Origin of the sequence: Pseudomonas sp. ENNP23 (genome assembly GCF_001728945.1) — a bacterium.
GTDB classification, from domain to species: domain Bacteria; phylum Pseudomonadota; class Gammaproteobacteria; order Pseudomonadales; family Pseudomonadaceae; genus Metapseudomonas; species Metapseudomonas otitidis.
Genome location: NZ_LYSP01000039.1, coordinates 1 through 56,570, shown reverse-complemented (window position 1 = coordinate 56,570; position 56,570 = coordinate 1). Strand labels below are relative to the sequence as shown.

49 protein-coding genes and 2 pseudogenes are annotated in these 56,570 nt (G+C 65.9%); 17 read left to right on the top strand and 34 right to left on the bottom strand.

The genetic code is table 11. The features are described from left to right. Nucleotides 1-292: 292 nt before the first annotated feature. From A9G05_RS20450 to ubiE, 13 genes and pseudogenes are all read right to left on the bottom strand, one after another. Nucleotides 293-715: a UPF0158 family protein gene (locus A9G05_RS20450; protein WP_069562689.1), complete on the bottom strand. Its 423-nt coding sequence runs from the start codon at nt 713-715 to the stop codon at nt 293-295. Between the two features lie 55 nt (nt 716-770). Continuing rightward, the gene (locus A9G05_RS20445; protein ID WP_069562688.1) at nt 771-2,711 is read right to left on the bottom strand and encodes a methyl-accepting chemotaxis protein; all 1,941 of its coding nucleotides are present in this window, start codon (nt 2,709-2,711) and stop codon (nt 771-773) included. A gap of 205 nt (nt 2,712-2,916) precedes the next feature. Next, nucleotides 2,917-3,780, bottom strand: coding sequence for a methyl-accepting chemotaxis protein (locus tag A9G05_RS28555; RefSeq protein WP_371850580.1), 864 nt, complete (start codon nt 3,778-3,780; stop codon nt 2,917-2,919). After that, nucleotides 3,775-4,836: pseudogene (locus A9G05_RS28550) on the bottom strand (methyl-accepting chemotaxis protein); the annotation flags it as partial. The gene A9G05_RS28555 and the pseudogene A9G05_RS28550, both read right to left, overlap by 6 nt. A gap of 83 nt (nt 4,837-4,919) precedes the next feature. Then, nucleotides 4,920-5,627 carry a 16S rRNA (uracil(1498)-N(3))-methyltransferase gene (locus A9G05_RS20435; RefSeq protein ID WP_069562686.1) on the bottom strand — a complete coding sequence of 236 codons (708 nt, stop codon included), beginning with the start codon at nt 5,625-5,627 and terminating at the stop codon, nt 4,920-4,922. After that, nucleotides 5,624-6,409 (bottom strand): twin-arginine translocase subunit TatC, encoded by a 786-nt coding sequence (gene tatC, locus A9G05_RS20430; protein WP_069562685.1) that lies wholly within the window; start codon nt 6,407-6,409, stop codon nt 5,624-5,626. The genes A9G05_RS20435 and tatC overlap by 4 nt, the downstream gene beginning before the upstream one ends. Continuing rightward, nucleotides 6,406-6,888, bottom strand: a complete 483-nt coding sequence (gene tatB / locus A9G05_RS20425; protein ID WP_069562684.1) for a Sec-independent protein translocase protein TatB — start codon at nt 6,886-6,888, stop codon at nt 6,406-6,408. The genes tatC and tatB overlap by 4 nt, the downstream gene beginning before the upstream one ends. 6 nt (nt 6,889-6,894) lie before the next feature. Beyond that, nucleotides 6,895-7,158, bottom strand: a complete 264-nt coding sequence (locus tag A9G05_RS20420; RefSeq protein WP_069562683.1) for a twin-arginine translocase TatA/TatE family subunit — start codon at nt 7,156-7,158, stop codon at nt 6,895-6,897. A 24-nt stretch (nt 7,159-7,182) separates the two neighbouring features. After that, complete coding sequence (locus A9G05_RS20415) at nt 7,183-7,518, bottom strand: phosphoribosyl-ATP diphosphatase (RefSeq protein ID WP_069562682.1); 336 nt, start codon at nt 7,516-7,518, stop codon at nt 7,183-7,185. Beyond that, nucleotides 7,511-7,912: a phosphoribosyl-AMP cyclohydrolase gene (gene hisI, locus A9G05_RS20410; RefSeq protein WP_044406666.1), complete on the bottom strand. Its 402-nt coding sequence runs from the start codon at nt 7,910-7,912 to the stop codon at nt 7,511-7,513. The genes A9G05_RS20415 and hisI overlap by 8 nt, the downstream gene beginning before the upstream one ends. Before the next feature lie 73 nt (nt 7,913-7,985). Then, nucleotides 7,986-9,581, bottom strand: a complete 1,596-nt coding sequence (gene ubiB / locus A9G05_RS20405; RefSeq protein WP_069562681.1) for a ubiquinone biosynthesis regulatory protein kinase UbiB — start codon at nt 9,579-9,581, stop codon at nt 7,986-7,988. After that, nucleotides 9,578-10,195, bottom strand: a complete 618-nt coding sequence (locus A9G05_RS20400; protein ID WP_069562680.1) for an SCP2 domain-containing protein — start codon at nt 10,193-10,195, stop codon at nt 9,578-9,580. Before A9G05_RS20400 ends, ubiB begins: the two co-directional genes overlap by 4 nt. Further along, on the bottom strand, nt 10,195-10,965 hold the full coding sequence (gene ubiE, locus A9G05_RS20395; RefSeq protein WP_044406675.1) for a bifunctional demethylmenaquinone methyltransferase/2-methoxy-6-polyprenyl-1,4-benzoquinol methylase UbiE: 771 nt from the start codon (nt 10,963-10,965) through the stop codon (nt 10,195-10,197). The genes A9G05_RS20400 and ubiE overlap by 1 nt, the downstream gene beginning before the upstream one ends. A gap of 127 nt (nt 10,966-11,092) precedes the next feature. On the opposite strand from ubiE, the gene A9G05_RS20390 reads away from it, so the two are divergent. The 3 genes from A9G05_RS20390 to A9G05_RS20380 all read left to right on the top strand — a co-directional run bounded on the left by A9G05_RS20390 (nt 11,093) and on the right by A9G05_RS20380 (nt 12,726). Continuing rightward, a complete protein-coding gene (locus A9G05_RS20390) occupies nt 11,093-11,368 on the top strand; it encodes a polyhydroxyalkanoic acid system family protein (RefSeq protein ID WP_044406678.1) in 276 nt (91 codons plus the stop codon). A gap of 112 nt (nt 11,369-11,480) precedes the next feature. Continuing rightward, nucleotides 11,481-11,921: a phasin family protein gene (locus tag A9G05_RS20385; RefSeq protein ID WP_069562679.1), complete on the top strand. Its 441-nt coding sequence runs from the start codon at nt 11,481-11,483 to the stop codon at nt 11,919-11,921. Nucleotides 11,922-11,931: 10 nt separating this feature from the next. Beyond that, a complete protein-coding gene (locus A9G05_RS20380) occupies nt 11,932-12,726 on the top strand; it encodes a phasin family protein (protein WP_069562678.1) in 795 nt (264 codons plus the stop codon). 47 nt (nt 12,727-12,773) lie between these two features. On the opposite strand, the gene A9G05_RS20375 is transcribed toward A9G05_RS20380, so the two are convergent. The 10 genes from A9G05_RS20375 to A9G05_RS20330 all read right to left on the bottom strand — a co-directional run bounded on the left by A9G05_RS20375 (nt 12,774) and on the right by A9G05_RS20330 (nt 25,516). After that, nucleotides 12,774-13,391 (bottom strand): TetR/AcrR family transcriptional regulator, encoded by a 618-nt coding sequence (locus A9G05_RS20375; RefSeq protein ID WP_069562677.1) that lies wholly within the window; start codon nt 13,389-13,391, stop codon nt 12,774-12,776. Between the two features lie 56 nt (nt 13,392-13,447). Continuing rightward, nucleotides 13,448-15,130 carry a class II poly(R)-hydroxyalkanoic acid synthase gene (gene phaC, locus A9G05_RS20370; protein ID WP_069562676.1) on the bottom strand — a complete coding sequence of 561 codons (1,683 nt, stop codon included), beginning with the start codon at nt 15,128-15,130 and terminating at the stop codon, nt 13,448-13,450. A 168-nt stretch (nt 15,131-15,298) separates the two neighbouring features. Next, nucleotides 15,299-16,156 carry a poly(3-hydroxyalkanoate) depolymerase gene (gene phaZ / locus A9G05_RS20365; protein WP_069562675.1) on the bottom strand — a complete coding sequence of 286 codons (858 nt, stop codon included), beginning with the start codon at nt 16,154-16,156 and terminating at the stop codon, nt 15,299-15,301. A 152-nt stretch (nt 16,157-16,308) separates the two neighbouring features. Continuing rightward, nucleotides 16,309-17,988 (bottom strand): class II poly(R)-hydroxyalkanoic acid synthase, encoded by a 1,680-nt coding sequence (gene phaC, locus A9G05_RS20360; protein ID WP_069562674.1) that lies wholly within the window; start codon nt 17,986-17,988, stop codon nt 16,309-16,311. 289 nt (nt 17,989-18,277) lie between these two features. After that, nucleotides 18,278-18,649 carry a gamma-butyrobetaine hydroxylase-like domain-containing protein gene (locus A9G05_RS20355; RefSeq protein ID WP_069562673.1) on the bottom strand — a complete coding sequence of 124 codons (372 nt, stop codon included), beginning with the start codon at nt 18,647-18,649 and terminating at the stop codon, nt 18,278-18,280. A 71-nt stretch (nt 18,650-18,720) separates the two neighbouring features. Beyond that, on the bottom strand, nt 18,721-20,058 hold the full coding sequence (gene hslU / locus A9G05_RS20350) for an ATP-dependent protease ATPase subunit HslU (protein WP_044406700.1): 1,338 nt from the start codon (nt 20,056-20,058) through the stop codon (nt 18,721-18,723). Between the two features lie 29 nt (nt 20,059-20,087). Then, on the bottom strand, nt 20,088-20,618 hold the full coding sequence (gene hslV / locus A9G05_RS20345) for an ATP-dependent protease subunit HslV (RefSeq protein WP_069562672.1): 531 nt from the start codon (nt 20,616-20,618) through the stop codon (nt 20,088-20,090). 97 nt (nt 20,619-20,715) lie between these two features. Beyond that, complete coding sequence (locus A9G05_RS20340; RefSeq protein WP_069562671.1) at nt 20,716-21,426, bottom strand: SPOR domain-containing protein; 711 nt, start codon at nt 21,424-21,426, stop codon at nt 20,716-20,718. A 7-nt stretch (nt 21,427-21,433) separates the two neighbouring features. Beyond that, complete coding sequence (argS, locus tag A9G05_RS20335) at nt 21,434-23,173, bottom strand: arginine--tRNA ligase (protein ID WP_069562670.1); 1,740 nt, start codon at nt 23,171-23,173, stop codon at nt 21,434-21,436. A 123-nt stretch (nt 23,174-23,296) separates the two neighbouring features. Beyond that, nucleotides 23,297-25,516, bottom strand: a complete 2,220-nt coding sequence (locus tag A9G05_RS20330; RefSeq protein ID WP_069562669.1) for a primosomal protein N' — start codon at nt 25,514-25,516, stop codon at nt 23,297-23,299. 195 nt (nt 25,517-25,711) lie between these two features. Here A9G05_RS20330 and rpmE point away from each other — a divergent pair, with 195 nt between their 5' ends. The 3 genes from rpmE to A9G05_RS20315 all read left to right on the top strand — a co-directional run bounded on the left by rpmE (nt 25,712) and on the right by A9G05_RS20315 (nt 28,882). Continuing rightward, nucleotides 25,712-25,924, top strand: coding sequence for a 50S ribosomal protein L31 (gene rpmE, locus A9G05_RS20325; protein ID WP_069562668.1), 213 nt, complete (start codon nt 25,712-25,714; stop codon nt 25,922-25,924). A gap of 156 nt (nt 25,925-26,080) precedes the next feature. Then, a complete protein-coding gene (locus tag A9G05_RS20320; RefSeq protein WP_069562667.1) occupies nt 26,081-27,514 on the top strand; it encodes a M48 family metalloprotease in 1,434 nt (477 codons plus the stop codon). Nucleotides 27,515-27,613: 99 nt separating this feature from the next. Next, nucleotides 27,614-28,882, top strand: a complete 1,269-nt coding sequence (locus A9G05_RS20315) for a malic enzyme-like NAD(P)-binding protein (protein WP_069562666.1) — start codon at nt 27,614-27,616, stop codon at nt 28,880-28,882. Nucleotides 28,883-28,987: 105 nt separating this feature from the next. Here A9G05_RS20315 and A9G05_RS20310 read toward each other — a convergent pair whose 3' ends face one another. Beyond that, entirely contained in the window at nt 28,988-31,408 is a 2,421-nt protein-coding gene (locus A9G05_RS20310; RefSeq protein ID WP_165675079.1) for a penicillin-binding protein 1A, read from the bottom strand. Nucleotides 31,409-31,592: 184 nt separating this feature from the next. Here A9G05_RS20310 and A9G05_RS20305 point away from each other — a divergent pair, with 184 nt between their 5' ends. The 11 genes from A9G05_RS20305 (at nt 31,593) to hemE (ending at nt 47,554) form a co-directional block, all read left to right on the top strand. Then, nucleotides 31,593-32,657, top strand: coding sequence for a pilus assembly protein PilM (locus A9G05_RS20305; RefSeq protein ID WP_069562664.1), 1,065 nt, complete (start codon nt 31,593-31,595; stop codon nt 32,655-32,657). Beyond that, nucleotides 32,657-33,229, top strand: a complete 573-nt coding sequence (gene pilN / locus A9G05_RS20300; RefSeq protein ID WP_069562663.1) for a type 4a pilus biogenesis protein PilN — start codon at nt 32,657-32,659, stop codon at nt 33,227-33,229. The genes A9G05_RS20305 and pilN overlap by 1 nt, the downstream gene beginning before the upstream one ends. Further along, nucleotides 33,226-33,849, top strand: a complete 624-nt coding sequence (gene pilO, locus A9G05_RS20295; protein ID WP_069562662.1) for a type 4a pilus biogenesis protein PilO — start codon at nt 33,226-33,228, stop codon at nt 33,847-33,849. Before pilN ends, pilO begins: the two co-directional genes overlap by 4 nt. After that, complete coding sequence (pilP, locus tag A9G05_RS20290) at nt 33,849-34,379, top strand: type 4a pilus biogenesis lipoprotein PilP (protein ID WP_139131197.1); 531 nt, start codon at nt 33,849-33,851, stop codon at nt 34,377-34,379. Before pilO ends, pilP begins: the two co-directional genes overlap by 1 nt. A gap of 54 nt (nt 34,380-34,433) precedes the next feature. After that, nucleotides 34,434-36,512 (top strand): type IV pilus secretin PilQ, encoded by a 2,079-nt coding sequence (gene pilQ, locus A9G05_RS20285; RefSeq protein WP_069562660.1) that lies wholly within the window; start codon nt 34,434-34,436, stop codon nt 36,510-36,512. A 5-nt stretch (nt 36,513-36,517) separates the two neighbouring features. Next, nucleotides 36,518-37,036 (top strand): shikimate kinase AroK, encoded by a 519-nt coding sequence (gene aroK, locus A9G05_RS20280; protein ID WP_083265644.1) that lies wholly within the window; start codon nt 36,518-36,520, stop codon nt 37,034-37,036. Nucleotides 37,037-37,088: 52 nt separating this feature from the next. Beyond that, entirely contained in the window at nt 37,089-38,192 is a 1,104-nt protein-coding gene (aroB, locus tag A9G05_RS20275; protein WP_069562659.1) for a 3-dehydroquinate synthase, read from the top strand. Nucleotides 38,193-38,202: 10 nt separating this feature from the next. Continuing rightward, on the top strand, nt 38,203-39,870 hold the full coding sequence (locus tag A9G05_RS20270) for an SPOR domain-containing protein (protein ID WP_069562658.1): 1,668 nt from the start codon (nt 38,203-38,205) through the stop codon (nt 39,868-39,870). Nucleotides 39,871-40,134: 264 nt separating this feature from the next. After that, on the top strand, nt 40,135-44,580 hold the full coding sequence (gene gltB, locus A9G05_RS20265) for a glutamate synthase large subunit (RefSeq protein ID WP_069562657.1): 4,446 nt from the start codon (nt 40,135-40,137) through the stop codon (nt 44,578-44,580). 113 nt (nt 44,581-44,693) lie between these two features. Next, nucleotides 44,694-46,112 (top strand): FAD-dependent oxidoreductase, encoded by a 1,419-nt coding sequence (locus A9G05_RS20260; protein ID WP_069562656.1) that lies wholly within the window; start codon nt 44,694-44,696, stop codon nt 46,110-46,112. Between the two features lie 374 nt (nt 46,113-46,486). Beyond that, nucleotides 46,487-47,554, top strand: coding sequence for a uroporphyrinogen decarboxylase (gene hemE, locus A9G05_RS20255; RefSeq protein ID WP_069562655.1), 1,068 nt, complete (start codon nt 46,487-46,489; stop codon nt 47,552-47,554). A gap of 57 nt (nt 47,555-47,611) precedes the next feature. Here hemE and A9G05_RS28545 read toward each other — a convergent pair whose 3' ends face one another. The 10 genes and pseudogenes from A9G05_RS28545 to A9G05_RS20205 all read right to left on the bottom strand — a co-directional run. Further along, a complete protein-coding gene (locus A9G05_RS28545) occupies nt 47,612-48,415 on the bottom strand; it encodes a hypothetical protein (protein ID WP_083265747.1) in 804 nt (267 codons plus the stop codon). A 33-nt stretch (nt 48,416-48,448) separates the two neighbouring features. Continuing rightward, nucleotides 48,449-49,675: a beta-ketoacyl-ACP synthase gene (locus tag A9G05_RS20245; protein ID WP_069562654.1), complete on the bottom strand. Its 1,227-nt coding sequence runs from the start codon at nt 49,673-49,675 to the stop codon at nt 48,449-48,451. Further along, nucleotides 49,675-50,403, bottom strand: coding sequence for a 3-oxoacyl-ACP reductase FabG (gene fabG, locus A9G05_RS20240; RefSeq protein WP_069562653.1), 729 nt, complete (start codon nt 50,401-50,403; stop codon nt 49,675-49,677). The genes A9G05_RS20245 and fabG overlap by 1 nt, the downstream gene beginning before the upstream one ends. Then, nucleotides 50,400-50,849, bottom strand: a complete 450-nt coding sequence (locus A9G05_RS20235) for a hotdog family protein (protein ID WP_069562652.1) — start codon at nt 50,847-50,849, stop codon at nt 50,400-50,402. Before A9G05_RS20235 ends, fabG begins: the two co-directional genes overlap by 4 nt. Next, nucleotides 50,846-52,033, bottom strand: a complete 1,188-nt coding sequence (locus A9G05_RS20230; RefSeq protein WP_069562651.1) for a beta-ketoacyl-[acyl-carrier-protein] synthase family protein — start codon at nt 52,031-52,033, stop codon at nt 50,846-50,848. Before A9G05_RS20230 ends, A9G05_RS20235 begins: the two co-directional genes overlap by 4 nt. Next, nucleotides 52,030-52,527, bottom strand: coding sequence for a hypothetical protein (locus tag A9G05_RS20225; protein WP_069562650.1), 498 nt, complete (start codon nt 52,525-52,527; stop codon nt 52,030-52,032). Before A9G05_RS20225 ends, A9G05_RS20230 begins: the two co-directional genes overlap by 4 nt. Then, the gene (locus tag A9G05_RS20220) at nt 52,524-53,258 is read right to left on the bottom strand and encodes a class I SAM-dependent methyltransferase (RefSeq protein WP_069562649.1); all 735 of its coding nucleotides are present in this window, start codon (nt 53,256-53,258) and stop codon (nt 52,524-52,526) included. The genes A9G05_RS20225 and A9G05_RS20220 overlap by 4 nt, the downstream gene beginning before the upstream one ends. 4 nt (nt 53,259-53,262) lie before the next feature. After that, a complete protein-coding gene (locus A9G05_RS20215; RefSeq protein WP_069562648.1) occupies nt 53,263-54,504 on the bottom strand; it encodes an NAD(P)/FAD-dependent oxidoreductase in 1,242 nt (413 codons plus the stop codon). Next, the gene (locus tag A9G05_RS20210; protein WP_069562647.1) at nt 54,491-55,648 is read right to left on the bottom strand and encodes a sodium:proton antiporter; all 1,158 of its coding nucleotides are present in this window, start codon (nt 55,646-55,648) and stop codon (nt 54,491-54,493) included. Before A9G05_RS20210 ends, A9G05_RS20215 begins: the two co-directional genes overlap by 14 nt. Further along, nucleotides 55,645-56,570, bottom strand: a pseudogene (locus A9G05_RS20205) (hypothetical protein); the annotation flags it as partial. The pseudogene A9G05_RS20205 and the gene A9G05_RS20210, both read right to left, overlap by 4 nt.

The following is a 56,570-nucleotide window of genomic DNA, read 5'->3' as shown; positions in this document are numbered from 1 at the left end:
ATGTCACCTGTTTCGCCCCGCCGGGCGAGTTTCTTTTTTCAGTCGCCAAAAAAGAAACCAAAAAGGCTCGCCCCTGCATCCGGCCCGACTGCGTCGGGTTCCCTCGCTTCACCGCCGCTCCAGGGGCCCGCGCTGACGGGCCATCCCTGGCCCGGCAGCGCTCTCGCGACATCCATGTCGCTCAACCCCTTTCACTGCGGCTTCGCTCGGCCTTCTGAAGGGGCCGTTTCCCGGCCCCACCATCGAAGCTGAGCAGAGCATTCAGTTGCGCATCAAGCTGGGTTCGAAGGCGTCAATGCAAAGGCGCCGCCGCCTGCAACTCGTTGTCCTCCAGCCAGTCCTGCGCCAGCTCCCTCAGGCGGGCCGCTTCGAAGTGGTGCCAGGCTTCCAGCAGCACCGGGTACTCCATCAGCACGTGGCGGAAGGCACGGGCCGGTTTGCGGCCGGCCAGGGCCTGTTGCAGGGCGGTGTAGGCATGGGGGTGGACGACTTCGTGGAGGAACTCCTCCATCAGCCGCAGCTCGTCGCCGTGGGTGAGGGGTTCCACCAGCAGGAAGCGCTCCGGCTCTTCGCGCAGGAGGGTTTCCAACTGGGGATCGGCATCCTCTTCGGGAATCAGCAGGACCTTGCCGGTGAGCAGGTCCAGGTAGTGGTCCAGGCCCTCGGTGGAGAGGGCGAAGGCCAGTTGGTCGAGGTCGATGGTCAGGGGGCGCATGGCTCGGGCCTCGGCAGGGGAGAAGGCCCGATCCTACGCCCTCCGGCGGGCGGTGTCAGACCCGGAAGCGCCCGACCATCTGTTGCAGTTCGTTGCCCAGGCGCGCCAGCTCCACGCTGGACGCGGCGGTTTGCTCGCTGGCGGCGGCGGTCTGCTCGGAGATGTCGCGCACGTTGAGGACGCTGCGGTTGATCTCCTCGGCCACGGCGCTCTGCTGCTCGGCGGCGGCGGCGATCTGCTGGTTCATCGACTGGATGGACGAGACGGCGCCGGTGATGGAGGTCAGCGAGTCGCCGGCCTCGCGGGCCAGGCGCAGGGTGTCTTCGGTCAGTTCGAGGCTGCTTTCCATCATGCTGGCAGCCTGCTGGCTGCCGTTCTGCAGGGCGGCGATCAGCTCCTGGATTTCTTCGGTGGATTGCTGGGTGCGCTGGGCCAGGCCGCGCACTTCGTCGGCCACCACGGCGAAGCCGCGACCGGCTTCGCCGGCGCGGGCGGCTTCGATGGCGGCGTTGAGGGCCAGCAGGTTGGTCTGGTCGGCGACGGTCTTGATCACGTCCAGCACGCTGCCGATGGTGTCGCTCTCGCGGCGCAACTGCTGCACGGATTCGGTGGAGCGGCCCACTTCGGCGGCAAGGCGGTCCACCTGGCCGAGGGCCTGGCGCACCAGGCGGTCGCCCTGGGCGGCTTCGCGGTCGGCGGAGGCGGCGGCTTCGGATGCCTGCTCGGCGTTGCGTGCCACGTCGTGCACGGTGGCGGCCATTTCATTCATGGCGGTGGCGACCTGGTCGGTCTCGACCTTCTGCGCGTTGACCCCGGCGCTGGTCTGTTCGGTGACGGCGGAGAGTTCCTCGGCAGCGCTGGCGATCTGGGTGACGCCATCGCCGATGCGCCCGATCAGTTGCCGCAGGTTGCCGGCCATGGCCTGCAGGGCACGCTGCAGTTGGCCCAGTTCGTCCTGGCGCTCGGCCTGCAGTTCGGCACGCAGGTCGCCGTCGGCGATGCGCGAGGCGAAGGCCAGCGCCTGGCGCAGTGGGTCGATGATCTGCCGGCTGATGGCCCAGGCGGCAAACACGGCGAGGCTGATGGCCAGCAGGGTGGTGACGAGCAGTTGGCTGCGGGCGCTGGTGGCGTCGCTGCTGCGGGCCTTCACCTGCAGCTCGTAGATCCGGTTGCCCTGGTCGCGCATGGCCTCCGCGTGCTTGCCCATGGTGTCGATGGCGGCGCGGCTGGCCTCGACGCCCTGGCCGAACTGGCGCACGGCGCTGAGGTAGGCATCGAAGGAGGGGCGGGCGCGGGCCAGGTAGTCGGCGAAATCGCCGGTGGCCTGCAGCCTGAGTGCGTCGAGGTCGCGCTGCAGGCGGGCCAGGGCGGCCTGGGCCGGTTGTTCGGATTCCGGAGTCTGCTGGAAGACGAAGCCGCGCACCAGGTAGCGGATGGTCAGCAACTGCTGGTTGAGCCCGGTGATGGCGCGGGTTTCGTCCAGCAGTGCGGGGTTGGTCGGGTCGCGGGCGAGGTCGTCGAAGCGGCGGTTCTGCAGTTCGGCGAACTGGGTGAGCACGGCTTCGGCGGACTTGATCAGTACGGCTCGGGCGGCGTTACGGTCGTCCTGGGCGCGGACCAGGGCGGCGAGGGACTGGCGGTAGGCGGTGATCTCGCTGCGCAATTGGTCCAGTCGGGCGCGGCCCTGAGCGGTGTGGGCGTCGGCCTCCAGGCGGTCGCTGATGGCGAGCATGGCGTCGATCAACTGTTCGATGCTGCGCGCGTGCTGCATGTCGCCGGTGCTGACGAACTGCAGGCGTTGGGCGCGGGCGTCCTTGATGGCGTTTTCCAGTTCGCTGACGGTGACCATCTGGTCGCTGCTGTCGATCATGCGGTCGATGCCGCGGATGCCGTTGAGCATCACGGCGAGGGTGAGGAGCAGAACGAGGCCGAAGCCGAAGGCGAGTTTGCGGCCGACCCGCAGGTCGGCGAGCCGTTGTGTGCACCAGTGGTACATGGTTTCTCCCGGGAATGCGTAAGCCCGACGGTGCGCGGGGCATCGCCGTGGCGGGTGAGGCGTCTGTTGGAGTTGTTGGGGGAGGCGCTACCGAGACGGTGGCCTGTGACGCGGGGGCGGGAGAGTAGCCGGCGCCCCAGGGCGCCGGCAAGAACACGATGGCAGTCTGATATTTCGTCTGATGGCCGGTCCGGGCGGCCTGTTCTCAGACGCGGAAGCGGCTGACCAGGTCCTGCAGGCTGCCGCCCAGGCGCGCCAGTTCTACGCTGGAGGTGGCGGTCTGGTGGCTGGCGGAGGCGGTCTGTTCGGAGATGTCGCGCACGCTGGCGACGCTGCGGTTGATCTCTTCAGCCACGGCGCCCTGCTGCTCGGCGGCAGCGGCGATCTGCTGGTTCATGGCCTGGATGGTGGACACCGATTCGGCAATGGCGCCCAGGCGGCGCCCGGCGCGGCGGGTCAGTTCGACGGTGCTGTCGGTCAGCTCGCGGCTGGTTTCCATCAGGCTGGCGGCGCGTTGGGCACCGCTCTGCAGGCCGGCGATCAGCGCTTCGATCTCCTGGGTCGATTGCTGGGTGCGCTGGGCCAGGCCGCGCACTTCGTCGGCGACCACGGCGAAGCCGCGACCGGCTTCGCCGGCACGGGCGGCTTCGATGGCGGCGTTGAGGGCCAGCAGGTTGGTCTGGTCGGCCACGGTCTTGATCACGTCCAGCACGCTGCCGATGCGCTCGCTCTCCTGCTTGAGGTGGGTGACGGCATCGCTGGAGCGGGTGACCTCGTCGGCCAGGCGGTCCATCTGCTGCACGGCGTCGTTGACGGCCTTCTCGCCTTCGCGGGCCTGGCGGTCGGCGGCGCTGGCGGACTGGGAGGCGTCTTCGGCGTTGCGGGCGACCTCGTGGACGGTGGCGGCCATCTCGTTCATGGCGGTGGCGACCTGGTCGGTCTCGACCTTCTGGGCGTTCACGCCGGCGCTGGTCTGGGTGGTGATGGCGGACAGTTCTTCGGCGGCACTGGCGAGCTGGGTGACGCTGTCGCGGATGCGGCCGATCAGGTCGCGCAGGCTGGCATTCATGCGCTGGATGCTGCCCTGCAACTGGCCCATCTCGTCGCTGCGCTGCACCACCAGGTCGCGGCTGAGGTCGCCGGCGGCGATGCGCTCGGCGGCGTCGAGGGTGTCGCGCAGGGGCTGGGTGATCTGCCGGGTGATGAGAAGGGCGGCGAACAGGCCAAGCACCAGGGCGATGGCCGAGGTCACCAGCAGCATGACGTGGGTCTTGCGGGTTTCGGCTTCGAGCTTGGCGTTCTGCTGTGCATACAGGCGTGCGCTGATTTCCAGCAGGCGCTGGCCCTGTTGGCCCATTGCGTTGAACTGGGCCTCGGCGTTGTCGTTGGCGCGGCGGTAGGCGCTGATGGCGTCGCGGTAGGTCTTGAGGTTGCTGCCGACGCGGGCCAGGTCGGTGTCGTCGCTGCCCAGGTCGGCGGCCAGCTTGGCCTGGTTGCCGAGGGCGGCGTCCACGGCTTGCAGGGCGGCGTCCTGGAAGCTGGGGTCGTTGCTGAAGGTGTAGCCGCGGACCTGGAAGCGGGCCTGCATCACCGAGTGCCGCAAGTCGGCCAGTTCGTGGAACTGGGTGAGGCGGCCGGCGTCATCGAGGGTGATGTCGGCGAGGACGCGCTCGCTGAGGTTGCCGATGGAGGCCATGGCGGCGTCGGCGCTGCTGCCCAGTTGGCTGCGGGCGTCTTCGCGGGTCCGGTAGGCCTGGCCGAGCTGGGTGAAGGCGGCCTGGTAGGCCTGGGTCGCCTGTCGGGCCTGCTCCATGTGTTCGCGGTCGCGGGCGTCGGTGAAGTGCTGTTCGAGCGTGCGGGTGTGGTCGACGATGGCCTGCACGCGGGGGCGTACACGCTCGGCGTTGTTGGCGTCCTGCTTGAGCTGGTAGGCCTGCTGGCTGATCTGCAGGTCCTTGGCCAGTTCGCTGAGGCTGGCCGAGTCCTGAAGTTTCTGGCCTCGATCCAGGGTCTCGTCGATGGCGAGCCAGCCGGTGAGGGTGATGAGCAGGGTGAGCAGCAGGACGAGGCCGAAGCCGATGGCGAGCTTGAGGCTGACACTGAGGTTACTGAACCAGCGTGACATGCTTCTTCTCCTGGCGAACGCGGCAGAGAGGTTGAGGGGGTGGGAGGTTATCGGCGGGTCGCCGTGGCGCTTGAAGGGCGTCCTCAGAACAGGCGGGCGAGCAGGGCGGTGACCGCCGTCTCGACCCGCAGGATGCGTTCGCCCAGTTGCACCGCTTCGAAGCCGGTGGTTTGCAGCTTCTCGACTTCGTAGGGGATCCAGCCGCCTTCGGGGCCGATGGCGAGGGTGACGGGGCCTTCCACGGCACGGGGGCAGTCGGGCCAGGGGCCGGGGTGACCGACCAGAGCACGGGTGCCGGCGGCAAGGGCGGGCAGGCGGTCTTCGACGAAGGGTTTGAAGCGTTTCTCGATGACCACCTCGGGGAGCACCGTGTCGCGGCCCTGTTCCAGGCCCAGGATCAGTTGCTCGCGGATGGCGGCGGGTTCGAGGAAGGGGGTCTGCCAGAAGCTCTTCTCGACTCGGTAGCTGTTGAGCAGTACCAGGCGCGGGACGCCCATGGTGGCGACGGTCTGCAGCACGCGGCGGAGCATCTTCGGGCGTGGCAGGGCCAGCAGCAGGGTCAGCGGCAGCTTGGCCGGCGGCGGCTGGTCGAGGCTCACCTGCAGTTCGGCGTGGTCGGCCTCAAGGACGGTGAGCCGGCCTTCGCCCATGGCGCCGCCGAGCAGGCCGACCCGCAGGCTGTCGCCGGCTTCGGCGCGGTGCACGTCGTGCAGGTGCTTGAGTCGGCGGCCACGCAGGAGTGCGTGGCCGGGGGCGACGAAGTCGCCCTCTTCCAGCAGCAGGAGGTTCACGGGCGGGTGGCGGGCGGCTGGTCTTCGGGCTCGCTTTCCGGCGTGTCGTTGCGCCGGCGCACCAGGCCGCCACAGAACACGCCGACCTCGAACAGCAGCCACATGGGTACGGCCAGGAGGGTCTGGGAGAAGATGTCCGGCGGGGTGAGGATCATGCCGACCACGAAGCAGCCGATGATCACGTACGGGCGGATCTTCTTCAGGTAGGCGACGTCGACCACGCCGATCCAGATCAGCAGCACCACCGCGACGGGGATCTCGAAGGCGACGCCGAAGGCGAAGAACAGCGTCATGACGAAGTCGAGGTAGCTGGCGATGTCCGTCATCATCGACACCCCTTCGGGGGTGACACTGGCGAAGAAGTGGAAGATCAGTGGGAACACCAGGAAGTAGGCGAAGGCCATCCCGGAGTAGAACAGCACGATGCTGGACACCAGCAAGGGCATGGCCACGCGCTTCTCGTGCTTGTACAGGCCGGGGGCGATGAAGCCCCAGATCTGGTGCAGGATCACCGGCATGGCGAGGAACAGCGCCACCACCATGGTCAGCTTGAACGGGGTGAGGAACGGCGAGGCCACGTCGGTGGCGATCATCGTCGCGCCTTCCGGCAGGTACTGGCGCAGCGGCGCGGAGACGAGGGTGTAGATCTGCTGGGCGAAGTAGAACAGCCCGGCAAAGATCAGGAACACTGCGGCAACACAACGCAGCAGGCGGGTGCGCAGTTCGGCGAGGTGCGAGACCAGGGGCATCTCCTGGTCGTATTCCGGCTTCTGGTCGCTCATAGGGTGCGGGGCGGCTGTTGCGGTTCGGCGGTCGGGGCAGCCAGCGGTGTCGCCACCGGGGTGGCGACCGGTGCGGCAGGTGCTGGGCTGGACACCGGCTTGGCAACCGGCGGCGGGGTGCCGCTGCTGGCAGCCGGCGCGGGTGTCGGAGCCGGCTGCGGTGCGGCAGGGGTGGGCGGGGCCTCGTTGGCCTCGTCACTCGGCGTCGGGTCGGCCAGCAGGTTCTCCAGGCTCGGGGGCACGATGCTTTCCTTGATTTGCCGTTCCATTGCCATGATCTGCTCGTTGTGCAGTTGGCGACGGATTTCGTCGGCGCCGATCTCGCGCTCCACTTCCTGCTTGATGGCGTTGAAGCTGCGTTTCAGGCGGCCGATCCACAGGCCAGCCGTGCGGGCAGCCCCGGGCAGGCGCTCGGGGCCGAGCACCAGCAGGGCCACGAGGCCGATCAGCAGCAATTCACCAAAGCTGATGCCGAACATGGCGCATCAGTCCTTGCGCACAGTCGGCTCTTCGACCTTGTGTGCCTGGCCGTCGATGGTGTGCGGCTGGTTCAGCGGGGCGGCCGGTTGTTGGGGCGCGGGCTGCTGGGGCTGCTCGGCCTTCTGCTCCTCTTCGGTGTTCATGGCCTTGCGGAAGCCCTTGATGGCTTCGCCGACGTCGGAGCCGAGATTCTTCAGGCGCTTGGTGCCGAAGACCAGGACGACGACGATCAGAATGACCACCCAGTGTTTCCAGTCGAAAATACCCATGGTTTGCTCCTGCGTATCGATTCGTTAGGCGGAAGGCTGGCGGGCGGCTTTTTCAGCGTGCCCGGACAGGCCGAAGCGACGTTCCAGTTCGTCCAGTACGGCCTGGGGATGCTGGCCGAGGGCGGCGAGCATGACCAGGCTGTGGAACCAGAGGTCGGCAGTTTCGTAGATCAGGTCGCTGCAGTCGCCGCTGGTAGCGGCATCCTTGGCGGCCAGGATGGTTTCAACCGATTCCTCGCCCACCTTCTCGAGGATCTTGTTCAGCCCCTTGTGGTACAGGCTGGCCACGTAGGAGGAGTCGGCCGGCGCATTCTTGCGGGCTTCGATCACCTCGGCGAGGCGGGAAAGGGTGTCACTCATGTGCATGTCCTGCGTGGTAGATCGCGTCGGGGTCCTTGATGACCGCGTCGACGGTCTTCCAGCCGCCGTTCTCGTAGACGCGGTAGAAGCAGCTTTCGCGGCCGGTGTGGCAGGCGATGCCGCCGATCTGCTCGACCATCAGCACGATGACGTCGGCGTCGCAGTCCAGGCGCAACTCGTGGAGCTTCTGCACATGGCCGGATTCCTCACCCTTGCGCCAGAGTTTGCCGCGCGAGCGTGACCAGTAGATGGCACGGTTCTCGGCGACGGTCAGGGCCAGGGATTCGCGGTTCATCCAGGCCATCATCAGGATACGTCCGGTCTTGTGGTCCTGGGCAATGGCCGGGACCAGGCCGTCGGCGTTCCAGTGGATGTCTTCCAGCCAGTCGTTCATGTCGGTTTCCACGAGCAGGCCGGGGGCGGGCCCGGCCGGGGGCAGTAGTGTGCCAGCGCTGGCGCGGCCTTGGCTATCGGCGAAGTACGAGATACAGACCACTGGCCAGCATCAGCCAGGCCGGCCAGGCGGCGAGGTGCTGCTCCAGGCCGGCACTGGCCGCGCCCACCAGCAGGGCGGCGCCGATCAGGCGCGGGGCGAGGCCGTCGCTGGCGCGGCGCCAGGGCGGTGGCGGGTCGCTGGCGTGGGGCTGGCTCATGCGCTCCAGCAGGTCGCGGGTCATGCCGGCCAGGTGCGGCACCTGCTCGACCTGGGCCTGCAGGTTGGACAGCAGGCTCTTGGGGCTGACGCGCTCGCGCATCCAGCGTTCCAGGTAGGGCTGGGCGGTGCTCCAGAGATCGAGGTCGGGGTAGAGCTGGCGGCCGAGGCCTTCGATGTTGAGCAGGGTCTTCTGCAGCAGCACCAGTTGCGGTTGCACTTCCATGTTGAAGCGGCGCGCGGTCTGGAACAGGCGCAGCAGCAGTTGGCCGAAGGAGATGTCCTTGAGCGGCTTCTCGAAGATGGGTTCGCAGACGGTGCGGATGGCCGCTTCGAAGTCGTTCACCCGGGTTTCCGCCGGGACCCAGCCGGAGTCGATGTGCAACTGGGCGACGCGGCGGTAGTCGCGCTTGAAGAAGGCGATGAGGTTGCGCGCGAGGTAGTCCTGGTCCTCGGGGGTGAGGCTGCCGATGATGCCGCAGTCGATGGCGATGTACTGCGGGTTCCAGGGCTGGCGGGTGCTGACGAAGATGTTGCCGGGGTGCATGTCGGCGTGGAAGAAGCTGTCGCGGAACACCTGGGTGAAGAAGATCTCCACGCCACGTTCGGCCAGCAGCTTGAGGTCGGTGCGCTGGTCGGCGAGGGTGGCCAGGTCGGTGACCGGGACGCCGTAGATGCGCTCCATCACCAGCACCTTGGGGCGGCACCAGTCCCAGTAGACCTGGGGCACGTAGAGCAGCGGCGAGCCTTCGAAGTTGCGCCGAAGCTGGCTGGCGTTGGCCGCTTCGCGCAGCAGGTCGAGTTCGTCGTAGATGGTCTTCTCGTAGTCGCTGACCACTTCCACCGGGCGCAGGCGGCGGGCATCGCTGGAGAGGCGTTCGGCCAGGCGGGCGATGAGGAACAGCCAGGCGAGGTCCTGGCGGATCACCGGCTTGAGGCCGGGGCGCACCACCTTGACCACCACGTCTTCGCCGCTCTTCAGGCGCGCGGCGTGGACCTGGGCCACGGAGGCGGAGGCCAGCGGGGCGACGTCGAAGCGGGTGAAGACGTCGCTGATGCGGGCACCCAGCTGCTCTTCGATCAGGCGCACGGCCTGTTCGGGGTCGAAGGGGGGGACCTGGTCCTGCAGGCGTGCCAGCTCGTCGGCGATGTCCGGCGGCAGCAGGTCGCGGCGGGTGGAGAGCAACTGGCCGAACTTGATGAAGATCGGCCCGAGGCCTTCGAGGGCCAGGCGCAGGCGCTCGCCACGGGTCAGCTGCAGGTCGCGCCGGGGGAACCAGCGCCAGGGCAGCAGGCAGCCGAGCATGCGCAGCCACCAGGGCAGCGGGAGGTCGAGTATCAGGTCGTCGAGGCGGTAGCGGATGACCACGCTCTGGATGCGCAACAGGCGGCGGACGGCGAGCAGCTTCATGCGTCTGGGGGGCTTTTCCGGGTCAGGCGACCGATGCGGGCTTCGAGACGGTCGAGATCGATCTTGAGACGGTCCAGTTCGGCGAAGCGGGCTTCCGCTTCACGCTGGCCCACCAGGGTGCGGGATTCCTCGGCGAGGTAGTCGGCGAGGTTCTGGCGCAGGCTGTCCAGGCTCTGCCCGGCCCAGCCGGCGCGGCTGCGCAGGTGGCCGGCGAGCAGTTGGGTGCCCACCGGGCCGAGCCAGCGGGAGACTTCGTATTCCCAGTCCAGCTCCAGGTCCTGCAGCACCGAGGCCAACTCCATGAGCGCTGCGCTGTCACCTTCCAGCTCCACCTCGGGGCGGTGCAGGACGGCGGTCTTCTCCTTGCTCAGGGCCAGGCGCAGCAGGCTCGCGGCGGGGGCGCGCAGGGTGCAGTCGGCCGGTGCGGCCCAGTGGGCGGCGAGTACCAGGCCGTCGCCACCGGGCAGCAGGTAAAGCTCCAGTGCGGGGCCCTGGCAGTCGATGCGGATCACCTTGCCTTCCAGTCGGGACAGCCGGGGCAGGGCGGTGGCGTCGAGGCGCAGGACCCGGTTGAGGCCGTGTTCGGCGCCGGCCAGCAGGGCCTGGGTGAGCATCAGGGCTTGATGCCGCGATGCAGGGCGACGATGCCGCCGGTCATGTTGTGGAAGGTGGTCCGCTCGAACCCGGCCTCCACCATCATGGCCTTGAGGGTTTCCTGGTCGGGGTGCATGCGGATCGATTCGGCCAGGTAGCGGTAGCTCTCGGCGTCGTTGGTGATCAGCTTGCCCATCAGCGGCAGCAGGGTGAAGGAGTAGGCGTCGTAGGCCTTGCTCAGCAGGTTGCTGGTGGGCTTGGAGAACTCCAGCACCAGCAGGCGGCCACCGGGCTTGAGCACGCGCAGCATGGAGCGCAGGGCGGCGTCCTTGTGGGTGACGTTGCGCAGGCCGAAGGCGATGGTGACGACGTCGAAGTGGTTGTCGGGGAAGGGCAGCTTCTCGGCATCGGCCTGGACGAAGCTGACGTTGCCGGCGACGCCGCTGTCCAGCAGCTTGTCGCGGCCGACCTGGAGCATGGAGGCGTTGATGTCGGCGAGGACCACTTCACCGGTGGGGCCGACCAGGCGGGAGAACTGGCGGGTGAGGTCGCCGGTGCCGCCGGCGATGTCCAGCACGCGGTTGCCCGGGCGCACGCCGGACAGCTCGATGGTGAAGCGCTTCCACAGCCGGTGGACGCCGCCGGACATCAGGTCGTTCATCAGGTCGTACTTGGCGGCCACCGAGTGGAACACTTCGGCGACCTTGGCGGCCTTCTGGCTCTCCGGCACGTTCTGATAGCCGAAATGGGTGGTGGGTTCGGCGTCGTGGCCTTTGCGCGGTTCGTTCATGTCGCTGCCCCGGAATAGAATTGGCGGCCATTCTAGGCTTGTCGGCCTGGTTTGTCTTGGGCTGCGCCCGACGCCTGGAGTGGCCTGTTATAGTCGCGCGACCTTAAGTCGCAGTCCGGAGACACCCATGGCACGCATCCACGTCGAACGTTCCCACCAGCTCGGAAAAGCCGCCGTGCGGGAGAAGGCCGAGCAGCTCGCCGAGCGCCTGGCGCGTGAGTACGACGTGCGTTACCAGTGGCGCGGCGACACCCTGGAGTTCAGCCGTAGCGGGGCTGATGGGCGCATCGAGGTCAGCGACGACAGGGTCAATGTCGAGGTGAAGCTGGGCCTGCTGCTGTCGGCCATGGGCGGCAGCGTGAAGCGCGAGATCGAGAAGGCGCTGGACGAGTACCTGGCCTGACGGCGGTTGCACCCGTCCTGCGGCTAGTATGCGGTTTCTAAATTTCCTGGCTAACGTGCACCCCAAGCCCCGATTCCGGGCAAGTCCCCCCACAATTCGCGTGAGGTGCATCATGGCCAAGGCAGCCACCGCCAAGAAGAAAGTCGAAGTAGAGAAGACCCCCGTTCTTTCCGACGTACGCCTCTATGCCAGGAAGATCTGGCTGGCAGGCCTGGGCGCCTACGCCAAGGCTGGCCAGGAAGGCGTCGACTACCTGCGTGAACTGGTCAAGGCCGGCGAAGGGGTCGAGAAGCGCAGCCGCAAGAGCGTCGATGCCGGCGTCGAGGCGGCCAACAGCCAGCTCGACTCGGTCAAGGGCAGCGTGCTCGAGAGCGTGGCGGGCGTGAAGGAAAAGGTCGAGGTCCAGATCGATCGCATCGAGAAAGCATTCGACAACCGTGTGGCAGTGGCCCTCAATCGCCTCGGGATTCCCTCCCGCCAGGACGTTGAGGCACTCTCTGCTAAGCTCGACGAGTTGAGCGCATTGCTCGAACACGTCGCGCGAACCAAATAAGGAGAGCAGGATGGCTGGTAAGAAGAAAACCGCAAAAGAAACCAACTCCTGGATCGGCGAGATCGAGAAATACTCGCGCCAGATCTGGCTGGCGGGCCTCGGGGCCTATTCCAAGATCAGCAACGACGGCACCAAGCTGTTCGACACTCTGGTCAAGGATGGCGAGAAGGCCGAGAAGCAGGCCAAGACCGAAGTCGACAAGCAGGTCGATGCCGTCAAGTCCCGTGTCGGTTCGCGCGTGGATTCGGCCAAGTCCCGGGTCGATGAAGTGAAGGACAAGGCGCTCGGCAAGTGGAACGAGCTGGAAGAGGCCTTCGACAAGCGTCTCAACAGCGCCATCTCCCGCCTGGGCGTGCCCAGCCGCAACGAAGTGAAGGAGCTGCACGGCAAGGTCGAGGCCCTGACCAAGCAGATCGAGAAGCTGACCGGTGTTTCCGCCAAGGCGGTCAAGCCGGCAGCCAAGCCCGCCGCCAAGGCAGCCCCGGCAAAGGCTGCTGCAGCCAAGCCGGCCGCTAAGCCTGCTGCGAAACCGGCGGCCAAGTCTGCCGCCAAGGCTGCTCCGGCGAAAGCCGCCGCATCCAAGCCGGCCGCGAAACCCGCGGCTGCGAAGCCCGCCGCCAAGCCGGCTGCTGTGAAACCTGCAGCCAAGCCTGCTGCTGCGAAACCGGCTGCGAAGAAGGCACCGGCCAAGAAGCCGGCTCCGGCAAAAGCGGCGTCTCCGGTCCCGGCTGCTGCACCCGCTGCTCCGGCAGCACCGGCTCCGGCTGCTGCAGAGGCATCGAGTGCAGCAACATCCCAGGCCTGATCACCCCAGGTCACTTGAACGCCCGGCTCGTGCCGGGCGTTCTCGTTTCAGGCTTCCAGGTAGCGACGGGCGAGGCCTTCGACCGCCATCCGCGCCTCCGGGCGCAGGTGGGGTGCCACCAGCATCATGATCTGGAAAACAACCAGTTGGCTCTCGCCGGCGCCGTTGCCGAGGATGCGCTGGTAGTCCAGAGAGAACAGCAGGGTGAGGGTGATCTGCTCCACCAGTTGCCCCAGGGCGGGGGTGTCGCTCACCAGTTGGTCGTCGGCCTTCAGGCGGGCCAGCAAGGCGGCCAGTGTTCGCTTGAGAGCGTTCAGCCAGTGGCGCATGCCGCGTGCGAGCCTGGGCAGGCGCCCGGCGAGGTTGGACAGGTCCTGGAAGAGGAAGCGGTAGCGCGCCACCCGTTCGACGATCAGGTGCAGGAACAGCCAGTAGTCCTCCACGTCCAGCCGGGCGCCATCCGGCGGGTCGAGCAGGGGCTCGGTCTCGGCCTGGAAGCGCTCCAGCAACGCCATCACCAGCGGCTCTTTGCCGTGGAAGTGGTAGTAGAGGTTGCCGGGGCTGATGCCCAGCTCGGTGGCGATTTCCAGGGTGGTGACGTTGGGTTCGCCCTCCTGGTTGAACAGCGCCAGGGCGCATTCGAGTATGCGGTCGCGGGTTTTCATCCTGCCTTCTTGTTCTGTTCTGCCGGACCCGCCCACCGGGCCCGGCGACTTCCTGTTCAGCGTACGTGCACGTAGGTGCCGGGCGAGGCCTCCATCGGCGGGTAGTCCGGGTTCCCCAGTGCCACCTGGGTTTCCCGCTGCTCGCCCGAACGAGCCTGGACCCACTCCAGCCATTTCGGCCACCAGCTGCCGGCGACGCTCTCTGCGTCGTAGTACCAGGCGCGATGGTCGGAACTGAGGGTGGGGTTCTCCAGGTGGGTGGCCTTGGGGTTGCCGGGTGGGTTGAGGATGCTCTGGATGTGGCCGCTGTTGGAGAGCACGAAGCGGCTCTCACCCCCCAGCAGCATTGTGGAGCGATAGACCGACTCCCACGGGGTGATGTGGTCGTTGATGCCGGCCACGCTGAAGCTGTCGACGGTGACTTTTTTCAGGTCGATCGGCGTGCCGCACACTTCCAGCGCGCCGGGGCGGGTCAGCGGGTTGTGCTTGAACAGGTCGAGCATGTCGCCGTGCATGGCGGCCGGCAGCCGGGTGTTGTCGTTGTTCCAGTAGAGGATGTCGAAGGCCGGTGGCTGGCGACCCAGCAGGTAGTTGTTGATGAAGTAGTTCCACACCAGGTCGTTGGGGCGCATCCAGGCGAAGATCTTCGACATGTCGCGGCCATCCAGCACGCCGGCCTGGTAGGAGCGGCGCTTGGCGGCTTCAAGGGTTTGCTCGTCGGCGAACAGCGCGGCCGGCGTTTCCACTTGAGAGTCCAGCAGGCTGACCAGGTAGGTGGCGCTGCTGATCTTGCGCAACTGCCGTTTGGCTTGCAGGTGGCCTTGCAGGGCGGCGATGGTCAGGCCGCCGGCGCAGGCGCCGACCAGGTTGAGGTCTTTGCTGCCGGTGATGGCGCGGCACACATCGGTGGCTTCCTCCAGGGTCTGCACGTAGCTGGACAGGCCCCACTCGCGATGACGTGCGTCGGGGTTGCGCCAGCTGATGGCGAACACCTGCAGGCCGTTCTTAAGGGCGTACTGGACGAAGCTCTTCTCCGGCGTCAGGTCGAAGATGTAGAACTTGTTGATCTGCGGGGGAACGATCACCAGGGGCTTGAGGTACTGCTTCTCGCTCATCGGCTTGTACTGGATCAGTTCCAGCATTTCGTTGCGGAACACCACTGAACCCGGGGTGGTGGCCAGGTTCCGCCCGACTTCGAAAGCATGTTTGCTGACCTGGCTGGGCATGGCGTTGTTGTGCAGCAGGTCGTCGAACAGGTGGCGCGCACCGTTTATCAGGCTGAGGCCGCCGGTGTTGAAGAGTTCCTTCACCGCCAGCGGGTTGAGCAGGCTGTTGGACGGGGCCATGGCATCACTGAGCAGCGACAGCACGAAGCGCGCTCGGGTGCGGTCGTCCGGAGACAGCTCGCTGTCGTCGATCCATTCCATCAGGTGCTGCTGCCAGGCCAGGTAGGCCTGGAGTCCGCGCCGGTAGAAGGGGTTGAGCTGCCAGGACGGGTCGGCGAAGCGGGCGTCCTGCGGGTTGGGGGTGTAGGGCGTGTCTCCCAGCAGCACCCGCCCGAGCTTGCCGCCCAGTTTGAGCAGGTGGCGGGCGCTGTGCACCGGGCGCTTGGCACTGTGCACGGCCAGGGTGCGGACGGTCGAGGCGAGATCCTTGCCTCGGAGGCCGACAATGGCGTTCTGCACGTTCATGAGGTTAGCGGGGACCGGCAAGGCGCCCGAGTCCTTTTTCTCTCGCATGGGGGCAACACTCCGTAATCAGTCCATCGTCATGGAGGGTCAGCAAGGCTCGTACCACGAGCACGACAGGTGCATTCCAGACCAGTTCCCGGGAAATTCAAGTTTGGGCGGGCTGCACCGTGCCGGCGCTCGGGTAGGAAAGGGCCCCGTCCTGGGGCACGATTCGGCTCAGGGTGTGCGGGGCAGCAGCGGCTTGGGGTGCATGACTGCCCGCCGCCGTTCCTGTGCCAGGAATTTCATGATGATCGGCGCAACTGTTTCCGCGCGCGTCACCAGGAACAGGTGACCATCGTCGATCACGTGCAGTTCCGCATTGGGAATACGCCAGGCCAGCAGGCGCATGTTCACCAGCGGAATGATCGGGTCGTCATCGCCGGCCAGCACCAGGGTGGGTTGGCGGATGCGGTGCAGCCAGTGGATGCTGGTCCAGCCGAGGCCGGCGAACAGTTGCCAGTAGTAGCCGAGCTTGCCGGAGGAGCGCACCTTGCTCGCGTGGGCCATGGCCAGGCCGGGGTCGCGGCGGAAGGCGCCGCCGTAGATATCGGGGGCGATGTGCACGCCATAGGACGGCTGGATGTAGCGACGCGGGCTGGCCATGCGCATCAGCACCTTGGGCTTGCCGGGCACCATCACTGCGCCGGCGGAGGTGGCGGCGAGGATCAGTTTCTTGCAGCGCTCGGGGTAGTCATGGGCGAACTGTTGGGCAAGCGCGCCCCCCCAGGACACGCCGATGGCGTTGACCTGGCCGTAGTCGAGGTAGTCCAGCATCCGCGCGGCCAGCTTGGCCAGGCCGGGGAAGCGGTAGGGCGTGCTGGGGGTGGAGGAACCGCCGACGCCGGGGACGTCGAAGGCGATCACTTCCTGGTCCGGGTCCAGCGCCTGGACGAAGGGGAACACCAGTTCGAGGTTGGCGCCGATGCCGTTGAAGATCAGCAGTGGTGTCAGGTGATCGCCGCCCGGACGGACGGCGGTGCGGATGGTCTGGCCATCGAGGTTGATGGTGCGGAAGACGAAAGGTTGCGGCATGCGCGAGCCCCTATGGGTGGATACGGCGTGCGGCGCCGGCAGGGGCTCCGCCTGGACTGCCGGGGATTAGCCGGCTCAGGCCGCCGCCCATTCGGGCGGCGAGCCGGTTCGGCACGTCCGGGTGCCGGGGCGACGATGCGCGCAGGGCGCGATCAGCGCTCGTGGACATAGGTTCCCGGGGACGCTTCGCCGGCCGGGTAGGCCTTGTTGCCAAGGATCGGCGTGGCTTTCTTCAGCTTGCCCGAGCGCTCGGCCAGCCAGGTCTGCCAGTGCAGCCACCAGGAATCGGCGTGCTTGGTGGCGTTCTCCTGCCAGGCCTTCGGGTCGGCGGGCATGTCGCTGCCGGTGGAGAAGCGCGCCTTGGGGTTGCCGGGCGGGTTGAGGATGCTCTGGATGTGACCGCTGTTGGACAGCACGAATTCGCACTTGCCACCCAGCAGGCGGGCCGAGCGATAGCAGGCTTCCCAGGGGGTGATGTGGTCGGTGGTGCCGGCTACGCAGAAGAAGTCGCAGGTGACTTTCTTCAGGTCGATCGGGGTGCCGCAGACTTCCAGCGCGTCGGGCCGGGTCAGGGGGTTGGTCTTGAACATCTCCACCAGCTCGCCGTGGAAGGCGGCGGGCAGGCGCGTGGTGTCGTTGTTCCAGTAGAGGATGTCGAACACCGGCGGCTCGTTGCCCAGCAGGTAGTTGTTCACCCAGTAGTTCCAGATCAGGTCGTTGGGCCGCATCCAGGCGAACACCTTGGCCATGTCCTTGCCTTCGAGCACGCCCGACTGGTACGAGCGGCGCTTGGCGGCTTCGAGGGTCTGCTCGTCGGCGAACAGCGCGACCTGGGTGTCGAGGTTGAAGTCCAGCACACTCACCAGCTGGGTGAAGGCGTGCACCTTCTGCTCGCCGATGGCCTGGTAGTGACCCAGCAGGGCGACGGTGGTGATGCCGCCGGAGCAGGCGCCGAGCATGTTGAGGTCCTTGGCGCCGGTGATCTTCAGCACCACCTCGATGGTTTCCTTGAGAGCCTCGATGTAGGTCGACAGGCCCCATTCACGCTGGGCCTTGGTGGGGTTGCGCCAACTGACGATGAAGGTCTGCACGCCGCTGCGCAGGCAGAAGCGCGCGAGGCTTTTCTCCGGGGAGAGGTCGAAGACGTAGAACTTGTTGATCTGCGGCGGTACCACCAGCAACGGGCGCTCATGCACCTGCTCGGTGATGGGCTTGTACTGGATCAGCTCCAGCACGTCGTTGCGGAACACCACGGCGCCTTCGGTGGTGGCGAGGTTCTTGCCGACCTCGAAGGCCTCCATGTTCACCTGGCTCGGCATACCGCCGTTGTTCACCAGGTCCTTGGCCAGGTGGGAGAGACCGTCGAGCAGGCTCTTGCCGCCGGTCTCGAAGAAGCGCTTGACCGCCGCCGGGTTGGCCATGGTGTTGCTGGGAGCCATGGCCTCGGTCATCAGGTTGATCACGAAGTGACCGCGGCTGGTATCGGACTCGGACAGGTTGCTGTGTTCGATCCACTGGTGCAGTTCCTTGCGCCAGGCGAGGTAGGTCTGCAGGTAGCGGCGATAGAGGGGGTTCTGGCTCCAGGCCGGATCGTTGAAGCGGCGATCGTCCGCTTCGGGGTGCAGGTCGGAGGAACCGAGCAGCACGTTCTTCAGTTCGACGCCGAAACGGGCGACATGCTTGGCACTGTGGAAGGGCTGCCTGACGGCCTGCAGCATGACCATGCGTGCGGAGGTCAGCAGATCTTTCCCACGGATGCCGATCACCGGGTTCAGGCCCAGGGTGTTCTCCGAGGCTTGTCGCTGCAGGTCTTCGTTGTTCTTGTTGCTCATCTACGACGCTCCATTGTCCTGAGACGGATACCGGCGAACTGCTGTGCGGGACAGTTAAGCGTGGCCTGGTACTGCTCGGGTTACCGGGGGTGCGAAGAGAACTTCGCCTGTTTCTGTGAACCTTCGGTTGCCAAATGCATGGAACCTGCCAGTTCTGGTTACCCGAGTTTAGGTGAATGCGCAAGCTGGCCCTGGGGCTGGCGTGCGGCGAAGAGTATGGCGGCGGGATCTAGAAAATGCGCTCTAACCACATGTGCCCTGGCCAGGATGTGCCAGGGCCTGCACTGCTTCAGAGCATGAGGCGGACGACGCTTTCGTCGGGGTCGCGGGAGCGCCCGGCGGCCTGGAGCTGCGCCAGGTAGTCCTTCCAGAGTTCGTCCTGGCGGGTGGCGAGTTCGTAGAGGTAATCCCAGGTGAACAGGCCGCTGTCGTGGCCGTCGTCGAAGGTCAGCTTCAGGGCGTAGTTGCCGGCGGGTTCGACCTTCACCAGGGCGACGTTCTGCTTGCCGTACTGCAGCACCGGATGGCCGTGGCCCTGCACCTCGGCGGAGGGGGAATGCACACGGAGGAATTCGGCGGGCAGGCTGTGGCGTTCAGTGCCGTAACTGAGCACCAGGGTGCGGGATGCCTTGTGCAGTGCGATGGCGGTGGGGATGCGCATGGGCGGGGCTCCGGACCGGGGCGGCCAGCCGGGCGGGATGCCGCGGCTGGCACGCGAGTGTGTCGCACAGCTTAGAGGATGTAGCGCGACAGGTCTTCGTCCTGGGCCAGCTCGCCCAGGTGGCCGTTGACGTAGGCGGCGTCGATGCGGATCGGTGCCTCCTCGTGCTGGGCCGCCAGGTCGCCGGCGCTGAAGGAGACTTCCTCCAGCAGGCGCTCCAGTAGCGTGTGCAGGCGACGGGCACCGATGTTCTCGGTCTTCTCGTTGACCTGCCAGGCGATCTCGGCCAGGCGCTTGATGCCCTCGGGGGCGAACTCGACGTTCAGGCCCTCGGTCTTCAGCAGTGCGGTGTACTGCTCGGTGAGCGAGGCATGGGGTTCGGTGAGGATGCGCTCGAAGTCCTCCGGGGAGAGGGCCTTGAGTTCCACGCGGATCGGCAGACGCCCCTGCAGCTCGGGCACCAGGTCGCTGGGCTTGGCGAGGTGGAAGGCGCCGGAGGCGATGAACAGGATATGGTCGGTCTTGACCATGCCGAGCTTGGTGTTGACGGTGCAGCCTTCGATCAGCGGCAGCAGGTCACGCTGCACGCCCTCGCGGGAGACGTCGGCACCACCGACGTTGGCGCGCTTGGCGACCTTGTCGATCTCGTCGATGAAGACGATGCCGTTCTGCTCCACGGCTTCCAGGGCGCGGGCCTTGAGTTCTTCCTCGTTGACCAGGCGCGCGGCCTCCTCGTCGCGGACCATCTTCAGCGCGTCCTTGACCTTGAGCTTGCGGCTCTTGCGCTTGCCCTTGCCCATGTTGGAGAACAGGTTCTGCAGCTGGCTGGTCATCTCCTCCATGCCGGGCGGGGCCATGATCTCGACGCCGGCCGGGTTCTCAGCCACTTCGATATCGATTTCCTTGTCGTCCAACTGGCCTTCGCGCAGGCGCTTGCGGAACAACTGGCGGGTGTTTGTGTCCTCGCGCTGCGGCTCGTCGCCGAAGCCGCTGCGCGCCGGCGGCAGCAGGGCGTCGAGGATGCGCTCCTCGGCGGCGTCTTCGGCGCGGTGGCGGACCTTGTGGATCTCCTGCTCGCGCATCATCTTCACGGCGGCATCGGCCAGGTCGCGGATGATCGACTCGACGTCGCGGCCGACGTAGCCCACTTCGGTGAACTTGGTGGCTTCGACCTTGATGAACGGGGCGTTGGCCAGCTTGGCCAGGCGGCGCGCGATCTCGGTCTTGCCGACGCCGGTGGGGCCGATCATCAGGATGTTCTTCGGCGTCACCTCGGCTCGCAGCTCGGCGGGCAGCTGCATGCGCCGCCAGCGGTTGCGCAGGGCGATGGCGACGGCGCGCTTGGCGTCTTCCTGGCCGACGATGTGGCGGTTGAGTTCGTGGACGATCTCGCGGGGGGTCATGGACATGGATGTCGCTCCGGGGCTGGACGTGGCGCTCATTCGGCGCTCTCCAGCTCCTCGATGGTCAGGTTCTGGTTGGTGAACACGCAGATGGAGCCGGCGATGTTCAGGGCGGTCTCGGCGATTTCCCGCGCGGAGAGGTCGGTGCGCTGCAGCAGGGCGGTGGCCGCGGCCTGGGCGAAACCGCCGCCGGAGCCCATGGCGATCAGGCCGTGCTCGGGTTCGACCACGTCGCCGTTGCCGGTGATGATCAGCGAGGCGTCCTTGTTGGCCACGGCCAGCATCGCTTCCAGGCGGCTCAGGGAACGGTCGGTACGCCAGTCCTTGGCCAGTTCGACGGCTGCCCGCACGAGGTGGCCCTGGTGTTTCTCCAACTGGCCTTCGAAGCGCTCGAACAGGGTGAAGGCATCGGCGGTGGCACCGGCGAAGCCGGCCAGCACCTGGCCGTGATACAGCCGACGCACCTTCTTGGCGTTGCCTTTCATGACGGTGTTGCCGAGGGAAACCTGGCCGTCGCCGCCCATGACGACTTTGCCGTTGCGGCGGACTGAAACGATGGTGGTCAAGGGAGGAGTCTCCACGCAGCGGGGCGAAAATGCCCGAATGGAAACCCAGATGGGGGAGCCCGCGCGGCTTTTCAACCGCGCGGGGGTGATTCGTCGATCAGCGTACCTGCCGCTGTTGCAACAGGAGATTACCGAAGCCGCTGCCGGCCAGCTGTTTCTGTGCGGTGGCGAGCTGCTCGCGGCTGGCGAAGGGGCCGACCAGCACGCGGTACCAGGTTTCCTCGCGCACGGTGCCGGACTCCACCTGGACGTTCTGGCCCAGCAGGATGATCTGGGCGCGGAAGCGGTCGGCGTCTTCCTTCTTGCGGAAGGAGCCGGCCTGGAGGAAGAACTGGGTGGTGGTGGGCGCCTTGGCCACGGTGGGCGGAGGCGGCGGCACCTGGCCGGCGAGGGCGGCTTCGGCCCGTGCCTTGTCGATCTTCGCGGCTTCTTCCGGAGTGACCGGCTGCTGGGGTGTCGGCGGGGTGGCCGGCGTCTCCTTGGGCAGGGCGTCCGGCGGCACGATGACCTCGGACTCCGGCAGCAGCGTGTAGAAGTCGTACTTCGGCTTGGCCGGCTCGGTCTCCGCCGGGGGATGCGCGGGCTGGGTCTGGCCCTGGGGCTTGGGCTTGCCGCCGGCGGCCTGTTGCTGTTGCTCGGGCTTGGCGCGGCGGATGTCGTCGCGGCCGGGTTCGAGCTTCATCAGCATGACCACGAAGCCGCCGATGACCAGGCCGATGGCCAGCCAGACCCAGCCGGGCACCGGCTTCTTCGCTGGTGCCTGGTAGCGGCTGGCTCCGCGTTTAGGGGCTGCTTTCTTCTTCGCCATGGGTCCGTTACATGCGTTCCAGGGTGTTCAGGCCGAGGAGTTCCAGGCCTTGCTTGAGGGTGCGACCGGTGAGGGCGGCAAGGCGCAGGCGGCTCTGCTGGGTGGCTTCGTCCTCGGCGGAGAGGATCGGGCAGTTCTCGTAGAAGCTGGAGAACAGGCCGGCCAGGTCGTAGAGGTAGGTGCAGAGGATGTGCGGCACACCCTTGGCGGCGACGCTGTTGAGGATGTCGGCGAACTGCGCGAGCTTGGCGGCCAGGGCCTGCTCCTGCTCGGCGGCGAGGACGATCTGCCCGCCGATCTCGTCGACGCCCTTGCCCAGCTTGCGGAACACGCTGGCGGTGCGGGTGTAGGCGTAGAGCAGGTAGGGCGCGGTGTTGCCCTCGAAGCTCAGCATCTGCTCGAAGTTGAAGCTGTAGTCGCTGGTGCGGTGCTTGGAGAGGTCGGCGTACTTCACGGCGCCGATGCCGACGGCGCGGGCGATCTGGCGCAGTTCGGCCTCGTCCAGCTCGGGATTCTTCTCCTTGACCAGGGCGTAGGCGCGCTCTTCGGCCTCGTTGAGCAGGTCGATGAGCTTGATGGTGCCGCCGTCGCGGGTCTTGAAGGGCTTGCCGTCGGCGCCGTTCATGGTGCCGAAGCCCATGTGCTCCATCTCGAACTCGGGGCGCACGAAGCCGGCCAGGCGCGCGGCGGCGAAGACCATCTGGAAGTGCAGGGCCTGGCGCTGGTCGACGAAGTAGAGGGCGCGGTCGGCCTTGAGCACGCCGCTGCGGTAACGGGTGGCGGCGAGGTCGGTGGTGGCGTAGAGGTAGCCACCGCCGGCCTTCTGCACGATCAGCGGCAGCGGGTCGCCCTCGGCGTTCTTGAACTCGTCCATGAATACGCACAGCGCGCCGTCGCTTTCGGTGAGCAGGCCCTTGGCGCGCAGGTCGGCGACCACGTTGGGCAGGTCGTCGTTGTAGGCGCTCTCGCCCTTGACGTCGGCCATGGTCAGCTTCACGCCGAGGCGGTCGTAGACGGCCTGGCAGTGGCTGAGGGAGATGTCGTTGAAGCGGTTCCACAGGCGCAGGCACTCGGCATCGCCGGCCTGCAGCTTGACCACCAGTTCGCGGGCGCGGTCGGCGAATTCGCTGGATTCGTCGAAGCGCTTCTTGGCGGCGCGGTAGAAACCTTCCAGATCCGACAGCTCGGCGTCGCTGTCCACCGGCTGCTCCTGCATGTAGGCCAGCAGCATGCCGAACTGGGTGCCCCAGTCGCCCACGTGGTTCTGGCGGATCACCTCGTCGCCGAGGAACTCCAGGACGCGGGCCACACCGTCACCGATGATGGTGGAGCGCAGGTGGCCGACGTGCATCTCCTTGGCCAGGTTGGGGGCGGAGAGGTCGACCACCACGCGCTGCGCCGGGCCGGCCTTGCGCACGCCGAGGTGGGCGTCGGCCAGGGCGGCGTCCAGGCGTTGGGCCAGGGCCTGGGTGTTCTGGAAGAAGTTGAGGAAGCCGGGGCCGGCGATCTCCACCTTGCTCACCTGGTCGTCCTGGGGCAGGGCGGCGATCAGTTTCTCGGCCAGGTCGCGCGGCTTCAGGCCGGCGGGCTTGGCCAGCATCATGGCGATGTTGCTGGCGAAGTCGCCGTGGGTCTTGTCCTTGGTGTTTTCCACCTGGATGGTGGGGGTCAGGCCTTCGGGCAGTACGCCTTCGCTGGCGAGACGGTTCAGGGCGTGCTGGATCAGCTGGCGAATGGTGTCTTTCATGTTCTGCTCTCGGCCGGAAGTCGGCGGCGCCGTGGCGCTGGTTGAAAACCGCGCATTATCGGCGTGCAGTGCCTGCCGCTTCAAGCGCCAGGCGCCGGGGGGCGTCTGTGACGTTGGGTCGCGTCAGAACAGGTCGATCGGGTCGACATCCAGGGACCAGCGCACGGCCCGGCCGCCTGGGAGCTGTTCCAGGGCCTGGGACCAGGGCGTGAGCAGGCGGTGCAGGGTGGCGCGGCTGTTGGCCTGGAGCAGCAGCTGGGCGCGGTGCTTGCCGGCGCGTCGCTCCATGGGGGCGGGGACGGGGCCGAGCAGCTCGACGCCGCTGAGGCGCAGCTCGGCCAGTTGCTGTTCGGCTTCGGCGCAGGCGCTGTCGAGGAAGGCTTCGGCCTGCCCGGGCTTGTGCGCTTCGGCCCGCAGCAGGGCCAGGTGGGCGAAGGGCGGCAGGCCGGCGGCGCGGCGCTCGGAGAGGGCCTGCTCGGCGAAGGCGAAGTAACCCTCTTCGGTGAGTTGCACCAGCAGCGGGTGGTCGGCCAGATGGGTCTGGATGATCACCCGGCCCGGTTCCTCCGCCCGGCCAGCGCGACCGGCCACCTGGACGATGAGCTGGGCCATGCGCTCGCTGGCGCGGAAGTCGGCGGAGAACAGGCCGCCATCGGCGTCGAGGATCGCCACCAGGGTGACCCGGGGGAAGTGGTGACCCTTGGCGAGCATCTGGGTGCCCACGAGGATGCAGGGCTCGCCCTTGTTGATGGTGCCGAACAGCTGGGCCATCGCATCCTTGCGCGAGGTGCTGTCGCGGTCGATGCGCAGCACGGGGAACTGCGGGAAGAGGATGCCGAGGCGTTCTTCGGCGCGCTCGGTGCCGGCGCCGATGGGGCGCAGGTCGACCTTGCCGCAGTCGGGGCAGTTGTCCGGGCGGCGCTGGACGTGGCCGCAGTGGTGGCAGCGCAGCTCGTTATGGCGCTGGTGCAGGGTCATGCGGGCGTCGCAGCGGGGGCACTGGCTGATCCAGCCGCAATCGTGGCACAGCAGGGTGGGCGAGAAGCCCCGGCGGTTGAGGAAGACCAGCACCTGCTGGCCGGCCTCCAGGGTCTGCTGGATGGCTTGTTGCAATGGGCCGGAGATGCCGCTGTCGAGCGGGCGGCTCTTCACGTCCAGGCGCAGGAAGCGCGGCTGCCGGGCGCCGCCTGCGCGCTGGGTCAGTCGCAGCAGGCCGTAGCGGCCGGCGTAGGCGTTCTGCAGGCTTTCCAGCGAGGGGGTGGCGGAGCCCAGCAGGATCGGCACGTTCTCCTGGCGGGCGCGGACGATGGCCAGGTCGCGGGCGTGGTAGCGCAGACCTTCCTGCTGCTTATAGGAAGCGTCGTGTTCTTCGTCGACGATGATCAGTCCCGGGTTTTTCATGGGGGTGAACAGGGCTGAGCGGGTGCCGATGATGATGTCGGCCTCGCCATCGCGGGCGGCGAGCCAGGCGTCCAGGCGCTCGCGGTCGTTGACGGCGGAGTGCAGCAGGGCGACGCGGGCGTTGAAGCGCCGGGAGAAGCGTTCGAGCGTCTGCGGGCCGAGGTTGATCTCGGGGATCAGCACCAGGGCCTGTTTGCCGGCCTGCAGGGTCTCGCGGATCAGTTGCAGGTAGACCTCGGTCTTGCCGCTGCCGGTGACGCCGGCGAGCAGGAAGGCGTTGAACTGGCCGAAGGAGGACTGCACTGCGTCGAAGGCGGCCCGCTGTTCGCTGTTGAGCGGCAGTTCGGCCTGGGCCAGCCAGTGTTCGTGCCGCGGTGCGGGGGCGTGGCGGCGGGTCTCCACGCGCGCCAGTCCCTTTTCCAGCAGCAGGTCGAGGCTGTCCTTGTTCAGTTGCAACTGCGCGAGCAACTGGTGGGCGACGCCGTGGGGGTGCTGGGCGAGGATGGCCAGGGCCTGGCGCTGGCGTGGCGCGCGGGCCAGGCGTGGGTCGTCGATGCGGGCGCCTTCACAGGCGTGCCAGAAGCGCTCCTGGCGGGCTTCGGCGGGTTCGCCCTGGCGCAGCAGTACGGGGAGTGCCCAACTGAGGGTGTCGCCGAGGCTGTGCTGGTAGTACTGGGCCGTCCACAGGCAGAGCTGGAACAGCGGTGCCGGCAATGGTGGCTGGCGGTCCAGCAGGGCGAGTGCGGGGCGGAGCTTGTCCTCCGGGACTTCGCTGCGGTCGGTGACTTCCACCAGTACGCCGATGACTTCGCGGCGACCGAACGGCACCCGCACGCGCACGCCGGGCTGCAAGGCGGCCGGGGCGACGCCGGCAGGGGCGCGGTAGTCGAACAGGCGGCGCAGGGGCGAGGGCAGGGCGAGTCGCAGGATGGGGCTGGGCACGGGAAACTCCGGTGGGGGCCCGGGGATGCTAGGGGGATGCCGTTCCCGTCGCAAGCGGCGGGGGCGTGTGCCGTGCGTCGCTCGCTGCAGGCCGCGCTTGCGCGTGGGGGAGGGTCTGGTATCATCTCGCGCCTGTTTCCGTGCGGTACTCGACATAGGGTCGGGTGGCGGCACGCCAGACCTGAGGATAAAACCATGAAAGCGGACATCCATCCCGAATACGTAGCGATCGAAGCTACCTGCAGCTGCGGTAACGTCATCAAGACCCGCTCCACCCTGGGCAAGAACCTGAGCCTCGACGTGTGCTCCGAGTGCCACCCGTTCTACACCGGTAAGCAGAAGGTCCTGGACACCGGCGGCCGTATCGATCGCTTCAAGCAGCGCTTTGGCGTGTTCGGCGCCAAATAAGGCCCGTTCGCCGGGAGGCTCGCAACGAGCTCCCAGTTGCTTAAAAAGGCGCCCCAAGGGGCGCCTTTTTCATGTCCGTCTTCCGGGCATTGACGCTGTGCCGGCGCACGGCGTAGAACCGCGGCTCCTTGCGTGGTGGACCTCAACGAGGTGGCGATGCCCTTTCTTCCCTGGCTGCTGCTGGCCGTGTGCATGGCGCTGGCGAGCGGATGTGCGGTGAACCCGGCCACGGGGCGGGACGATTTCGTGCTGATGGACGAGGCGAGCGAGCAGGAGCTCGGCATTCGCTACAACCAGGACGTGCAGCGACGCTACCCCCGCTACCCGGATGCGCAGCTCCAAGCCTATGTCCAGCGGGTCGGGGAGCGGGTGGCCCGGCACAGCCATCGCCCTGACCTGACCTTCATCTTCACGGTGATCGATTCGCCGGATCTCAATGCCTTTGCCTTGCCGGGCGGCTACATCTATGTGCACCGGGGGCTGCTGGCCTACCTGGGGTCGGAGGCGGAGCTGGCGGCGGTACTGGCCCATGAAATCGGCCACGTTACGGCACGCCATGGCGCGCGCCAGCGAAGTCAGTCCCAGGCCTGGGATGCGATTGGCCAGGTGGCGGCGCTGGGCACCGGGGTGGGTGCCGTGGCGGATGCGACGCAGCTCCTGGGTGGGGCATTGGTGCGTGGCTATGGGCGGGAGATGGAGCTGCAGGCCGACGAGCTGGGGCTGCAGTACCTCGCGCGCAGTGGCTATGACCCGCAGGCGATGGCGAGGGTCGTGGAGGTGCTCCAGGCGCAGGGTGCGTTCCTCCGCTCGGGGCGCGCCGATCCCGATCGGAAGGATGGCGGTTACCACGGGCTGTTCGATTCGCATCCGGCCCATGAGGTGCGCCTGCGTCAATTGATGGGCCGAGAAGCGGGCTCAGGGGTCTGGAATCGCGATGCCTATTTCCAGGCGCTGGATGGGTTGGTCGTCGGTGAGCCGGCAGCGCAGGGTGTGCTGCGGGGGCGGCGTTTCTACCACCGCTCATTGGGTGTGGCCCTGGATATCCCGCCGGGGTGGCGGGTAGTCGATGAATCGATGGCGGTGACGGCGTATTCAGCGGATGGAGCTGTCTTTCTTGTTCTGCGCTCGGAGCCTTTGGAGCCGGGGCTTTCGCCGATTGCACTCCTCGGTACGCGAGTGGGAGGGCGGCGTCTGCTGGAGGCGCGTGCTTTGGAGGAAGCTGCGTTGCCTGGTGCGACGGCCTGGCTCACGGGGCCACCGGCCCGGCGTGTGGCGGTGGCGATCGGGGAGTCGTATGCGTATCTCTTCGTTGCGGGTGCCATGAAGGAAGAAGCCTTACGGAATGCCGATGCACAGGTGTTGGCCTGCATCCGAAGCCTTCGCGGAATGACGGAGCAGGACGCGTCCTTTGCTGAACCGGCGCGAATTCGCACGCTCAGGGTTGGTAATGGGCAGCATCTGACGGACTTCATTTCCGCGGGAACCGCTACGGTTTCAACCCATGAACAGGAAAATAGGATACGATTACTTAACAATCTGTATCCAATTGGTGATGTACAACCCGGGGATTGGCTGAAAGTCGTACGTTAGAGGGGTTGACGAGGCGTGACTGCCTAGTCTTGTAGGCCCCTTGCTTCTTGCGTATGCTCGCCCGTCCGTCTGTCATAACAGTAAAAGCGGAACGCCAACATGTCTGATCTGAAAACTGCCGCTCTCGAGTACCATGCCCAACCCCGTCCCGGGAAGCTGAGCGTCGAGCTGACCAAGCCGACCGCCACCGCCCGCGACCTTTCGCTGGCCTACAGCCCGGGCGTCGCCGAGCCGGTGCGCGAGATCGCTCGCGATCCCGAACTGGCCTACCAGTACACCGGCAAGGGCAACCTGGTGGCAGTGATTTCCGACGGCACCGCCATCCTCGGTCTCGGCAACCTCGGCCCGCTGGCCTCCAAGCCGGTCATGGAAGGCAAAGGTGTTCTGTTCAAGCGCTTCGCCGGTGTCGATGTGTTCGACATCGAGGTGGACGCCGAGAGTCCCCAGGCCTTCATCGACACCGTCAAGCGCATCTCCATCACCTTTGGTGGCATCAACCTCGAAGACATCAAGGCGCCCGAGTGCTTCGAGATCGAGCGCACCCTGATCGAGCAGTGCGACATCCCGGTCTTCCACGATGACCAGCATGGCACCGCCATCGTGACGGCCGCCGGCATGCTCAATGCCCTGGAAATCGCTGGCAAGACTCTGCCGGAAGCCCAGATCGTCTGCCTGGGCGCCGGTGCTGCCGCCATCTCCTGCATGAAACTGCTGGTGAGCATGGGCGCGAAGGTCGAGAACATCTACATGGTCGACCGCAAGGGCGTGATCCACGCTGGCCGCGATGACCTGAACCAGTACAAGGCGGTCTTCGCTCACGAGACCTCCAAGCGCACTCTGTCCGATGCGCTGGAAGGTGCGGATGTGTTCGTCGGTCTGTCCGGTGCGAACCTGCTGAGCGCCGAAGATCTCAAGCGCATGGCGGCCAACCCGATCGTGTTCGCCTGCTCCAACCCGGACCCGGAGATCAAGCCGGAGCTGGCTCACGAGACCCGCAACGACGTGATCATGGCCACCGGCCGTTCGGACTACCCGAACCAGGTGAACAACGTGCTGGGCTTCCCCTTCATCTTCCGCGGTGCGCTGGACGTTCGTGCCACCCGCATCAACGAGGAAATGAAGATCGCCGCTGCTCTTGCGCTGCGTGACCTGGCCAAGCAGCCGGTGCCCAAGGATGTCTGCGATGCCTACGGCGTGGCTTCCCTGGAGTTCGGTCGCGAGTACATCATTCCGAAACCGATGGATAAGCGTCTGATCACCGTGGTCTCTGACGCGGTTGCCAAGGCAGCCATCGAATCCGGCGTGGCGACCCTGCCGTATCCGAAGCACTACCCGCTGAAGTCGGTGGGCGATGTGTTTCAGGGCTGACTGCCGCTGATATGAAGAACCCGCCTGCTGGCGGGTTTTTCATGTCTGGCGAATGTGTTCGGCTGGAAAGGAAGAGCCCGCTGATCGCGGGCTCTTCTTGTCGGCTCAGAATAGGTCGATGGGGGCAGCTTCGTCCGCCGGCAAGGGGCTGCCGGGAATGCTGGAGCCCGGGTCGAACTCGCTCATGGGGGGCGGCGAGTCCTCGCTCTTGAACAGCTCGAAGAACGCATTGGGTGTTCCCGGTGTGGCAGCACGGCCGCTCAGGGGGTCGATGCGCAGCGTGAGGAGCCCTTCGGGCTCTGGCGGGGCATGCTCCGGCTTGTCCTTCAGGGCGGCGCTCATGTAGTTCATCCAGATCGGCAGGGCGACCGTGCCGCCGTACTCGTGCCTGCCCAGGCTCTCGGGCTGGTCGAAGCCGACCCATACCGTGGTGATGTAGTCGGCGTTGTAACCGGAGAACCAGCTGTCCTTGGACTCGTTGGTGGTGCCGGTCTTCCCGGCGAGGTCGCCACGCCCCATGGCCAGGGCGCGTCGACCAGTTCCGCGCTTGATCACATCCTGCAGCATGCTAGTCAGGATGTAGGCGGTGCGGGCATCGACGATGCGTTCGGCGGTGGCCAGTTCTGCGGTTGCATCATGGTTGAGTTGGGTGTCGGGCGCGGCGTTGACCTGTGCCATGCTTGCGCTGGGCTTGTCGTCTTGCGGTACGCGTGGTGGGTTGGCGGTAAAGATGACCTTGCCATCCCGGTTCTCGATTCGCTCTATAAGGTAAGGCTGGATCTTGTAGCCGCCGTTGGCAAAGGTGCTCCAGCCGGTCGCGATCTCCATCGGGGTGAGGGTGGCGGTACCCAGGGCGAGAGAGAGGTTGCGGGGCAGTTCATCCTTGTTGAAGCCGAAGCGGCTGATGTAGTTGATCGCGTAGTCGATCCCCACGGCCTGCAGGAGGCGGATGGAAACGAGGTTGCGCGACTTGTACAGCGCTTCCCGCATACGGATGGGGCCGAGGAAGGTGTTGTTGTCGTTCTTGGGGCGCCACACCTTGTCCAGGTACTCGTCGACGAAGACGATGGGGGCATCGTTGACCAGGCTGGCGGCGGTGAAGCCGTTATCCAGCGCGGCACTATAAAGGAAGGGCTTGAAGCTCGAGCCCGGCTGGCGCTTGGCCTGTGTGGCGCGATTGTAGTTGCTTTGCTCGAACGAGAAGCCGCCGACCAGGGAGAGAATGGCGCCGCTGTAAGGGTCGAGTGATACGAGGGCGCTTTGAGCTGAGGGCTGCTGACTGAACAGCAGGGCGCCATCGGGCTGGCGCAGTACGCGGATCAGGTCGCCGACCTGTACGACGTCCGCCGGCTGGCGGGGGCGTGCGCCGAGGCTGTTGGTGTTCAGGTAGGGGCGGGCCCACTTCATGCTGTCCCAACTGATGGCCTCTTCATTGCCGCTGCGGGTAAGCACGAGGATGCCGCTCTGCTCGACCTGAGTGACGATGGCAGGCTCAAGTCCACCAATCGGACGCTGCTTGGCGAGTTCCTGGCTCCAGCCCTCGCGGGTCATGCCGGGAAGACGCGTTTCTGGGCCGCGGTAGCCGTGGCGCTGGTCGTACTCCATGAGGCCGCTGCGCAGGGCAACGTTGGCGGCTTCCTGCAGGTCGCTCGGTACTGTGACGGTGACACGGAAGCCTTCGGTATAGGCATCGCTGCCATAACGTCCGACCATTTCGGCACGCGCCATCTCTGCGATGTAGGGTGCGTTCACCTCGGGTGTCGGAACGTGGTAGCTCGCGTCGATCGGCTCGTTGATGGCAGTCTCGTATCGGGCCTGGTCGATCTTGCCCAGCTTGAACATGCGCCCGAGGATCCAGTCACGACGCTCCTTGCTGCGGGTCGGATTCACCAGCGGGTTGAAGCGAGAGGGTGCCTTCGGCAAGCCGGCGATCATCGCCATCTGAGCCAGACTCAGTTCCCGGATCGACTTGCCGTAGTAAACCTGTGCAGCCGCCTCGATGCCGTAGGCGCGGTTGCCCAGGTAGATCTTGTTCACATAGAGCTCGAGGATTTCATCCTTGCTGAGCTCCCGTTCGATCTGCAGGGCAAGAAGTATCTCGTTGATCTTTCTGGAGAAACTTCGCTCACTGGTGAGGAAGTAGTTCTTCGCCACCTGCATGGTGATGGTGCTGCCGCCGCTCTGGATATGCCCGCTCTTCAATAATTGAGTGGCAGCGCGCACCAGGCTGGTGAGGTCAACGCCATAATGGTTGGCAAAGTTGTCGTCTTCCGCTGCCAGCAGAGACTGGATGAACTCCGGCGGGATGTCCGCGAAGCGGATAGGGGCCCGCCTCATCTCGCCAAACTCGGCGATCAGCTTCCCATCGCTGCTGTACACGCGCAGCGGTATCTGCAGCTGGATGCTGCGCAGGGAATCGACAGACGGAAGACTCGGGCTAAGGTAGAGATAAGCGCCGCTGAAACTGAGCAACAGCCCACAAAAAACAGCAACGCAAGACCACCAGAAAAACTTCAGCAGGCGTATCAAGATTCTTGGATTTCCAGGCAAAAGAATGAGTTAAGCGGAAGCAGATCTGAAAAGGGAAAAACTGATCACATTATAAGCGTTTTTTTTCCCAGGGAGCCATTTGCGCTTCTGTCAAGACTGTTATTTAATGTGGAAAAACATAAATCGTCCGTAAGTCACGGACGCTGATAGGAATTCGGTCGTGCTAGGGCTCTTCAACAAGAAAGCGAATTCGCTGCTGGGGATCGACATAAGCTCGACCTCAGTCAAGCTCCTCGAATTGAGTCGCTCGGGTGGCCGCTACAAGGTAGAGGCCTACTCAGTCGAGCCGCTCCCGCCAAATGCTGTCGTCGAAAAGAACATCGCTGAACTGGAGGGTGTCGGCCAGGCGCTGTCGCGGGTGGTGGCCAAGGCCAAGGCGGGCTCCAAGCTGGCGGCTGTTGCCGTGGCAGGTTCTGCGGTCATTACCAAGACGATCGAGATGGATGCCGGTTTGTCCGATGATGAGCTGGAGAATCAGCTCAAAATCGAGGCTGATCAGTACATTCCCTATCCCCTCGAAGAAGTGGCCATCGATTTTGAGGTTCAGGGCGTTTCTGCGCGAAACCCCGAGCGGATGGATGTGCTGTTGGCAGCCTGCCGTCGTGAGAACGTCGAGGTGCGCGAAGCTGCACTGGCGCTCGCCGGGCTCACTGCCAAGGTTGTGGATGTCGAAGCCTATGCGCTTGAGCGTGCCTATGGACTCCTTGCCTCCCAGTTGGGAAATGGCTCGGAGGATCTGACGGTTGCCATCGTGGATATTGGTGCGACGATGACTACCCTGAGCGTCTTGAACAACGGTCGAACTATCTACAGCCGCGAGCAGCTGTTTGGTGGTCGTCAGTTGACCGAAGAAATCCAGCGCCGCTATGGCCTGTCTGTCGAGGAAGCGGGGCTTGCCAAGAAGCAGGGCGGACTCCCCGACGACTACGACAGCGAGGTTCTGCAGCCGTTCAAGGAGGCAGTCGTCCAGCAAGTTTCGCGATCGCTGCAGTTCTTTTTCGCGGCGGGCCAATACAACGATGTGGACTATATCCTCCTGGCTGGCGGGACGGCCTCCATCCCTGATCTGGATCGCTTGATCCAGCAAAAGATCGGAACGCCAACCCTGGTTGCAAACCCATTCGCCGACATGGCACTGAGTGGCAAGGTCAATGCTGGGGCGCTGGCAAGTGATGCGCCGGCCTTGATGATTGCATGCGGCCTGGCAATGAGGAGCTTCGACTGATGGCGCGTATTAACCTGCTACCGTGGCGTGATCAGCTACGGGAAGAGCGCAAACAGCGGTTCCTGGTCGCGCTGGGTGGCATCGTCGCCATCTCTGCCGGTCTAGTGTTTCTGGGTGATCAATATCTGAATGGTGAAATCGACAACCAGAATGCTCGGAATGAATTCGTGCGCAAGGAGATTTCCGTTCTCGACACGCGCATCAAGGAAATCAGCGAGCTCAAGACGCGTCGGCAGCAGTTGCTGGAGCGTATGAAGATCATTCAGGACCTGCAGGGTAATCGTCCGATCATTGGCCGTGTATTTGATCAGCTTGTTCGCACCCTGCCCGATGGTGTGTATTTCACGACAGTGAAGATGGCGGGCCCCAGCATTGCAATTACGGGGGCGGCTGAATCCAACAACCGTGTTTCCAACTTGATGCGAAATCTGGATGCCTCCGAGTGGCTGACCGCGCCTAACCTGACAGAGGTAAAGGCAATTACCGCGGGTGCCGTTGATCAAGCGAACGTGTTCCAACTGACCGTCCAGCAGACACAGCCTGCAGCGGACACTGCCGGAGCCAAGAAATGAGTCTGGCTGATTCTCTCGAAAGCCTGCGCAAGATCGACCTCAACGATCTTGACCTCAATAACGTCGGCTCATGGCCGGCCGCTGTTAAGGTCATTGCCTGCATTTTGGTAATGGCTGCGATTCTCGCGCTGGGTTACAACTTCCACCTCAAGGATCTTGAGGTGCAGCTTGATCAGCAACGTGCTGAAGAAGAGTCACTGAAGCAGCAGTTCACTACAAAGGCATTCCAGGCGGCGAACCTGGAAGCCTATAAGGAGCAGATGAAGGAGATGGAAACTTCCTTCGGTGCGCTTCTTCGCCAGCTGCCCAGCGATACAGAGGTGCCTGGGCTGCTGGAGGATATCACTCGTACCGGCTTGGGTAGCGGTTTGGAGTTTGAAGAAATCAAGCTTCAGCCGGAAGTGGTTCAGCAGTTTTATATCGAGTTGCCCATTCAGATATCGGTTGTGGGCAGCTATCACGATCTCGCAACATTCGTCAGTGGCGTCGCTAGTTTGCCTCGTATTGTGACCCTGCATGACTTCAGTATCGCGCCGCTTGGTTCGGAAAGTACTTCCAAGCTGCGAATGAGCATATTGGCTAAAACTTACCGTTATAACGACAAGGGGCTGCAGAAATGATGCGCGTCAGCTCCAGGGCTGTTCTTGCCCTAGTTGTGATCTCAAGTTTGTCGGGGTGTGGGAACAGCGGCGATTTTTCGGACCTTCAGGCTTACATGGATGAGGTTCGGGCTCGTCCCAAAGGGACTATCGAGCCGCTGCCCAAGTTTCAGCCCTATGAGGCCTTCACTTACAGCGCGGCCGCGCTGCGCAGTCCCTTCCAGCCTCCTGTGAAGATTGATCTGGCCAACAAGTTGAAGGGCAGCAAAGATGTCCATCCGGACGAAACCCGGGTCAAGCAATTTCTTGAGGGTTTCAACATCGAAACTTTCGAGATGGTGGGCACACTTTCCAATAACGGTGGGATGTTCGCTCTGGTTCGTGGCGCTGGAGGGGTGCACCGGATCAAGGTTGGCGATTATCTGGGGCGGAACGACGGCAAGGTTGTCGCGATTAGCGAAGGCAAGATTGATGTCGTCGAGATAGTCCCGGATGGAGAGGGTGGCTGGCTTGAGCGTCCTCGGAGTCTCACGCTCATGGAACGCTCTTAAGGGCGGGGTGACTTTATGAACTACAACTACCGGTCTGCACAACGGAATTCGACAATGAACAGCTCCCTAACGCGCCTTGGGCTTTCTCTTCTGGCGGCCATCTTTTCGCCCGTGTTGCTGGCTGCCGACCTCCAGGCTCTGGATGTCGCGGCTCTGCCCGGTGGAAAAGTCGAGCTGAAACTCGGTTTTGACGGGCCCGTTGTACAGCCAAGAGGCTACACGATCGAACAGCCGGCAAGAATTGCATTGGATCTGCCGGGCGTTGCCAACAAACTTGGCAGCAAAAACCGCGAGCTGGGTGTAGGCAATGCGCGAAGTGTCACCATTGTCGAGGCAAAAGATCGCACTCGCATGATTATCAATCTGTCGACGCTTGTGCCCTACAGCACGCGAGTCGAGGGTAACAATCTGTATGTGTTGGTAGGTGATGCGGCCGGTGCCGCACAGCAGTCCGCACGTAGCAGCGCCCCCGTTGCTGCTGCTCAACCCGCTGCTCCCGTGAAGGCATTTGCGCCTGTGGGCAAGGCGATCAGCAACATTGATTTCCAGAGAGGGGAGCAGGGCGAGGGTAATGTGGTTATCACCCTGTCCGATCCTAGCGTGAGTCCTAATATTCAAGAGCAGGGTGGAAAGATCCGCTTGGATTTCTCCAAGACCCAGCTTCCTGAGTCTTTGCGTGTTCGTCTCGATGTGAAGGATTTCGCAACTCCTGTTCAGTTCGTCAGTGCCTCGGGTGGCTCGGGTGATGCCAGCATCGTGATTGAGCCGACCGGCTTCTACGACTACCTGGCCTATCAGACTGAAAACAAGCTGACCGTGAGTATCAAGCCGCTTACCCAAGAGGATATGGAGAAGCGCAAAACCGAGCGCTTTGCCTATTCCGGTGAAAAGCTTTCGCTCAACTTCCAGGATATTGACGTCCGTTCGGTTCTGCAGCTGATCGCCGACTTCACCGATCTGAACTTGGTTGCCTCCGATACCGTACAAGGCAATATCACGCTCCGCCTGCAGAACGTGCCGTGGGATCAGGCACTTGACCTCGTCCTGAAAACCAAAGGGCTGGACAAGCGCAAGGTCGGTAACGTGCTGCTGGTTGCGCCAGCGGACGAGATCGCTGCCCGCGAGCGCCAGGAACTGGAATCTCAGAAGCAGATTTCCGAATTGGCTCCGCTGCGTCGCGAGCTTATCCAGGTCAACTACGCCAAGGCCGCTGATATTGCCAAGCTCTTCCAGTCTGTAACGAGCGGAGAGCCATCGACTACCGATGAGCGTGGCTCCATTACGGTTGATGATCGCACCAACAGCATCATTGCCTACCAGACCCAGGACAAGCTGGATGAGCTTCGCCGCATCGTTACCCAGCTCGATATCCCGGTTCGCCAGGTCATGATTGAGGCACGTATCGTTGAGGCGAACGTGGATTATGACAAATCACTCGGTGTGAACTGGCGAGGCGCACGCGTCGGTGACAACAATTTTGTGATTGGTGGAAGAGGTGGTGACCGTACAGGTGGTGGTTCATCGCCTGCGACAGCGCTTGGGACCTTTGTCGATATGGGGGCAAACACCCCTTCTTCATCGATTGGCATAGGCTTCGTCACTGATAACACCATTCTTGATCTAGAGCTCTCGGCAATGGAGAAAACCGGTAATGGGGAGGTCGTTTCCCAGCCGAAGGTTGTTACCTCTGACAAGGAAACTGCCAAGATCCTGAAGGGTGCGGAAATTCCTTATCAGGAGGCCAGCTCGAGTGGTGCCACTAGCACCTCCTTCAAAGAAGCTGCACTGTCCCTTGAGGTAACACCGCAGATCACTCCTGACAACCGCATCATCATGGAAGTCAAGGTGACCAAGGATGCCCCTGACTTCGCTAATGCGCTGAACGGTGTGCCGCCGATCAACAAGAATGAAGTCAATGCCAAGGTCTTGGTAAACGACGGCGAAACCATCGTGATTGGCGGCGTGTTCTCCAACACCCAGACCAAGTCCACCGACAAGGTACCGTTCCTAGGCGATCTTCCTTATCTCGGCCGGTTGTTCAAGCGTGACACCGTCCAGGATAAGAAAGCCGAGCTGCTGGTGTTCCTGACTCCGCGTATCATGAACAACCAGGCTATCGCTGTGAGTCGCTGATATCAGTGCACAATCTGATCCTCGTTGGCCCGATGGGAGCTGGAAAGAGCACCATCGGGCGTTTGCTTGCCAAGGAACTCCGTTTGCCGTTCAAGGACTCCGACAAGGAGATCGAACAGCGAACGGGTGCGAATATTCCCTGGATTTTCGATGTGGAGGGGGAGCAGGGCTTCCGAGACCGCGAACAGACCATGATCCAGGAGCTTTGCGAGGCCGATGGACTGGTCGTGGCGACGGGGGGGGGCGCAGTACTTCGGCCTGCCAACCGTGAAGCGCTGCGATCGGGTGGCCGGGTGGTTTACCTCTACACTTCCGTCGAGCAGCAGATCGGCCGGACGTCCAAGGATCGCAACCGGCCGCTCCTGCGGACGGCTGATCCGGCCAAGGTCCTCCGTGACCTCATGGCCATCCGTGATCCGCTCTACCGTGAGATCGCCGACATCATCATCGAGACCGATGAGCGCCCGCCTCGCCTGGTGGTGCAAGAAATACTCGATCGACTACAGGGCCTTCCGCCCCGTTAAAGGGCGGGCGGAACTGCGTTATCCTAGTGCCCTTTTTCATAGTGGGGGCCTCATGCGGACACTTCAGGTCGATCTCGGCGAGCGTAGCTATCCCATCCACATCGGTGCCGACCTGTTGTCGAAGGCCGAGCTGTTTGCGCCGCATATTGCCGGCAAGCAGGTGGCCATCGTCACCAACGAAACCGTCGCCCCGCTTTATCTCGAACGGCTGACCCAGACCCTCGGCGGCTACAAGGTGCAGCCCATCGTTCTGCCCGATGGCGAGTCCTTCAAGAACTGGGAAACCCTCCAGCTCATCTTCGATGGCCTGCTCACTGCACGTCATGACCGCCGCACCACCATCATCGCGCTGGGCGGCGGCGTCATCGGCGACATGGCTGGCTTTGCCGCCGCCTGCTACCAGCGCGGCGTCGACTTCATCCAGGTACCGACCACCCTTCTGTCCCAGGTGGACTCCTCGGTCGGTGGCAAGACCGGCATCAACCACCCCCTGGGCAAGAACATGGTCGGTGCCTTCTACCAGCCCAAGGCCGTGCTGATCGATACTGCGACCCTGCGCACGTTGCCGCCTCGCGAGCTCTCCGCCGGGCTCGCCGAAGTGATCAAATACGGCCTGATCTGCGACGCGCCATTCCTCGACTGGCTCGAAACGCACATGGATGCCCTGCTGGCCTTGGAGCCGACGGCGCTGACCGAGGCCATAGAGCGCTCCTGTGCCGCCAAGGCTCGCGTAGTCGGTGCCGACGAACGCGAATCCGGCATCCGCGCCACCCTCAACCTGGGGCACACCTTCGGCCACGCCATCGAGACCCACATGGGCTACGGCGTCTGGCTGCATGGCGAGGCGGTGGCCGCCGGGACCGTCATGGCCCTGGAGATGTCCCGTCGCCTCGGCTGGATCGACGCCGCAGAGCGCGACCGTTCCATACGCCTGCTGCGTGCAGCGGGCCTGCCGATCGTGCCGCCCCAGGAGATGACTCCCGCCCATTTCCTGGAACACATGGCCGTAGACAAGAAAGTGATCGATGGCCAGTTGCGCCTTGTGCTGCTGAGCCGGCTCGGAGAGGCGGTGATTACCGCCGATTACCCGGGCAACATTCTGGACGAGACCCTGAGCGCCGATTACCGCGCCCTGGCCGAAGAGCTTGGAGAGTAAAAACAGTCCCATGAGCAGCCTGCATGCTGAAGAGGCCTTCCTGGCCCATTACCAGTTCACCCATGACCCGTTCGCCGCACGGGTCCCCGGCTTCAAGTTCTACCCAGCCCAGCGCAAGCCCGTCCTCGGCCAGCTGCACCACCTGGCTCGCTACAGCCAACTGTTGCTGGTGGTGACTGGCCCGGCCGGCGCCGGCAAGACCCTGCTGCGCCAGGCCCTGGTTGCCAGCACCAACAAACAGGCCGTGCAGAGCGTGGTCGTGTCCGCGCGCGGCGCCGCTGAAGCCGGTGGCCTGATGCGCCTGATCGCCCAGGCACTCGGAATTCCCCAGGCGGACAGCCGCTCCATCCTCGCCCAGGTCGGCCAACTGGCCCTGACCGGCCAGGAGGTCTACCTCCTCGTCGATGACGCCGAGGACCTGGATGACGCCGGTGTCGACAACCTGCTGGCCCTGGCGGCCGGAAGCGGCGAATCGCGCCCTCACGTCTTCCTCTTCGCCGACTCCTCGCTGCTGCCGCGCCTGGAACTGGTCGCCGATGGTGAAGAACGCTTCCACGCCATTGAACTTCTGCCCTACAGCGAGGACGAAACCCGCGAATACCTGGCGCAGCGCCTTGAAGGTGCCGGCCAGAGTATCGACCTGCTGACCGAGGAACAGATCGAAGACATCCACCTCCAGTCCGGAGGCTGGCCCGGCGGCATCAATCAGGCCGCTCGCGAGCTCCTGGTGGAAGCGATGCTCGCCGAGCGGGGCGCATCGCGCAAAGGAGGGTTCAGCTTGAATCTACCGAAGAAGCACCTGCTGGCACTGGGCGTCGTCGCGGTCGGTGTCGTCGCTGCCTGGCTCATGCAAGGCCGTACCGATCACAGCACACCGGCCCAGCCCACCACGGCACAACTGCCCCTGGGCCAGGGCGTTGCCCCGTCCACGCCTGAGCAGCCGGGCAAACCCGGTGAAGCGCCGGCCGTCGAGTTCGCCGGCTCGTCGCAGCCGCTGCCCCTGCCGCTGGTGGGCGAAGCCCAGCCGGTCATCCGTGAGCCGCTGGCCCAGGCCGCCGGCCAGGAAGACCAGGATGAAGCCGGTACCCCACCCGCAGGCAGCACCGTGCCGCCTACCGTGACCACGGTCGCCCCGCCCATTGGAGCCACAGCCAGCCCCGCGCCGGCCCAGCCGCCCGCACCCATCGTCACCCAGCAGCCAGCTACCCGACCGGCACCGCCGGCCACCGCACCTGCCGCTCCGGTCGTGGCCCAGGCCACCCCCAGTGCGCAGCCGACCAAGCCCGCAGCAACCCCGGCGCCGACCGCCAAGCCCGCGGCGACCGCACCGGCAGCCAAGCCGGCCGAGAAGGCCGCTGCCAAGCCTGCTGCAGTCGCCTCCACGGGTGGCGCTGCAGGTGATGGTTGGTACCGTGCCCAGGCAGGTGGCAACTACGCCGTGCAGATCCTTGGTACCAGCTCCGAAGCCAGCGCCAAGTCCTTCGTCCAGCAGAACGGTGGCGAGTACCGTTACTTCAAAAAGCTGCACCAGGGTAAGCCACTGTACGTGGTCACTTATGGTAATTTCGCCAGCCGAAATGCCGCCCAGGCTGCCATCAAGGCCCTGCCCGCCAAGGTGCAGGCCGGCAAGCCCTGGCCGAAGAGCTTCGCCAGCATCCAGCAAGAGATGGCCCGCTGAGCCCGGTCCCGGGCTCACCTGTCACTTGGCATCCTCAGATGTGACCGGAAAGTCGCTAGCACGACCTTCCGGTCTATTCCTTCGCTTTTGCGACAAATACTTTCACCGAATCGTCGTGCAGATTTGTAACGACCCCAGTGGATATGTACACTGACCTCCCTTTTGCCTACGCAAAGCTGGCGTCAAGTCTGGCGCGAGAGGTAACTGGTTGAATTAAAAGAAATTCCGCCTCTAAAAAGAGGCTGCTCTGGTGAGAGTTCCCCTATGAAAGCAGGTCTGTACCATCCTGATGAGTTCAAGGATAACTGCGGCTTCGGCCTGATCGCCCACATGCAGGGCGAGGCCAGTCACCATCTTCTGCAAACCGCGATTGAAGCACTGACCTGCATGACCCACCGCGGCGGTATCAACGCCGACGGCAAGACCGGCGACGGCTGTGGCCTGCTGATCCAGAAACCCGACCTGTTCCTGCGTGCGATTGCCAAGGAAGCCTTCGGCGTCGACCTGCCCGGGCAATACGCCGTGGGCATGGTGTTCTTCAACCAGGACAACGCCCGTGCCGAAGTCGCCCGCGCGAACATGAATCGCGAGATCGAAGCCGCCGGCCTGCAACTGGTGGGCTGGCGCAAGGTCCCGGTGGACACCAGTGTCCTCGGCCGGCTGGCCCTGGAGCGCCTGCCGCAGATCGAACAGGTGTTCATCGGCGGCGAAGGTCTGTCCGACCAGGAGATGGCGGTCAAGCTGTTCAGCGCGCGTCGTCGCTCGTCCGTGGCCAACGCCGCCGACGCCGACCACTACGTCTGCAGCTTCTCCAACAGGACCATCATCTACAAAGGCCTGATGATGCCGGCCGACCTGCAGCAGTTCTACCCGGACCTGGGTGACGAACGCTTGCAGACCGCCATCTGCGTCTTCCACCAGCGCTTCTCCACCAACACCCTGCCGAAGTGGCCGCTGGCGCAGCCCTTCCGCTTCCTCGCCCACAACGGCGAGATCAACACCATCACCGGCAACCGCAACTGGGCCGTCGCCCGTCGCACCAAGTTCGCCAACGAGCAACTGCCCGACATCGACGAACTCGGCCCGCTGGTCAACCGCGTCGGTTCCGACTCCTCCAGCATGGACAACATGCTCGAACTGATGGTCACCGGCGGCATCGACCTGTTCCGTGGCGTGCGCATGATCATCCCGCCGGCCTGGCAGAACATGGAAACCATGGATGCCGACCTGCGTGCCTTCTACGAATACAACTCCATGCACATGGAGCCCTGGGACGGCCCCGCCGGCGTCGTGCTGACCGACGGCCGCCACGCCGTCTGCCTGCTCGACCGCAACGGCCTGCGCCCGGCCCGCTGGGTCACCACCAAGAACGGCTACATCACCCTCGCCTCCGAAATCGGCGTGTGGGACTACAAGCCCGAGGACGTCATCGCCAAGGGCCGCGTCGGCCCCGGCCAGATCCTCGCCGTCGACACCGAGACCGGCCAGATCCTCAACACCGAGGACATCGACAGCCGCCTCAAGTCGCGCCACCCCTACAAGCAGTGGCTGCGCCAGAGCGCCGTGCGCATCCAGGCCAAGCTCGACGACGACCACGGCGTCGCCAGTTACGACAGCGACCAGCTCAAGCAGTACATGAAAATGTTCCAGGTCACCTTCGAAGAGCGTGACCAGGTGCTGCGCCCGCTCGCCGAGCAGGGCCAGGAAGCGGTTGGCTCCATGGGTGACGACACCCCCATGGCCGTCCTGTCCAAGCGCGTGCGCTCCACCTACGACTACTTCCGCCAGCAGTTCGCGCAGGTCACCAACCCGCCGATCGACCCGCTGCGCGAAGCCATCGTCATGTCCCTGGAAATCTGCCTGGGCGCCGAGCGCAACATCTTCTCCGAGTCCCCGGCCCACGCCAGCCGCGTCATCCTCAGCAGCCCGGTGATTTCCCCGGCCAAGTGGCGTGCCCTGATGACCCTCGACCGCGAAGGCTTCGAGCGCCAGGTCATCGACCTCAACTACGACGAGTCCATCGGCCTCGAAGCCGCCGTGCGCAACATCGCCGACCAGGCCGAAGAAGCCGTGCGCGCCGGCAAGGTACTGCTGGTCCTCAGCGACCGCCACATCGCCCCCGGCAAGCTGCCCGCCCACGCCTCCCTGGCCGTCGGCGCCGTGCACCACCGCCTGGTGGAGCAGGGCCTGCGCTGCGACTGCAACATCCTGGTCGAGACCGCCACCGCCCGTGACCCGCACCACTTCGCCGTACTGGTGGGCTTCGGCGCCTCCGCCGTCTACCCCTACCTCGCCTACGAAGTGCTGGCCGACCTGATCCGCACCGGCGAAGTCCTCGGCGACCTCTACGAAGTCTTCAAGCACTACCGCAAAGGCATCTCCAAGGGCCTGCTGAAGATCCTCTCGAAGATGGGCATCTCCACCATCGCCTCCTACCGCGGTGCCCAACTGTTCGAAGCCGTCGGCCTGGCCGACGAAGTCGTCGACCTCAGCTTCCGTGGCGTTGCCAGCCGCATCCAGGGCGCCCGCTTCGTCGACATCGAGAGTGAACAGAAGCTGCTCGCCCAGGAAGCCTGGAGCAACCGCAAGCCGATCCAGCAGGGCGGCCTGCTCAAGTTCGTCTACGGCGGCGAGTACCACGCCTACAACCCCGACGTGGTCAACACCCTGCAGGCCGCCGTGCAGCAGGGCAGCTACGAAACCTACAAGCAGTACAGCGCCCTGGTGGACCAGCGCCCGGTGTCCATGATCCGCGACCTGCTCAAGGTCAAGGAGAGCGCCCAGCCCCTGTCACTGGAAGAGGTCGAGCCCGTCGGCGACATCCTCAAGCGCTTCGACTCCGCCGGCATCTCCCTCGGCGCCCTGTCCCCGGAAGCCCACGAAGCCATTGCCGAGGCCATGAACCGCCTGGGCGCGCGCTCCAACTCCGGCGAAGGCGGCGAAGACCCCGCCCGCTACGGCACCGTGCGCAGCTCCAAGATCAAGCAGGTCGCCACCGGCCGCTTCGGCGTCACCCCCGAGTACCTGGTCAACGCCGAAGTGCTGCAGATCAAGGTCGCCCAGGGTGCCAAGCCCGGTGAAGGCGGCCAACTGCCCGGCGGCAAGGTCAACGGCCTCATCGCCCGCCTGCGCTATGCCGTGCCCGGCGTCACCCTGATCTCCCCGCCGCCGCACCACGACATCTACTCCATCGAAGACCTGGCCCAACTGATCTACGACCTCAAGCAGGTCAACCCCCAGGCCCTGGTCTCGGTGAAGCTCGTGGCCGAGCCCGGCGTCGGCACCATCGCCGCCGGCGTGGCCAAGGCCTATGCCGACCTGATCACCATCTCCGGCTATGACGGCGGCACCGGCGCCTCCCCGCTGACCTCCATCAAGTACGCCGGCAGCCCCTGGGAACTGGGCCTCTCCGAAGCGCACCAGACCCTGCGTGGCAACGACCTGCGCGGCAAGGTTCGCGTGCAGACCGACGGCGGCCTGAAGACCGGCCTCGACGTCATCAAGGCCGCCATCCTCGGCGCCGAGAGCTTCGGCTTCGGCACCGCCCCGATGATCGCCCTGGGCTGCAAGTACCTGCGCATCTGCCACCTGAACAACTGCGCCACCGGCGTCGCCACCCAGAACGACAAGCTGCGCAAGGACCACTTCATCGGCACCGTCGAAATGGTGATGAACTTCTTCACCTACGTCGCCGAAGAAACCCGCGAGTGGCTGGCCCGCGTCGGTGTACGCAGCCTCGGCGAGCTGATCGGCCGCACCGACCTGCTCGACATCCTGCCGGGCGAGACCGCCAAGCAGGGCAACCTCGACCTCACCCCCCTGCTGGGCAGCGACCGCATCCCGGCCGACAAGCCCCAGTACTGCCAGGTGGACCGCAACCCGCCGTTCGACCCCGGCCTGCTGGCCGAGCGCATGTGGGACATGGCCAAGGGCGTCATCGAAAGCAAGTCCGGTGGCTGCTTCGACCTCGCCATCGGCAACTGCGACCGCTCCATCGGCGCACGCATCTCCGGCGAGATCGCCCGCCGCTACGGCAACCAGGGCATGAAGGACACCCCCGTGACCTTCCGCTTCAAGGGCACCGCCGGCCAGAGCTTCGGCGTATGGAACGCCGGCGGCCTGGACCTCTACCTCGAAGGCGACGCCAACGACTACGTCGGCAAGGGCATGACCGGCGGCAAGCTGGTCATCACCCCGCCCAAGGGCAGCCCGTTCAAGAGCCAGGAGTCGGCCATCATCGGCAACACCTGCCTCTACGGCGCCACCGGCGGCAAGCTGTTCGCCGCCGGCACCGCCGGGGAACGCTTCGGCGTGCGCAACTCCGGCGCCCATGCCGTCGTGGAAGGCACCGGCGACCACTGCTGCGAATACATGACCGGTGGCTTCGTCTGCGTCCTCGGCAAGACCGGCTACAACTTCGGTTCCGGCATGACCGGCGGCTTCGCCTACGTGCTGGACATGGACAACAGCTTCGTCGACCGGGTCAACCACGAACTGGTGGAAATCCAGCGCATCAGCAACGAGTCCATGGAGGCCTACCGCAGCCACCTGCACAGCGTGCTGGTGGAGTACGTCAAGGAAACCTCCAGCGACTGGGGTGCCCACCTGCTGGAAAACCTGGACGACTACCTGCGCCGGTTCTGGCTGGTCAAGCCGAAGGCTGCGAACCTCGCGTCGCTGCTCTCCAGCACCCGAGCCAACCCGCAATAACAAGCGCCCGAGCCGCGAGCCTGCGCGTCACCGACGCCGGGCCCGCTGGCCAACCGTGATGAGTCTTGCAGCGTGCCGCCCTGACGTGCCGCTGCTGTTAAGAGGTTTTCCAAATGACTGAACGTCTGAACAACGACTTCCAGTTCATCGAGGTCGGGCGCAAGGATCCGAAGAAGAAACTGCTGCGCCAGCGCAAAAAGGAATTCGTCGAGATCTACGACACCTTCAAGCCCCAGCAAGCGGCCGACCAGGCCCACCGCTGCCTGGGCTGCGGCAACCCCTATTGCGAATGGAAGTGCCCGGTCCACAACTTCATCCCCAACTGGCTGAAGCTGGTCTCCGAAGGCAACATCCTCGCCGCCGCCGAACTGTCCCACCAGACCAACACCCTGCCCGAGGTCTGCGGCCGCGTCTGCCCGCAGGACCGCCTCTGCGAAGGGGCCTGCACCCTCAACGACGGCTTCGGCGCGGTCACCATCGGCTCGGTGGAGAAGTACATCACCGACACCGCCTTCGCCATGGGCTGGCGCCCGGACATGTCCAAGGTCAAGCCCACCGGCAAGCGCGTCGCCGTCATCGGCGCCGGCCCGGCCGGCCTCGGCTGTGCCGACGTCCTGGTGCGCAATGGCGTGACCCCCGTGGTGTTCGACAGGAACCCCGAGATCGGTGGCCTGCTGACCTTCGGCATCCCCGAGTTCAAGCTCGAAAAGCACGTCCTCAGCCGTCGCCGCGAAGTCTTCACCGGCATGGGCATCGAGTTCCGCCTCAACACCGAAGTCGGCAAGGACATCACCCTGGAGCAACTGCTCGGTGAGTTCGATGCCGTGTTCATGGGCATGGGCACCTACACCTACATGAAGGGCGGCTTCCCCGGCGAAGACCTGCCCGGCGTGCATGACGCGCTCGACTTCCTCATCGCCAACGTCAACCGCAACCTCGGCTTCGAGAAGTCCCCCGAGGACTTCGTCGACATGAAGGGCAAGCGCGTCGTCGTCCTCGGCGGCGGCGACACCGCCATGGACTGCAACCGCACCTCTATCCGCCAGGGCGCCAAGGCCGTCACCTGCGCCTACCGCCGTGACGAAGAGAACATGCCCGGCTCGCGCAAAGAAGTGAAGAACGCCAAGGAAGAGGGCGTGAAGTTCCTCTTCAACCGCCAGCCCATCGCCATCGTCGGCGACGGCAAGGTGGAAGGCGTCAAGGTCGTCGAAACCCGCCTCGGCGAGCCCGACGCCCGTGGCCGCCGCAGCCCCGAGCCGATCCCCGGCTCCGAAGAGATCATCCCGGCCGACGCCGTGCTGATCGCCTTCGGCTTCCGTCCCAGCCCGGCGCCGTGGTTCGAGCAGTTCGACATCCGCATCGACAGCCAGGGTCGCGTCGTCGCCCCGGCCCAGGCGCAGTACAAGCACCAGACCAGCAACCCCAAGGTCTTCGCCGGTGGCGACATGGTGCGCGGCTCCGACCTGGTGGTCACCGCGATCTTCGAAGGCCGCACCGCCGCCGAAGGCATCCTCGACTACCTGGGCGTTTAAGCGGCAAGCCACACGCCGCCAGTGCGCAGGGTGGATGCCGCTCTTTGCATCCACCAGGCGGAGTGGCCGGCGGACACGAAAGGTGGACCGATGAAGCGCGGTCCCCTCTACAGGCCGTGGCTCCGGCCATGTCGGCCAGAGGGTGCGATGTCCCCTTCGTGCGTAGGGTGGATGCCGCTCTTTGCATCCACCAGGCGGAGTGGCCGGTGAACACGAAAGGTGGATCGATAAAGCGCGGTCCACTCTAATGTGCCCCTCGGCCTATAGCCCTTCGCCGCGACATTCTGTCGCGAAAGACAAAAGGCACGGCACCCGCCGTGCCTTTTGCGTTGGGCTTTGCGAAAATGCCGGCACTTTTTTGCTGGGAACCTGCCATGACCGCTCTGAAGAACGACCGCTTCCTTCGCGCCCTGCTCAAGCAGCCCGTCGACGTCACCCCCGTCTGGATGATGCGCCAGGCCGGTCGTTACCTGCCCGAGTACCGCGCCACCCGCGCCAAGGCCGGTGACTTCATGAGCCTGTGCATGAACCCGCAACTGGCCTGCGAAGTGACCCTGCAGCCCCTGGACCGCTACCCGCAACTGGACGCGGCCATCCTCTTCTCCGACATCCTCACCATCCCCGACGCCATGGGTCAGGGCCTGTACTTCGAGACCGGCGAAGGCCCGCGCTTCCGCAAGGTGATCAACACCCGCGCCGACATCGACGCCCTGCCCATCCCCGACCCCGAGGAAGACCTCGGCTACGTCATGGATGCCGTGCGCACCATCCGTCGCGAACTCAATGGCCGCGTCCCGCTGATCGGCTTCTCCGGCAGCCCCTGGACGCTCGCCACCTACATGGTCGAAGGCGGCTCCAGCCGCGACTTCCGCAAGTCCAAGGCCATGCTCTACAACGACCCGCAGGCCATGCACGCCCTGCTGGACAAGCTGGCCCGCTCGGTCACCACCTACCTCAACGGCCAGATCCTCGCCGGCGCCCAGGCCGTGCAGATCTTCGACTCCTGGGGCGGCGCCCTCTCCGCAGCGGCCTACCAGGAGTTCTCCCTGGCCTACATGAAGCAGATCGTCGACGGCCTGATCCGTGAGCACGAAGGCCGCCGCATCCCCGTCATCCTCTTCACCAAGGGCGGCGGCCTGTGGCTGGAGTCCATGGCCGACACCGGCGCCGAAGCCCTCGGCCTGGACTGGACCTGCGACATCGGCAGCGCCCGCGCCCGGGTCGGCGGCAAGGTCTCCCTGCAGGGCAACATGGACCCGTCCGTGCTCTACGCCAGCCCCACCGCCATCCGCAGCGAAGTCAGCCGCATCCTCGCCGCCTACGGCCAGGGCACCGGCCACGTCTTCAACCTCGGCCACGGCATCACTCCCGAAGTGGACCCGGCCCACGCCGGCGCCTTCTTCGAAGCCGTTCACGAGCTGTCGGCCCAGTACCACGGCTGATCGCCCATCCAAATGAAGAAGGCCGCATCAGCGGCCTTTTTCATGGGTGGTAGCGGCCTACTTCACCGTCGCCAGCTCGCCCCGCAGCGCCACGCTGGCAATCAGCATCCCGGCACGGCACTGGTACTTCTGCGCGTCCTTGTAGACGTCGCGCTTGTAGACGCTGGCGATGTCGATCACCGCATTGGCGCCGGCCTTCTTCGCCGCGTTCTGCAGGGACACCAACGCCGATTGCAACGCCCATACGCAGGCTTCTTCATCGGACTTGTTGGACCCGTTGGTCTTGCGGCTGCTGGTCACGGTGCGGATCTTGCGGATCTCGCCCGGCACCATCTGGCCCGCCAGGTAAAACTTCACACTGCCATCCAGCAGACCAGCCTGAGTGGCGCGGGTGATGCCCTCCTGGAAGTCCAGGTAAGTCGCCCCTTCCACACCCTGATTGACCGCGCCCAGCTCGTTCACCGACTCGATGATCGGATCAACGTTCAGCTCCTTCAGGATGTTGTCACGCAGCTTGTTGACCCAGCGGTTGTAGTTGCCGTGGATCTTGCCGTCCTTGTAGTCCAGGCCCCAGCTGCTGCGGTAGAGAATCTGGAAGGACGTCGGCGTATAGGGGATGTCGACTTCCGCATGGTGCTTGCCACGGATGGTGATCGCAGCCTGGACCATGCCGGGTTTGGCCGATTGCACGCTCCACTGGCGATCGCGCAGCGCCGTGATGATCGCCCGCTGCATCTGACTGTCGCTGAGCGCCAGTTCAGAGGAGAAGTGTTCCTCAGCGTTGTAGATCGGCTTGCTGGTGCAGGCGCCCAGCAGCAGAACCATGGCCAGCAGCGACAGGATTCGATAGGTCCGTGTCATTCCCTTTAACTCCTTTTCGGGTGTGTGTAGAGGTCAGCGCCAGCGACGGAAGATCAACGAAGTGTTGACCCCGCCGAAAGCGAAGTTGTTGTTCATCACGTACTCGTTGCTTATCTGGCGCGGGCCGTCGCGCAGGTAGTCCAGCTCGCCGCAGGCCGGGTCCACCGCGTCCAGGTTGAGGGTGTGGATGTACTGGTCGCGGTTCATCATCTCGATGCTGAACCAGGACTCCAGCGCCCCGCAGGCACCCAGCGTGTGGCCGAGGAAGCTCTTCTGCGAGCTGATGGGCATCCGCGCGCCGAACAGGCTGCTGGTGGCCAGGGTCTCCGCCACGTCGCCCTGCTCGGTGGCGGTGCCGTGGCCGTTCACGTAGCCGATGGCCGAGGGCGGCAGGCCCGCGTCCTGCAAGGCCAGCTCCATCGCCCCGCGCATGGTCGCCTGCTCTGGCTTGGTGGTGTGCTGGCCATCGGCATTGCAGCCGAAGCCGACGATCTCGGCGTGGATCCGCGCGCCACGGGCCAGCGCATGCTCCAGCTCCTCCAGCACCAGGATGCCGGCCCCCTCGCCGATCACCAGACCGTCGCGGCCGCTGTCGTAGGGGCGCGGCGAGGTGTGCGGCGCATCGTTCTTCAGGCTGGTGGCGTAGAGCGCATCGAACACCATCGCCTCGGTGGGGCAGAGCTCCTCCGCACCGCCGGCCAGCATCATCGGCAGGCGGCCGAACTTGATCGCCTCATAGGCGTAGCCGATGCCCTGGCTGCCGCTGGTGCAGGCGCTGGAGGTGGGAATCAGCCGGCCCTTGAGGCCGAAGAAGATGCTGATATTGGCCGCCGCCGTGTGCGGCATCATGCGCACGTAGGAGTTGGCGTTGAGGCCGTCGGCCACCGAGTTCAGCAGCATGTTGCCGAAGGCCTTGATCTCCTCGGTGCTGCCGGTGGACGAGCCGCAGGCCACGCCCATGCGACCGTCACGGATGCGCTCGTCGCCTGTCAGCCCGGCGTCCGCCAGGGCCCGCTCGGCGGCGTAGACCGACAGCTTCGAGACCCGCCCCATGCTGCGCATCTGCTTGCGGGTCCAGTGCGAGGGCGTGGTGAAGCCGTCGATGGGCCCGGCCAGGCGGGTGTTCAGCTCGGCGAAGCGATCCCACTCGTCCATCCGGCGGATGCCGCTGCGGTTGGCCGTGAAATGGCTCCAGATACTGTCCCAGTCGTCGCCCAGGGAGGTGATGCCGGCCATGCCGGTGACCACTACACGTTTCATCAGCACAGCCCACCGTTCACAGCGAGGACCTGCCGGGTGATGTAGCCGGCCTCCTCGGACATCAGGAAATTCACCGCACCGGCCACTTCTTCCGGCGTGCCCATGCGCTGGGCCGGGATCATCTTGAGGATCTCCTCCACCGGCACCTGCTCATCGAGGATCTCGGTGTCGATCAGCCCCGGCGCCACGCAGTTGACCGTGATGCGACGCTTGGCCAGCTCGATGGCCAGCGCCTTGGCGGCGCCGATCACCCCGGCCTTGGAGGCGCTGTAGTTGACCTGCCCGCGGTTGCCCACCAGCCCCGACACCGAGGTGATGCAGACGATGCGCCCCGGCTTGCGGCGGCGGATCATCGGCATGCACAGCGGGTGCAGCACGTTGTAGAAGCCGTCCAGGTTGGTGCGCAGCACACTGTCCCAGTCCTCGTCGGTCAGCGCCGGAAAGGCGCCGTCGCGGGTCAGGCCGGCGTTGCACACCACCCCGTAGTAGGCGCCGTGGGCCTCCACGTCGGCCTCCAGTTGCTCGCGGCAGGCGGCGCGGTCGGAGACGTCGAACTGCAGCACCCGGGCGCTGCGGCCCAGGGCTTCGATCTCGGCCTTCACCGCCTCGGCCTCGTCGCGGCGCGAGCGGCAATGCAGCACCAGGTCGTAGCCCGAGCGCGCCAGGCGCAGGGCGATGGCGCGGCCGATGCCGCGGCTGGAGCCGGTGACCAGGATGGTCTCGGTCATGTTTGGGTTTCCTCCAGGTAGCTCGCCACCTGCGGCGGACGGAAGACGTTGAGGCGGGCGAAGGCCTCGATACCCGGCCCGGTCAGGCGGCATTCGAAGACGCCCATGCCGCTGTCGTCCTGCAGGGAGCGGGTGGCGGTGATGTGCAGGTCCACGCCGGCCGGAAAGCGGTCGACGTTGCATTGGTAAAGGCGGGTGCCGAGCAGAAAGCCCAGCTCCACCGGTTGTCCCGCCTGACGGGCCTGGCAGCCGGCGTAGGCGGCGATGCTCTGGGCCATCAGCTCCACGCCGACCCAGGCCGGCAGGCTGCCGTCGTCCTGGGTGAACAACCCGGGGCGCACGGTCAGGCGGGTTTCCACGTCCTCGTCGCCGAAGCGCAGGACCTGGTCGATCAGGATCATGTCCCCGGCATGGGGGACCAGTTCGGCTATCGGCCAATCGCTCATGGCGCGTCTCCGAGAATCAGGCTGATGTTGCTGCCGCCGAAGGCGAAGGAGTTGCTCATCAGGCGGCGCGGGCGCTGGGTGGGCAGGCGCGAGGTTCCGTCCACCAGGCGCAGGGCCGGCAGCTCGGGGTCGGGCTCGCCGTCCCAGCGGTGGGGCGGCAGGCGGTGCTCCGGGTTCCACGGGCTCAGGGCCAGCCAGCAGAAGGCCGCCTCCAGGGCCCCGGCGGCGCCCAGGGTGTGGCCGGTCAGCGGCTTGGTGGACGAAGCCGGCACGCCCTCGGGGAACACCGCCGTGGTGGCCAGGCTCTCCATCGCATCGTTGTGCGGGGTGGCCGTGCCGTGCAGGTTCAGGTAGTCGATCGCCGAGGCCTCCAGCCCGGCATCGGCCAGGGCCTGGCGCATCGCACGCTGGGCCCCCAGGCCGTTGGGCTCGGGGGCGGAGATGTGGTGCGCATCGGAGCCGGCACCCGCGCCCAGCAGGGCGATGCCGCCGGCGTCGCGTTCCATCAGGAACAGCGCCGCCCCCTCGCCGATGTTGATGCCCCGGCGGTTGCGCGAGAGCGGGTTGCACAGGCTGTCGGAGACCGCCTCCAGCGCGGCGAAGCCGTTCAGGGTCAGCCCGCACAGCGAATCCACCCCGCCGCACACCACCGCATCGCACACCCCCAGGTGCAGCAGGCGGCGCGCGCTGAGCAGGGCCCGGGCGCTGGACGTGCAGGCGGTGGAAATGCAGTAGGCCGGCCCGGCGCTGCCCAGCCAGGCCGCGAGGAAGGTCGCCGGCGCCACCAGCTCCTGCTGGGCGTAGCGGTAGTCCGCCGGCAGGGCGCCGGTGCGCAACTGTTCACCGATGCCCAGGCTGGCTTCCTGGATGCCCGAGGTGCTGGTGCCCAGCACCACGCCCACCCGTGCCGCACCATGGCGGGCCACGGCGGCGCGCAGTTCCGGCTCGATCTCCAGGGCAGCGGCCAGCAGCAGGCGGTTGTTGCGGCTGTCGCAGGCGGCCAGCTCGGCCGGCAGCGCCGGCAGTTCGGCGTCCACCGCGCCGAGGGTCAGGGTGCGCTCTGGCACCCAGTCGGCGTGGGGGCGCATCCCGGCGGTATCGCCGGCGAAAAGGTTGCGGGCCACGGCAGCCTTGCCCTGGCCCAGGGCACAGACCAGGCCCAGCGCATGGAGGGAAGCGGTCATCGAGGCTCCTCGCCCGTCAGCGGGCTGATGCGGTAATGCGGTCCTTCGCGGCGTTGCAGGTCGAACTGCAGGGGTGTGCGGTAGGCCACCCGCCAGCGGCCATCCAGCTCGCGGCTGCCGTCGGCGCCCACTCCGTGGGGGATGCCGGCGTAGACGCGGGGCAGCGCCTCGGAAGGCACCAGCGCGTAGAGCAGCGCGGCGAACAGCTCGCGGGCTTCGGGGTTGGGCGGCAGCAGGCCGTCGTTGTGCCAGGCGCCGGCCTTCAGGCGCTGGCGCGCCAGGGGTACGCCCAGCGGGTCGAACAGCGACCAGCGCAGCACGCCGCCCTCGTCCTGCACCACCAGCAGCCAGTCGCGCTGCTCGCCCTGGGCCTCCCGTGCCACATGCAGCGACAGCGGCAGCCCCAGCGGCGGCACGCGCGCCGGCACCGGGGTGGTCCCGGCACAGGCGGCCAGCAGCAGGCAGGCCAGCAGGGTCAGCGCGCGCCAGGTCATGCTGCCGGTGCCTCCAGGGGCTTGCGGGCCACCAGGTTCACCAGCGTCTCGTTGCGCTGCCCGGGCGGGGGCGGCGTGCGCAGGCCCCAGCGCTCCAGCAGGCCGAAGTCGCTGGAGCGGCTCCACCACAGGTACGGGTAGGAGACGTTGTGCGGCTCGAACACGAAGCCCTGGCCGCGCACCATCGCCTCGTACTCGGCGGCGCTGCGCTGCACATGCATCGGGTGGCGGAACAGCCAGCGGATCACCCAGGTGTCGATGTAGTAGCGCGTGGACTCGGCGAACAGCAGGTAGCCGCCCGGCTTCAGCACCCGCCAGAACTCCGCCAGGGCGCGCTCCTGCTCCACCAGGTGGTGGAAGGTCTGGTGGCAGAACAGCAGGTCCACGCTGGCGTCCGGCAACTGCAGTTCGGCGCAGTCGCTGGCCAGCAGCTCCACCGCCAGCCCCTGGCGCACGGCTTCGGCGCGGGCGCAGTCGAGGCTGTGCGGGTCGGCGTCCAGGCCGATCATCCGCGACGGCGCGAAGGCGTCCGCCAGCAGGCGGAAGGACTTGCCCTGGCCGCAGCCGGCGTCCAGCAGCACCGGCGCTTCTGGCAGCGGCGCGTGGAACAGGCCCTTGAGGTCGTTGATCGCCACCCGCAGCACATGGTGCTCCCAGGTGTGGCTCTGCAGGAACCAGAAGCCGAAGCGGGTTTCCTCGACGTAGGTGGCGGAGGCGCGCTGCATGCTCATGCCCTCACTGCGCCGCGCACAGTTCGCTGATCATCCGCAGCCGGCGCTTGGGCTCGGCGACGAAGGGGTTGCGGGTGTCCCAGGCGTAGCCGGCGAGGATCGAGCAGATCATCCCGCGGATCTCCGGGGAGCCGCCTGCGTAGAAGATCACGTCCTGGAAGCTGCCCTCGTACCAGCCCTCCACATAGGCGCGGAAGGCGTCCACGCCCTTCTTCAGCGGCGTGGCGAAGTCGCGTTCCCAGTCCACCGGTTCGCCGTTCAACTGACGGTCCAGCAGGTTCGCCGCCATGCTCGACGAGCGCATGGCGATGGTCACGCCGGAGGAGAACACCGGGTCGAGGAACTCGGCGGCGTTGCCCAGCAGGGCGAAGCCCGGACCGTGCAGGGTCTTCACGTTGGCCGAGTAGCCGCCCATGGCGCGGGCCGGGGTGTCCCACACGGCATTGGCCAGCAGCCGGCGCAGGTTCGGCGTCTCGGCGACGAAGGCCTTCAGGCAGGCGTCCAGGTCCTTCGGGCGGTTGGCGTAGTGGCTGCTTTCACCCACCACGCCCAGGGAGCAGCGGCCGTTGCTGAAGGGGATCAGCCAGAACCACACATCGCGGAACTCGGGGTGGATGGTGATGAGGATCTTCTCGCGGTCGAAGGCCGGGTCGTCGATGCGGTCCTCGATGTGGGTGAACACCGCCTGGCGCACCGGAAAGCTGGACGGCGCCTCCAGGTCCAGCAGGCGCGGCAGCACCCGGCCGTAGCCGCTGCCGTCGAGCACGAAGGCGGTTTCCACCTGGTACTGGCTGCCGTCCAGGCGCTGCACCGTCAGGCGCGGGCAGTCGCTGGAGAAGTCGGCGGCGATGATCTCCTCCTCGTAGCGGATCTCCACGCCCTGGCGCGCGGCCTCATCGGCCAGCAACTGGTCGAAGGGCGCCCGCTGCACCTGGAAGGTGCTGCCCTTGCCGGGGGTGAATTTCTCCCGGAAGTCGAAGTCGGTGTAGCGCTCGCCCCAGGCGAAGGCCGCGCCGTGCTTGACCTGGAAGCCGGCAGCCATGACCGCCTCGAGCATCCCCGCTTCCTCGACGAAGTCCAGGCAGTGGGACAGCAGGCTCTCGCCGATGGAGAAGCGCGGGAAGCGCTGGCGTTCGAGGATCAGCACGTCGTGGCCCTTGCGCCTGAGCAGGGCGGCAGCGATGGCCCCGGAGGGGCCGGCGCCGATCACCACCACCTGGCGCTGCTGGACTTCACTGGGCTTCATGGGGACTCCTTTCCGAAACGGTAGAGGGAACGGCCCGGGCGCGTTGGGTCAGGGCCGGCAACAGGGTGGCGATCAGTCCCATCAGCATCAGCGCGAAGTACAGCGGCGCGCTGATGATCTGCTGCTGGAACAGGAGGTTGAGGAAGACGATCTCGGTCAGCCCGCGGGTATTGAGCAGCACGCTCTGGCGCCATTTCGCCGGGCTCGCGGCCAGGCGGCCCTCGGCCCAGGACAGCCCCAGCCAGTTGCCCGCCAGCTTGCTCAGCACCGGCAGCACCAGCAGCGCACTGAACTGCACCCCGGAATAGCCCTGCCAGGCCGCGTGCCAGTCGATCTGCAGCAGGCCGTAGGCGAGGATCAGCGGCACCGCCAGCCACACCTGCAGGGCGTGGAACACCGCCGCCGGCAGCGGCAGGCGGAAGGGCACGCGCAGCGCCGCCATCACCAGCAGGTAGGCGATGCCGAACACCAGGGCATTGAGCGATAGCTGTTGCAGGGTCAGCAGCAGGGCGAAGAAGGCCAGGCTGTAGACCAGCGGCGCGCGCACCCGCACCCGGTGCAGTGCCAGCGGCAGCAGCGCGGCCAGCAGCGGCCAGAGCAGGGTGGCGGGCGCGGCGCTGCCCTGGGCCAGGCCGAACAGGCACCAGCACATCAGGTCCATCAGGATCGCCGCCTGCAGCAGGCGGCGGATGGTCGGCTCCGGGTAGCCCAGGTGGCGCAGGTAGAGAAACAGCACCGGGATCGCGGTGAGGGCGAACAGCAGCCCCACCGCCACGTTCGACAGCAGGCTCGCCGCCGGCAACAGCCAGGTGGCGCAGGCCAGGCCGCAGAAGAACGGCACGAAGAAGCTCGGCAGCGCGATCTTCACGCTGGCCGTCTCCAGGCGCAGGTCGACCACGTCGCTGAGGATGTGTCCCAGCAGCAGGGTGAAGGCCAGCCCGTACAGCGGCTCGAGCCAGGGCGCGGCGAGCACCTGGGCGTTGTCCAGGCCCACCGGCGCGGCCAGCCAGCGCATCACCAGGGGCAGGCCGAAGCTGGCCAGCAGCAACTGGCTGACGATGGGAATCAGCCCCAGCAGGCGACCCACCCGGGTGAACAGGGCGAACAGCCCCAGCAGGCCGATCCAGAACAGCACCAGGGTCATGCCGGCAGCTCCTGGCCGTGGGGCACGTCCGCCTGCGCCCAGGGCGCCAGCAGGAAGCAGAAGAACAGCCCGAGGCTGATGGTCAGACCGAAGTTGGCGATGGCCGGGGTCTGGCTCAACAGCAGCAGGCCGAACGACAGCCAACTGGTCAGGCCCGACAGCAGCGTGCCCAGCAGGCTCACCGCCGCGCCGCCCACCGCCTCGCGCATGAGGATCGCGTAGTCCACGCCTATGGCTGTCACCAGCAGCAGCCCGAACAGGCTGAACAGCGTCAGCGGCTGGCCCAGCCAGCCGAGGCAGGCCAGCGCCGCCAGCGCCGCCAGCAGCGGCAGCGCCACCACCCGCAGCGCGCCGCCGAGGCCGAAGGGCAGGCACAGCAACAGCAGGATCACCGCACAGGAGGCCAGCTTCAGCTCGGCCGCGCTGACCTGGGTGGCGGCGAACAGCCGGTTCAGCTCACCGATGCGGTCCACCGCCTGCACGCCCTCCAGCCCGGCCGCGGCCTGCTCCAGCAGCGCCGGGGAGGCCGCGCCCTGCAGGCTGACGATGCCGGCCACCCGGCCCTGGGCATCACGGCCCAGCCAGAGCGGCCGCCAGGCCTCGCCCAGGGGGCCGGCCAGGGCCGCCTCCAGGGGCAGCGGCGGGGTGTTCAGCAGGCGCGCGCGTTCGGCCTCCAGGGCGTCCAGCGGCAGGCCCAGGTCCAGCAGCGGCTGCCAGTGGGCGGGCAGGGCCTCCAGGGCCTGGTGCAGCGCCGCCAGGCGGCTGGGCGGTGCCGCCAACTGGCTGAGGGCGCGGTAGCCCTGCAACTGGCCGTCGGCCACCGCCTGGTCCAGGCGCTCGCTGAGGGCGGCCTGGCGTTCCAGCAACTGGGCCTCGTCAGCGGCGCGCACCAGGAAGAACTGGCTGGTGGGCTGCAGGCCGG

Bases quoted from the DNA above. Each gene is read 5' to 3' on its own strand.
- A9G05_RS20450 (WP_069562689.1), bottom strand. From the start codon at position 715: ATGCGCCCCCTGACCATCGACCTCGACCAACTGGCCTTCGCCCTCTCC.
- A9G05_RS20445 (WP_069562688.1), bottom strand. From the start codon at position 2,711: ATGTACCACTGGTGCACACAACGGCTCGCCGACCTGCGGGTCGGCCGC.
- A9G05_RS28555 (WP_371850580.1), bottom strand. From the start codon at position 3,780: ATGAATGCCAGCCTGCGCGACCTGATCGGCCGCATCCGCGACAGCGTC.
- tatC (WP_069562685.1), bottom strand. From the start codon at position 6,409: ATGAGCGACCAGAAGCCGGAATACGACCAGGAGATGCCCCTGGTCTCG.
- tatB (WP_069562684.1), bottom strand. From the start codon at position 6,888: ATGTTCGGCATCAGCTTTGGTGAATTGCTGCTGATCGGCCTCGTGGCC.
- A9G05_RS20420 (WP_069562683.1), bottom strand. From the start codon at position 7,158: ATGGGTATTTTCGACTGGAAACACTGGGTGGTCATTCTGATCGTCGTC.
- A9G05_RS20415 (WP_069562682.1), bottom strand. From the start codon at position 7,518: ATGAGTGACACCCTTTCCCGCCTCGCCGAGGTGATCGAAGCCCGCAAG.
- hisI (WP_044406666.1), bottom strand. From the start codon at position 7,912: ATGAACGACTGGCTGGAAGACATCCACTGGAACGCCGACGGCCTGGTC.
- ubiB (WP_069562681.1), bottom strand. From the start codon at position 9,581: ATGAAGCTGCTCGCCGTCCGCCGCCTGTTGCGCATCCAGAGCGTGGTC.
- A9G05_RS20400 (WP_069562680.1), bottom strand. From the start codon at position 10,195: ATGCTCACCCAGGCCCTGCTGGCCGGCGCCGAACACGGCCTCAACCGG.
- ubiE (WP_044406675.1), bottom strand. From the start codon at position 10,965: ATGAACGAACCGCGCAAAGGCCACGACGCCGAACCCACCACCCATTTC.
- A9G05_RS20390 (WP_044406678.1), top strand. From the start codon at position 11,093: ATGGCACGCATCCACGTCGAACGTTCCCACCAGCTCGGAAAAGCCGCC.
- A9G05_RS20385 (WP_069562679.1), top strand. From the start codon at position 11,481: ATGGCCAAGGCAGCCACCGCCAAGAAGAAAGTCGAAGTAGAGAAGACC.
- A9G05_RS20380 (WP_069562678.1), top strand. From the start codon at position 11,932: ATGGCTGGTAAGAAGAAAACCGCAAAAGAAACCAACTCCTGGATCGGC.
- A9G05_RS20375 (WP_069562677.1), bottom strand. From the start codon at position 13,391: ATGAAAACCCGCGACCGCATACTCGAATGCGCCCTGGCGCTGTTCAAC.
- phaC (WP_069562676.1), bottom strand. From the start codon at position 15,130: ATGCGAGAGAAAAAGGACTCGGGCGCCTTGCCGGTCCCCGCTAACCTC.
- phaZ (WP_069562675.1), bottom strand. From the start codon at position 16,156: ATGCCGCAACCTTTCGTCTTCCGCACCATCAACCTCGATGGCCAGACC.
- phaC (WP_069562674.1), bottom strand. From the start codon at position 17,988: ATGAGCAACAAGAACAACGAAGACCTGCAGCGACAAGCCTCGGAGAAC.
- A9G05_RS20355 (WP_069562673.1), bottom strand. From the start codon at position 18,649: ATGCGCATCCCCACCGCCATCGCACTGCACAAGGCATCCCGCACCCTG.
- hslU (WP_044406700.1), bottom strand. From the start codon at position 20,058: ATGTCCATGACCCCCCGCGAGATCGTCCACGAACTCAACCGCCACATC.
- A9G05_RS20340 (WP_069562671.1), bottom strand. From the start codon at position 21,426: ATGGCGAAGAAGAAAGCAGCCCCTAAACGCGGAGCCAGCCGCTACCAG.
- argS (WP_069562670.1), bottom strand. From the start codon at position 23,173: ATGAAAGACACCATTCGCCAGCTGATCCAGCACGCCCTGAACCGTCTC.
- rpmE (WP_069562668.1), top strand. From the start codon at position 25,712: ATGAAAGCGGACATCCATCCCGAATACGTAGCGATCGAAGCTACCTGC.
- A9G05_RS20320 (WP_069562667.1), top strand. From the start codon at position 26,081: ATGCCCTTTCTTCCCTGGCTGCTGCTGGCCGTGTGCATGGCGCTGGCG.
- A9G05_RS20315 (WP_069562666.1), top strand. From the start codon at position 27,614: ATGTCTGATCTGAAAACTGCCGCTCTCGAGTACCATGCCCAACCCCGT.
- pilN (WP_069562663.1), top strand. From the start codon at position 32,657: ATGGCGCGTATTAACCTGCTACCGTGGCGTGATCAGCTACGGGAAGAG.
- pilO (WP_069562662.1), top strand. From the start codon at position 33,226: ATGAGTCTGGCTGATTCTCTCGAAAGCCTGCGCAAGATCGACCTCAAC.
- pilP (WP_139131197.1), top strand. From the start codon at position 33,849: ATGCGCGTCAGCTCCAGGGCTGTTCTTGCCCTAGTTGTGATCTCAAGT.
- pilQ (WP_069562660.1), top strand. From the start codon at position 34,434: ATGAACAGCTCCCTAACGCGCCTTGGGCTTTCTCTTCTGGCGGCCATC.
- aroB (WP_069562659.1), top strand. From the start codon at position 37,089: ATGCGGACACTTCAGGTCGATCTCGGCGAGCGTAGCTATCCCATCCAC.
- A9G05_RS20270 (WP_069562658.1), top strand. From the start codon at position 38,203: ATGAGCAGCCTGCATGCTGAAGAGGCCTTCCTGGCCCATTACCAGTTC.
- gltB (WP_069562657.1), top strand. From the start codon at position 40,135: ATGAAAGCAGGTCTGTACCATCCTGATGAGTTCAAGGATAACTGCGGC.
- A9G05_RS20260 (WP_069562656.1), top strand. From the start codon at position 44,694: ATGACTGAACGTCTGAACAACGACTTCCAGTTCATCGAGGTCGGGCGC.
- hemE (WP_069562655.1), top strand. From the start codon at position 46,487: ATGACCGCTCTGAAGAACGACCGCTTCCTTCGCGCCCTGCTCAAGCAG.
- A9G05_RS28545 (WP_083265747.1), bottom strand. From the start codon at position 48,415: ATGACACGGACCTATCGAATCCTGTCGCTGCTGGCCATGGTTCTGCTG.
- A9G05_RS20245 (WP_069562654.1), bottom strand. From the start codon at position 49,675: ATGAAACGTGTAGTGGTCACCGGCATGGCCGGCATCACCTCCCTGGGC.
- fabG (WP_069562653.1), bottom strand. From the start codon at position 50,403: ATGACCGAGACCATCCTGGTCACCGGCTCCAGCCGCGGCATCGGCCGC.
- A9G05_RS20235 (WP_069562652.1), bottom strand. From the start codon at position 50,849: ATGAGCGATTGGCCGATAGCCGAACTGGTCCCCCATGCCGGGGACATG.
- A9G05_RS20230 (WP_069562651.1), bottom strand. From the start codon at position 52,033: ATGACCGCTTCCCTCCATGCGCTGGGCCTGGTCTGTGCCCTGGGCCAG.
- A9G05_RS20225 (WP_069562650.1), bottom strand. From the start codon at position 52,527: ATGACCTGGCGCGCGCTGACCCTGCTGGCCTGCCTGCTGCTGGCCGCC.
- A9G05_RS20220 (WP_069562649.1), bottom strand. From the start codon at position 53,258: ATGAGCATGCAGCGCGCCTCCGCCACCTACGTCGAGGAAACCCGCTTC.
- A9G05_RS20215 (WP_069562648.1), bottom strand. From the start codon at position 54,504: ATGAAGCCCAGTGAAGTCCAGCAGCGCCAGGTGGTGGTGATCGGCGCC.
- A9G05_RS20210 (WP_069562647.1), bottom strand. From the start codon at position 55,648: ATGACCCTGGTGCTGTTCTGGATCGGCCTGCTGGGGCTGTTCGCCCTG.